Origin of the sequence: Bacillus sp. FJAT-49711 (assembly GCF_018343715.1) — a bacterium.
GTDB lineage: Bacteria > Bacillota > Bacilli > Bacillales > Bacillaceae_C > Lederbergia.
Genome location: NZ_JAGYPL010000007.1, coordinates 1,480 through 59,150, shown reverse-complemented (window position 1 = coordinate 59,150; position 57,671 = coordinate 1,480). Strand labels below are relative to the sequence as shown.

The window sequence follows — 57,671 nt, the reverse complement described above, 5'->3', positions numbered from 1 at the left end:
CGATTTTTTCAAGTTGATAAATCCAGGTCCGAAGATCCAGGAGCTGGTCTTGGACTTGCCATTGCAAATTGGATTATTGAAAAACATCATGGCAAAGTAAAAGTACAAAGCAAAGTTGCAGCGGGAACATGCTTTGAAATTGTTTTTCCAAAGAATCAAAAAAAGGAGAAAACATGATTACATTTACATCGCTCACATCGGTGGAAAAGTTTATCAAGGATTATCAGTTTAGTTTTTTATATGTATCAAGAACTAATTGTGGAGTATGTCATGCGATACTGCCCCAGGTGCAGGAGTTGCTAAAAAAGTTTCCGCTCATACAGCTAGGTCATATAAATGCAGATGAGCTCGAAGAAATAGCAGGACGTTTTTCGATTTTTACTGTACCTGCATTGCTTTTATTTGTGGATGGCAAAGAAATGATAAGAGAAGCAAGATTTGTTCACATGCAATCTTTGGAAGAAAGGATAAGCAAAATTTATTATATGGTTGTGGAATCCGATTGATATTGTTTCATAAAATCTTTCAATTTATCTATAAGAGGTTTTAGTTACATAAAAAGGATCATTAAAAGAGGAACCATTAACATGCTTGCTTTTAAACTGAGAATAAGGAACCGAATACTTTTTTGAAGGAATTTAGAAGAAAATAAAATTTCTCAGTGATGCTTTAGTTTAGCAATAGCTGAAGGAGTAGGTGTAATGCGGTTTACTTAGCAGAGCAGGGAATGGGAGTTACAGTATCGGACGCAGAAATGGGGCTTGCTAAAACAAATAAGCTCGCAGAAGAATGAAGTGTGGCTGTCTTAACTGAACTTGTAGATTTAAACCAAGCATACTGGAGTAAAGCTAGTAGGGAGAAATCGGCACAAAAACACTACATCTGTAAAGGAAGCAGTAAAGCCGAGTAAATAAAATGACCTCGTTTTGAAAATAGAATTGATCAAAACGGGGTCAATCTCTGTATAGTACTATACATTTTCTACGTGTGTGTTATCACAATCAATGGAACATCTATTTTCCAGTCTTAAACTGACAAATCAAGTGATAAAAAATCAGACAGTTGTCGTTCATGCTTGTCGAGCATAATCTGTTCTGGCTGGATGCCTTGCTCACGCAGTACTTCAATGTTCTGCACGAGGAACTCGTCGCTTCCGACAATATAGAAGAGTCCATCCTTGTCTGCAGCAAGATTTTTCACTTCTTCATAGTAGTCACTACGGTTATCGACGAACTGTGATGTGAACTTCTTGTCAGGTGCGGATTCAAAAATATTAGTAAATAAGAAGTCCTTTGATGAATCGATGTTTAAGGAATGAATTTGATTGACGTTGTCAGCACGTTCAAAATAATCAATTACAAGTGGTCTTAAAGTTGCAAGACCGACACCTGATGACAGCAGGTAAACATTTTTGTTTTCTCTTTTAAGCGGGACATTAGAATGAGTTTTAAATAATGCAACTTTATTGCCGACTTCCAGATTTCTTAAAGTCGCTTTAAACTCAGAGCATTGCTCTCTGATGCGAGTAGTGATGCCGATTGAATTTTCATGCGGTAAAGTGGAGATTGACATATGGCGGATGAGGCCGCGGTTTGGTTTTTCTCCAGCATTAAAACCTTCCAACGCGAAGTGGGTGTGAGCCCCTTCTTCCCATGTAAAGCCCTCCGGACAGTCAAGCATGTATGTTTTTACCTCAGGTGTTTCTTCAATAATCTTATTTATTTTAGTCCAGTATATTTGCATTATATATCCTCCTTACTCAATTATATTTATCGTTACTATCTAATATACACTAAGTGATAACAATTCTCAATTAAATAGATTGATTTTTTCAGAAACTTATGAACTTAGACTTTAGTACATTTTAAAACTTGTATATTTCATTATGTCTTTTTTCCTATTTATATTTGAAAACCTTTAATCGTATTCAAATAATGCTACTATATTCAATAGTACATTCTATATCGCTATTAAGGAGATACTATGAAACTAAAACATTTTTTATTATGGGCTGTTTTCGTTCTCACTCTCTCCGCATGTGGAGAAAAAGCAGATAATGATAAAGATATAGCCTCAAATGAGCCTGTTCCCTCGATTACTGAAGAGACATCTAAAGTGGAGCAGGAGCCAAAGTTTAAAGAAAAGGATACGGAGGCCGAGAATGATGCTGCATACGAAGCAATAGTGGAAGAGGTGGAAGAAATTGATCCAGCACCCCTCCCACAATCATTAGTTGAATTGGCTGATTTGCAACCTGGTTATAGTGGTCCACAACTTTTTGGAATTCATAAGGAGGACCATCCTATGCTGGATGAATTGACAGCACATCTGCCTGATATTTCGGGTGAACCTACAGAGAAACAGCTTGATCACTATTATAATGAGCTATTGGCAGTATTTCAGAATGATTTTAAAGGTCCTGAAGAGTTGCTAGCTAATATGCGCTTCCAAACAATCGGCCACCCTGATATTGAAGATCCACGGAGACAGTTTAAAGAAAATTTAAATATTCTCGTTTTGCTCGATGCTTCTGGCAGCATGAGAGCGGATCTTGGCGGAGAAACACAAATGGCATCTGCCAAAAAGGCTATCACCAATTTCGTGGAAGGTCTACCTGCCGATGCGAATGTAGGTCTTCGGATATATGGGCATGAGGGTACAGGTAGTGATGCTGATAAAGCACGATCGTGTGCTAGCAGTGAACTTATATATCCAATCGGGAAATACGACAACTCTGGCTTTCAAACTTCTTTAGAAAAAGCCCAGCCAGCGGGGTGGACGCCGATACAGTTGGCGATCAATAAAGCCCAAGAGGATTTGGCAAAATTCAAAGGAGATCAGAATACAAATATCGTTTATTTGGTCAGTGACGGGGTTTCTACCTGTGATGATGATCCCGTTGCCGCGGCTAAACAGCTTTACGAGTCTGACATTACCCCTATTGTCAATGTAATTGGATTTAATGTTGATCATGAAGGACAAAAACAATTGAAAGAAGTAGCCAAAGCAACAGAGGGTACATATGAAGACGTGCAAAATGCGGAAAGTCTGCAAAATGAATTGGATCAAATGAAGGAAATCGCAAAAAACTGGGAAGAGTGGAAAACAAAAAAGGAAACGGGCCTGAGGCTTGACAGGTTGAAAAATTCGCTAGATATTTTTGTCTATGGCTCAAAGGAGTATACAAAAAGGGTAAGAGAAGGAAGTCAAATAGGAACTGCTTTACAATATTTGTATCAGGATAAAAAGTTAATGGAATCTGAAAGCTATAATTATTTAAGAACGAAAAACTCTGAATACCATAATTGGATTGAAGATGAATATAATAAATTAAAGAAGGAATTGGAGGATCTTAATGAAAAGAAGATTGATGAAGCCTTCCAATTGCTCGAAGAAAAATATAATCAGAAATTGCCAGGAGGTTCCTAAGCATGGGAGCCTCTTTTTTAACTAATTAAAAAGTCCAAACCTTTGTTGGGTTTATACCTACCCATATATGACAAGCCCCCATTTTCTATTGGAATGGGGGCTTGTCATTTTCAATTATTCAGGAGTATTTTCAAGATATTTCTTTTCAAGAGCTTGTATGGCTTCATCAATTTTCTTGTTATTCATTTCATGTAATGTTTTTTTAAGTTTTGTATATTCGTCTTCTATCCATTTATGGTAATCTCTATTTTTTTGTCGTAAATAATCATGACTTTCGCCAGACATTAATTTCCTTGTTTGATATAAATACTGCAAAGCGAAACCAACTTGTTGACCTTCATCTAGTCGTTTCCTATATTCATCCGTGTCGTAACCGAAAATGGCCTGCCAATTTTTCAACCGATCCCATTCTAACAAAGTATTTTTATCTTTTTTCCAGTCTTCCCATTTTTCTGCGATTTCTTTCGCTTGATCCAATTCTTTCTGAAGACTCTCCGCGTTTTGTACGTCTTGATATGTCCCTTCCGTCGCCTTAGCTACTTCTTTTAATTGTTTCTGTCCTTCATTATCGATATTGAAGCCAATGACATTTACTATAGGTGTAATATCAGAATTGTAAAGGGACTTGGCTGCACCTACTGGATCATCATCACATGTAGAAATTCCATCACTTACGAGGTATACAATATTCGTATTTTTTTCCCCTTTAAATTTTGCCAAATCCTTTTGAGCTTCATTCAAAGCAAGTTGAATAGGAGTCCAGCCTGCAGGATTCGTTTTATCCAATGAAGCTTGAAATCCATTTTGATCATAAGGGGCAAGCGGATAAACTAATTCACTGCTTGAACAAGATAATTTTTTGTCGGAATCACTTCCGGTTCCTTTATGTCCGTAAATCCGTAGTCCGACATTCGCGTCCTTAGGCAGTCCCTTCATAAAGTTCGTAATAGCTGTTTTTGCAGCATCCATCTGTGTCTGCCCGCCCAGGTCTGCCCTCATACTTCCCGATGCATCGAGAAGGACAAGCACATTTAAATTCTCCTTAAATTGTTTACGCGGATCATCAATGTCTGGACTGCCGATTGACTGAAACTTCAACTTAGCAATGAGTTCTTCAGGACCGTGGAAATCTTGCTGGAAAATAGCTAATAATTGATTATAGTATGCATCTAACTGTTTCTGTGTAGGCTCACCCGAAATATTGGGCAAATCTTTTGTTAACTCATCCATCACCTTTTGTTCTTCGGGATTGAGAATGCCTACATACTCAATATGACCTGGAGGAAGTGCCGCCAACTCAGATAGGGTTTGTGGCAGGGGTTCGACTTCAATTTCTTCCTCATTTACTTCCTCTACTGAATCAGAAACCGCCTCCTCCATCCTCTCATTATCTTCCTCAATCGTTTTTTCGGTGTTTTCAATGGCAATTGGCTGCACCGGTACAGGCTTTTTCGCCTCCTTATCTTTATCACCGCAAGCGGTAAGTACAATTGAAATAACTATCCATAGAATAATGTTTCTAAATTTCATATGTAATCTATACTCCCTTTATTATTAATAAGACTTTATATACATGGGAAATATTGTATCATTTTAATGAGCGAAATGGTCGCGAATAGAGAGGAATGGTAGGAAAGTCATAGCTTCAAGCTTGCTCGCAAAGAAAGGAAATGTGAATATTAAATTAGATGCAAATGAAATATAGGTCGAAAGCAGTATGCTGGAATGAAAAAAGTAAATGTCCAACATTACAGTGTAAGCTCACAGGATTGAGTATTTCTCCATTAAAAAGCTTACTTCGTCTATTCGTTCTAGTTATTTAGTTTCATTTTGTTAGAGGTCGTGATAATCCGTCATTCCTGAATAAAAGCTGGTGTAAAGGGTAGTATACCTCTGTAAACATTAATGAGGTGATGGAATGTCTAATATGATAAAACAAGAAGAAATGGAAACATTAAGAGAGTTAATCAAAGATGTAGACACGGCCATGTTGACTACGGTGACCGAAGAAGGGCTTGTTTCTCGTCCTATGAAAACACAAGAAGTAGAGTTTGATGGTGACTTATGGTTCTTCACAAAAAAAGAGACTAATAAATATGAAGAAATTTTACATGAGCAAGATGTTAATGTGGCTTATGCAGGTAAATCCTATGTTTCCGTCCGTGGAAGAACGGAGATTGTGGAGAATTTAGATAAGAAAAAGGAATTGTGGAGCAAAGCATATGAGAAAATTATGCAAACTTCTTATGATGATCCTAACGTTGTCTTAATAAAGGTAAAAGCGGAAGCAGCTGAATATTGGGAAACAGGTAATTTTACGAAGAACATCGCCTTTCTCTATAAACGTATGACAGGGCAAAGTTCTAAGCCGACAGATATTAATGAAACGATTGAATTAAATAAATAACAGGAAAATGGGTTGTCTGATTACAGGACAATCCATTTTGCTATGTTGAGTTATGATGATCCATTTGTAGCTATATTTATCTAGGGGTTGATACTGAAAAAGCAATGATTTCAGTATTTATATATTGGACAATTAATTTTTTGTTGCTTATTTTATAAAAAATGGCTTATCAAGGTTTGATAGGCCATCTCCATACATATTGTATTATTTTGATAATGCGATTTTTATATGAGCTAAGTGATGTTCTTCGTGCCAAGCTAATTTTGCAACTTTTGTTGCAACTGTTATTTTACCGTTTATCTGGTGAGTAAAAGCTCGATCTAATTGTTCATCGGTTAAACTTTGTCCTAAAGATACAATGCGCTCATTTATCCCTTCTAACATTTTAATAGAACTTTCTACGGGAAGGTTTGTATCCGGTTGAATAGCCCACTCATCTTGATCAAAAGCTGGTGCAGTTGGATTCTCATCTGTTAAAGCCAGCTTCAAACGTTGAAACATATTCAACTGAGAATCTGCAATGTGATGAACAAGTTGACGAACTGTATAGCTGCCTTCACGATAAGTTCTGCTTAGTTCCTCATCACTCAATGAGCCGACAGTTTCTCTTAATCGAATCGTGTAAGTTTCGATTTCCTTTAGCCATTCTTGAATGTTTTCTGTTGTTGCTTTTTGAGGAACTTGTAATTTCCCTATTGGGTACCTTACATCCACTTTTTTCAATCCCCTTCCTAATGATATTGTTCTATACTATTATATATAATTAATCATATTAGTAGTTTTATGAAAAGCCTAATCACTGGAATAATCCGGGTAAGTTTTGGTGTAAAGCTATTTCTTGAAAAGGTTCATAATTAACCAATTTTTGTACATGAGGTAAGGCTCTTGATTTTCCTAAATCAAAAGGTCTTTTTTTGATACAGTTATTTAATAAACCGCACCGAAAGATTCTTTTTCTTAATATTTTCTTCCGCCCTCATTAATATTGCAATCGCATACAATATTAATGTTAATATATTTATAGACTAATATTAATGCTGCTCTCCTTCCTATGTAGAACAAGAGGGGGCACTTGAGGAGTTTCCGTTCGGATTCTATGCATAAATGGGTATTCAAATCACTTGGTTACCCAGCTTTTTAAGAAAGGAAATGTGTACCATGTCAAACAAGACATCACTCTGGACTAAAATATTTATCTTACTCATGTTTGCGAATGCTTTTTCTTTTTTTGCATTCGATATACTCTTGCCTACACTTCCACTTTTTTTATCAAACCAAAATGGGTTTAGTACCTCACAGATCGGTTTGATTATAGGCAGTTTTACGTTTTCTGCAGTTTTTATTCGTTTTTTTACAGAGACTTTTACAAATCGTTTTGGAAAAAAGAAAGTTTTAGTAGCTTCTATACTTATTTGTTTAATTTCTACCCTTGGTTATTACATAGCGAACAGTTTTTATTTTGCTCTTTCTCTTCGTATTTTTCATGGTTGTGGCTTAGGCTTGTCCATTACTATTCTTACTACATTAGCGGCAGAGATCATTCCAAATGAAAGAAGGGGAGAAGGCATAGGGATGATTGGAAATGGTACAACCATTGCATTGGCGATATCACCTTTTGTCGGTATGTGGTTAATTGAATCTTATAATCCTATCGTATTATTTATCACAGCAAGTGCTAGTATACTTTTATTTTTACTTTGTGTTAGTTTCATTTCTTTTCCGGAAAGTCAAAAAAGCGAAAATCAACAAGAAAGAACCTTATTACAGCCAATGATTGAATCATCTGTCATGATCCCTTCTTTTCTAATTCTCTTAATGGGTGCATGTATGGGGGGTGTCATGAGCTTTATGGCGCTATATGCAAAAGAATTAAACATTGAAGGTGTAGCATGGTTTTATTTTATTAATACAATAAGTGCGTTTTTAATTCGATTTGTTTCAGGAAAAACCTTTGACCGAATCGGTCCTGTTTGGGTAATCATTCCGAGCTCTATATCGATGATCATTGGATTTACCTTATTGTATCAGTCCACTACATTATATGGCTTGTTAAGCGCCGCATGTTTATACGGAATAGGGCAAGGAGCTTTATTCCCTGCATTACAAGCTTGGGTATTGAATAAAACCACACCTGATCGTTATTTAAAAGTAACATCTATGTTTTATAATTCCCTTGATATAGGAATTGGAGGAGGCTCTGCTATTCTAGGTTTAGTAGCGGCAAAATTAAGTTATAGTTTAATTTACTTAGTTTCAGCTTATATCATGTTGGCTTTCCTAATTGTTTACTCTTCTTCTTTATTCATAAACAAAAGGAAAGCAATGACAGCATCTTAATATCCTTTATTGATTTGTTTTAAACGTGAATAAAAAACGGATACAAGTAGTAAGATTTTACTCATTTGTATCCTTTCTTTAATTTCTTAAATTCGAAAGGGGAAACTATTATTCTTTCAACCAGTTTTGTGACCATTTTTCTATATCTCTCATAATGGGCTCTAGTGCCAGCCCTTTATCTGTCAAGGAATATTCGATTCTTACTGGAGTTTCTGGATATACATTCCGTTTAATAACTCCCTCGTTCTCTAAATCCTTTAATCTCTCCGACAGCACTCTACTACTTACTCCCACCAATGATTCAATAGTACAAAAACGCTGAGGACCTAATAATAACTGGTAAATGATCATTCCGGTCCACCTTTGGCTTAGGAATCCCATGGCTTTGTCAAATTTAGAACTCTCCAATGAATTCAACTCCCTTTCTCTTATCCTCTTATAACTTAATATTATTTTGTAAATTGGTTACTTGACTTCAGTTTATTATAATTATATATTAACTTACATAAAGTAACTAACTAACTAATTGATTGTCTTCCGTATGGTCATTTGTTAGTAGGAACAAAATGAAAGAAGGAGAGATAAATAAATGTTTGGAAAAAATGAAGCAGCTAAAATAATTTTACGAGTGTTTTTAGGGGCAACCTTTTTAATACATGGGTTAGCAAAGTTTCAAGACGGAATTGAAAACACTGTTGGATTTTTTGAAAGTTTAGGTCTTCCGGGCTTCACGGCCTATATGGTAGCTCTAATTGAATTAATTGGTGGTATTGCTATCGTTTTAGGAGTGGGAACAAGAATTATTTCCATTTTATTTGCTATTATTTTGGCTGTAGCCATTGTAAAAGTGAAACTTTCTGTAGGATTTCTTGGAAATGGTCAAATGGCAGGATATGAACTTGATCTAGCTTTAATGGCCATTTCAATTTATCTTGCTGCAACAAAAAATTCTTTTTTAGCTTTAGATAACATATTGTTTCGTTCTGAGAAAGCTTAAGGGGGTATAAATATGAATTATCATCGTGAGCCTGTTACATTCGTAGGTCAAGTTAACTTAAAGGTGCAAAATTTTGAACGGTCGTTAGCCTTTTATCAAGAAGTGATCGGCTTTAGGGCAATAGAACAAACTGAAAGATCTGCAAAATTAACTGCGGATGGAAAGACCGTATTATTAACAATTCAACAACCAGATAATGTTGTTCCTAAACAAGGAAGAACTACAGGGTTATATCATTTTGCCCTTCTTCTACCTAGACGCACTGATTTAGCTAAAATAGTGCAACATTTTATGGAAATTGGTTTGCGGTTTGGTTCTTCAGACCATCTTGTGAGTGAAGCCCTTTACTTATCTGATCCGGATGGAAATGGGATTGAAATTTATACGGACCGTGATCCTTCCAAGTGGGATTGGGAAAATGGCGAAGTGGAAATGACAGTTGATCTATTGAATTTTGTAGACCTGCTATCAGGAGGTAAACAGCAATCATGGAAGGGGCTGCCTGTTGCTACTGTAATGGGACATATCCATTTGCATGTATCCGAATTAAAAAAGACGGAAGAATTTTATATAAAGGGACTAGGATTTGAAGTAGTAAACCGTTATGGTACACAAGCACTTTTCATTTCGGATGGTAAATACCATCACCATATTGGCTTAAACACTTGGAATGGTGTAGGTGCACCATCACCTTCTCTTGGAAGTGTTGGTCTCGAATCCTTTACTTTAATTCTTCCAGATGAAGAAAAAAGAAATAGAATTATTACTCAGCTAAAGAGTATTGGTGCATCCGTTACTGAAGAAAATGGTTTTATCATTACGTCAGATCCTTCCGGTAATCGCATTTTCTTAGAAGCCTAACGGAATGTTTTTTAACAATGGAGGTAAATACTTCTATGCGAAAAAAAGAAGAGCAAAGAAATTCAGGAATAGAAATTGGTCTCTATACTCTAGGAGATATTGGACAAGACCCGCATAATGGCAATACTATGAGTGCTGGGCAAAGAATTAAGGAGATAGTTCAAGCAGCAGAATTAGCTGACGAGGCGGGATTTGATGTTTTTGGTGTAGGCGAACATCACCGATTAGACTATGCCACTTCCGTACCTGCTGTTGTTTTAGCTGCCATCGCCAAAGTCACAACCCGAATCAAATTGACAAGTGCGACCACCGTGTTAAGCACTGTTGATCCTGTTCGCTTGTTTGAAGAATTTGCTACATTAGATTTACTTTCAGATGGACGGGCAGAAATAATCGCAGGTCGTGGTGCGTTTGTGGAATCCTTTCCTCTTTTTGGCTATGACATAAATGACTATGATGAATTGTTCTCGGAAAATATTGATTTATTTTTAAAACTTAATGAAAACGAGAGAATTACGTGGGATGGTCATTTTCGCTCGTCATTAAAAAATGCTGAAATTGCACCTAGACCTTTACAGAATCAGATACCCATTTGGGTCGGTGTTGGAGGCACACCCCAAAGTGCAATCCGTGCTGGCAGGCTAGGCGTTGGGATGGCTTTAGCAATACTTGGCGGCGATCCGATAAGATTTAAGCCACTCGTCGATTTGTACCGCAAATCAGGAATTGATGCTGGGCATGATCCAGAAACTCTCAAGGTAGGGGTAACGGGACATGGGTATATTTCAAAGACATCTCAACAAGCAAAGGATGAATTTTATCCCTATTATTCAAATTATTGGTCATATGTAAACCATCAACGAGGAATGATCAGTAGACGAATGTCTAGAGCAGATTTTGACCAATTAACAAGTCAAGATACAGCTTTGTTTGTGGGTAGTCCACAACAGATCATCGAGAAAATACTTCGACAATACGAACTCTTTGGACATCAACGTTTTATGGCTCAAATAGATATAGGTGGTTTGCCGTTTAAGAAAGTAGCCGAAGGCATTGAATTGTTAGCTACGGAGGTAGCCCCTATTGTTCGTAAAGAAACAAGTAAGTAAAAAAATAAGTGTTGCCAGGATCTATGGGAGATTCGAAGTCTTGACCAATGATTTCAATAACTTCTATCTAAAAAAATCTGTAAAACATACTTTTTGTTCTACAGATTTTCCTCTTTATCTATTTTGTAGTTGTAAAATACAATTCCCCTAGTATTTCTTTCACTTCAAAACGATCTGATGGAAGTTCTTTTTCAATAAATGAGTTAATATCTGATTGTTCTACATCGTACATGACTTCAATTTCTTTGGAAAATAGAAGTTTTTCTTTTTCAAGCAAGTTGGAAAGGGATGGTTGTTGTTTTGGTTGTAGTTCTTCCATATTTAGAGCTCGTTTTAATCCGTCAACATAATATTCAAGTGGACGACCACCCACAATTTTTACGCCTTTATTTTCTTCATTAATCATGATAATAGTAGGAAAGCCTCTAGCACCTATGCTTCTAGCTAAACCAAAATCTTCATTTAATAATTCTTGTCCGATTGGTTGTTCAGACTCATTTACAATCGCTTGTCCATCAAGACCAAGTTTATTGACGATTTCAATCATAACCGTTTTATCTGAGATATTTTGATTAAATGCGAATAAGGCTTCCCTTGCACGGCGTAAATATTCAAATGCGATTTTTTCATTATGCTTTTTTTGAATTACTTTAAATACACGAGAGGGCGGGTAAGAGGATTGAACTGGATTATCAATCATTAAAGATCCATCAATTGGCATTCTTGAATATTCTCCAACTTCTCTCCAGTGACCAGCAACATCGGCTGGTTTATAAATACCGTTTGCAGGATCGATTGGTCCGTCATGCCATTTTTCCAGCAAACCACCCATTACCGTATGAACGGTAAAATAATCTCCATATTGCTCTACGAAACGACGAAATACAGGTTCAATTGCCCAGCAATGAGAACAAATAGGATCCGTCACATAATAAAGATTAATCGATTTTTCCGGTTGATTAAAATCAATAACCTCCATTTCCTCCTCTCCGGCTACTCCGCATACACCTGTTTCTAAATCACAAATCATATTATGATTGTTTTTCAATTCATTTTTCCTCCTCTATAGATTACTTAGCCAGGACAAGACAGCAAAATTCTTATTCCTCGCTTTGAATGTAATTGTTTGCCTACAATTGAACTTTATAACATAATGAAAATCATTAACACCAATAGTTCGCTAGGAATGTCGTTTATACAACACATTGAAAGAATTGTTTAAAAAGTAGAAGGGAGATCAAACATGACACAACAAAAAACGGATCCCCGAATTCAACGTACCCGTAAATTAATCATGGATTCTTTTATGGAGCTTTCAAGTAAAAAAGAATTTAAGGATATTACCGTTAAGGATATTACAGCTGAAGCAATGATTAATCGTGCCACGTTCTATTATCATTTTGAAGATATTTATGATTTATTGGAAAAGGTATTATCTGAAGTATTGTTAGTTAATTTGGATTGTGAGTACTACCAAAATAACGAACTTAATGAAGAAGCGCTCGTTAACATTTTCATAGCCATCACAAATTTTCAAAAGTCACTATCAAATCGCTGCCATAGAGGGTACGAAGATACCATCGCCCGTATTATTAGGGAACAGCTCGAAATCATCTTCTATAAAATGTTGTTAAAACAAAATAAAACTGAAGAGGATGAAGCACTAAAAATTACCGCTGTCATATTAAGCTGGGGAATTTACGGGGCTTCTGCAGAATGGAGAAGAAATAGTAAGAAAATACCCCCAGACGAATATATCAAATCAGCCATTCCTTATATAAAGTTTGGGACTGATTTTGGGTCTGTTGACAAACTTATACATGAATGAATGTTGCAGTACTCAGATGGACTAAAGAAATTCGATTACTGTTGGAAGGGATATTAAGAAATGAAATTATCTATTTTGGACCAAGCCCCTATTACAAGGAGAAATAATGCTGTAGATGCTATGAAAAAGGCAGAAGAATTGGCTATCTTGGGAGACGAATTAGGTTATCATCGCATGTGGATGGCAGAACATCATGGAACAAATCACTTTGCTAGCTCCGCACCGGAAGTGACAGCCGCTCACTTGGCTGCTAAAACGAGAAATATTCGAATTGGCACTGGTGGAGTAATGATGATGCATTATTCCCCATTAAAGCTTGCCGAAGTGTTTAAAACGTTAAGTGCATTTTCCCCCGGCAGGATTGATTTTGGTGTTGGCCGGGCTCCGGGTGGCGATCAGCGTTCCATTTATGCTTTATCGGAGGGACGTCAGCCACTGCTGCATAATATGTATGAGAAATTTGATACTGCATTGCAGTTAATCAATGATGAGATTCCTGAAGATGACTTATATAGTCAAACTATCGCCACCCCATCCGAAGTTGTTTTGCCGGAAGCTTGGCTGTTGGGGTCAACCGGCAATAGTGCTGTTCAAGCTGGAGTTAGGGGCGCCGGCTATTCATTTGCACAGTTTTTTAATGGAGAGCTGTCAAAGCAAATTTTAGATGCATATAAAAAGAACTTTCAACCTTCTGCTTTTATGGAGAAACCAAACATCAATGTTTCCTATATGGTGACAACAGCCGAAACAAAAGAAGAAGCGGAATTCGAAGCAAAGCCCCAAGATATTTGGCGTTTACTGTTTATGAATGGAAGGATCGAACCACTTTTGACACCTGAGGAAGCTCGTGATTATCCACTGACCGAGATGGATCGCATGACTATTAAAGAAAATCGAAAAATCCATTTAGTTGGAGATGCGAAAAGTGTAGCAACGTTGCTGCAACAAGAGCAGGAGCAACACGGGTTTGATGAAGCAATGATCGTCAGTATCCCCCATTCACAAGAAAAACGTCTAGCTGTTTATCGATTATTGGCACGGGAATTGTTATAAGTTCGAGTGATTATAGTAAGTGAATTGATTTTTAAAATCAATAAAAGAAAAGCTGATGTTGCCTCTTTTAGATTAAGCATGAATAAGATTGTTACATCAACTTCAAACCATATAAACGTTTCCAGCCCTTTCCCAAGTTTAGTTTAGCGGGAAAGGTTTTTTTAAAAAGTAGAACTGAATCGCACTTGATATGGAGGTTGAGAGTATTGACAAATATTAATAGTTATTATAAAATTACAATGAATTCGAGATAACTGAATTAAATGTATTTGGATTAATTTTTTCATTAAGGATTTGGATCAGACTTAAAATGCAGGGCTATTTTAATAAGAGACGAAACAATGTGAATAGATATATCGAATTTGAGGTATATCTATTCAAAGTAATGATAGGAGGAAACAGAATGAACCATATAAAAGGGATACACCACGTAACAGCCATTACAAGTAGCGCAGAGAAGAACTATGAATTTTTCACCTTTGTATTAGGAATGCGTCTCGTAAAGAAAACAGTTAATCAAGATGATATTCAAACGTATCATTTATTTTTTGCAGATGATAAGGGCTCTGCTGGAACAGATATGACATTTTTTGATTTCCCAGGAATTCCTAAAGGTACCCATGGAACGAATGAGATTTATAAAACATCCTTCCGTGTCCCAACAGATGCTGCATTAGATTACTGGTTAAAGCGGTTTGAAAAGTATGAAGTGAAAAATTATGGTATTGAAGAAGTGTTTGGTAAGAAGACAATTTCTTTTGTGGACTTTGATGACCAACAATATATGTTAGTATCTGATGAAAATAACAAGGGTGTTGAATCAGGTACACCTTGGCAAAATGGCCCAGTACCATTAGAATTTGCAATTACAGGATTAGGGCCTATTCATATCCGTATCGCACAATTTGACTTTTTCAAAGAAGTCTTGGAAAAAGTGATGTTAATGCGAGAAAGTGCTAAAGAAGGTTCGTTATATTTATTTGAAGTTGGTGAAGGTGGAAACGGCGCACAAGTAATTGTAGAGCATAATGTGATTTTACCAGCAGGTAGACAAGGTTTCGGTACAGTCCATCACGCAGCTTTCCGCGTGGAAGATACGAAGGTATTATATGAATGGATCGAGCGCTTAGAACAGTTTGGTTTCGGCACTTCTGGCTATGTGGATCGATTCTTCTTCGAATCATTATATGCACGTGTAGCATCTGGCATCCTCTTTGAATGGGCAACAGATGGTCCAGGCTTTATGGGGGATGAGCCTTACGAAACAGTCGGCGAAATTTTATCGTTGCCGCCATTCCTTGAAGGAAAACGGGAACAAATTGAGGCAGCAGTTAGACCAATTGACACAGTACGCAGCACACTGAAAATCGAGAAAGAGTATTTTTAAAGGAAATCAATATATAAAATTTAGAAGAGCCCTTTTCCGATTCTGTCGGGAAAGGGTATTTAAATGGGAAAAACGTAAGAACTCGTATAAAACTGGGCAGTTTTGCGAAACAATTTTGCTGTTTTTCATTTATGGTATCTGATCTTGAAAAACATAAATTTGGTAATTGATTTATTCTTATTGACGGGATAACTATGCAACACTACAATGAGTAATGTAGGGAGGCGAAGGCTTGAAAATTTGGAAGTTTAAAAAAAACGAAAGTGGATTGAATCGGTTTTTTGGACCTCTTGAGGCAAAAATTATGGATATCTTATGGAGTAATTGTGAAATGACAATTAAAGATGTTCAACAAGTGCTAGACCAGGAAAAACCGATGAATTTCAACACAGTCATGACCGTGATGAATCGATTAGTAGAAAAGGGAATTCTTCAAAAGAGGACAGAAGGAAGATCGTATTTATATCAACCCGTTCAATCAAGGGTGGAATTTTTGAATACTCAGTCCAAAGAAATGACTAACGAACTTATGGATGAGTTTGGAAATGCTGTCGTCAGTCATATGCTGGATGCCCTTGAAGAAGCTGACGATGATCTTGTCGCTAAACTTGAGCATAAAATTAAAGAGTTAAAAAAGGGTATATAACACATGTCAAAACGTCAATCATTTCTTATTCTTATCGTATCCCTTTTCATTTCAGGTACAATTTTGCTGCAGATGGGTTTATACATAATTTCAATGCTGGCAGGATGGAATGTGAAGTTTAACATTGTTGCCGTATGTCACAGTTGGTTAAAAGCATTTGGAATGTCATCTATTGAATATGTACTTGATGGACTAGTCATTTATACGTTGCTTTTTTCATTATGGAAGATTGGATCACAATTGGTCCAAACAATCAGAATGAAAAAGCGATTTCAGCAATACGAAGTGAAAAACCTTACAATCGAAATGAGCTGCGTATACGGAAGCGGAAAAGAAGAAATTTTAGTTCTTTCACATCCCACTCCAATGGCATTTACAATGGGGTTTGTAAGGCCTAAAATCATTATCACAACTGGTTTAATCAATCTATTAAATAATGATGAGTTAAAAGCAGTTATTTCTCATGAAATGTATCACAAAGAAAATCGTGATCCATTAAAAGTCTTTTTGCTTTCACTCAGCTCATCCATAATGTGGTATATTCCAATTCAGAAGTGGTTTCATCATAAATATAGGGTTATTCAGGAAATATTGGCAGATGAATTTGCGATTAAACAACAGGATACGTATGTGAATTTAGGCAATGCTCTCTTGAAAATGTTGAAAGTTGGCAGGCAAGACAAAATGCCTTTTTCATATGTATCATTCGCAGATACATCGGTAAATTATCGCATTGAATATATCCTGAATCCATTAAAGGAAGTCCAATTGCAACTCCCACTAAAAATAGCATTTATATCGTTAACAATATTTAGTCTGATCTGCGGACTCTTTATTTACGCACTTGCGTAAATTTTTTACACCATTACACTACAATATGTAGTTTTACTAAGGAGTGTTGATATGTCGAAGAAAATCTTTTGGATCGTTGGTATATTGGCTATTTGTATCATAGGGATTATTGTGTTAAAGGATGTTCAACAGAAGTCTGTCGTGATTGACTATGAAAATCAACCGTTCTTAGGTGAAGAGACAGCACCTGTTGAAATTATTGAATTTGGCGACTATAAATGTCCACACTGTAAAGATTTTAATGATAGTATTTTTCCGATTATTAATGAAGATTTAGTTGAAACAGGGAAAGCGAAGTTTTACTTTATTAACTTTGCATTTATTAGCCCTGATTCAACGACGGCTGCACAATTTGCCGAAACCGTTTATCAAGAGCTCGGCAATGAAAGATTTTGGGAGTTTCATCATTTATTATTCGCAAATCAAATGACAGAATCGGGAGAAATGAACCTTTTTTCTGATGAATTTCTGAAAGCTATTTTAGCTGAGGTTTCCAGTCCTGAAGAGGCGGAACAAGTTATGCTTGCTTACAGTGAGGGAAAAGGGGATGCAGCTTTGAAGAAGGATTTGGCTATAGCTAAGAAATTAGGTATTTCCTCAACACCATCGATCTATATTGATGGAAAACAATTTGAAGGCGGAAGCATGGATGATTTAATCGAAATGGTGGAAGAGGCGACTCCACGTGGTGAATAAGCCCCTTTTACTTGCATGGATTACATCGATTATCGCGATGGGAGGGAGCTTATTCTTTAGCGAGCAGATGGGATTTATACCTTGTACACTTTGTTGGTATCAGCGTATTTTAATGTATCCACTTGTTATTTTTCTAGGAATAGCTTTTTACCGGAATGATAATAGCATTTATAAGTATGTTCTGCCGGTGTCGGTAATTGGCATGATTGTATCTAGTTATCATTACGCATTGCAAAAAATTCCCTCGTTACATGAATTTGCTGCATGTACGAGTGGAGTCCCATGCTCAGGTCAATATATAAATTGGTTCGGCTTTGTCACAATTCCTTTCTTGGCACTTCTTGCTTTTACAATCATTACAATTATGATGCTCATGATGATGAAGCGAAAATATTAAATGAAAAAAACATTCAATATGAATAAAACATAAAAATAATCAAAGTGAATGATTCATCTAGGATTGGACTTCAAATCAAATACTAAAAAAATAAAGGCGATTATTTAAAGGAACATGATTAATGCCGGACATATTCGTCTTACCACAGTTATCAAAACACTCATTTCAAGACTCTCAAAACTTTTAGTTTGAGGGTCCTTTTAATGAGTAGTGAATTCATTTAGGAGCCTCTCTTTTGATGCATAAGGGTGCAATTATCGCAACACCTTGATTGTTTTTTAGTCAGCAGGTCTTGGGCCAGCTTTTCTTCCGGTATTTTCAACGGTCATGATCGGTCGAACGGTTATGTCTCCATTCACACGAATTTGACAAGATAAGCGTAAGCAATCTTCGAATAAATCTTCATCAACGCCTTTATTAGCAAAGGCTTTTTTTTCTTTATTCGTAACTTCCATAAAATTACCCGCTAATACTTCCACCCTACAAGTAGTACATTTCGCATTTCCACCGCAGCGATGGAGAATATTTATACCGTTATCCTCAAGAGCGAGAACTAATCTTTTTCCCATATCCACTTTAAAAGTTTTTCCACCGAATACTGATACGATAGGCATACATCTACCTCATCCAATTATTATTGTAGACAACGTTACCAAATAAATTGATAAGAGTTTTTCTTATGGTGATACATTTACCTATTTTTATACAAAAGGATTGCTGAATGTCACATATCGTCTTCACACATAATAAACACATATGTCACGGGAGGTGCGTCTTTTGAATAATTCAAATTGTGATTTTTCACCTATGAAACAGACGATAAAGGAGGAGATTGGCCAAGTAATATTGGCATTGCAGGCTAATTTGGATGTGATGGATCAGGAAGACTATTGTCTTCTTGGAAATTTTGAAAAAATAAAAGAGCATTTTATCTCTATCGATATGAAGGCTGCTAGCTTTTACTTAAATTGTTATTTGGCTCCGTTTACAGATAAATATTTAGAACTATCCATTTGTATTCAAAATATGTCACACCGGAGACATGGCGGGCTAATTGTGATTCAACGTGAAGATGTTCTTGAACCTCTCGTCAAACCGGGAATTTCAATAAAAGCAGATTTAACGCATTCATTACTAGAATCTATATTCTTTCCAGGAAATCCACTTCACGATGGTGCTGTAATGGTAAATGCTAATCAGATTGTTTCAGCAGCTAATGTTCTTCCACTTTCAGACAGATTTGTAGGTGATAAAAAACTTGGTACACGACATCGGGCTGCATTAGGTTTATCAGAACGGAGCGATGCCCTCGTACTCGTAGTTTCAGAAGAGACAGGCAGGATTTCATTCGGGTTTAATGGAGAGCTTTATCCAGTTAATAATGGGGAGTCCCACTAGTAATCATAAGAATTTTGTGAGCCATGAGGAACCGTCCTTTTTTGAGGTTTTTTACTTAAAACTTTTTCAGTTGAGTAGTAAAGTGACGTTAACTAGAGAACTTTCGACCGTATATCTTGTTAAAGGGGGGATGATGAATGGGTGATGTTTATAGTGAAGTCGTTCAATTTAGAGGAAATCATTACGATTTTGGCTATATGCAAGGTGAGGTGTTAAAGGATTCTCCTATTTTATATAATCGTCAAAAGCAATGGGCTTCAAAGAGAAAACGTCATTTTAATATAGATGAAAAAGAAGCTATTCTTTTATTCTCTAAAATAATTCCTAGTATGTTGGATGAATTGCATGGATTAGCTGATGCATTAAACTGGACAATGGAAGATGCTCTAAGAGAATTTGGTGGTTATTATGTTGAATACGAGAAAAGTGGATGCTCTATTTTAACGGGGTCTGAATTTTTAATTCGAAATTATGACAGCCACCCAGGTTACTATGAAGGAAGGTATACCATTTATCAGCCAACGGATACTGGGTATGCTGTCATCGGTCCCTCCATGCAAATAACAGGACGAACGGACGGAATGAATGAAAAAGGGCTTGCGATGGGTTATAACTTCATTAATCGTCTTAGGTCAGGAAATGGTTTTGTATGTAATATGATTGGCCGCATCATCCTAGAAACTTGTGCAAATGTTGAAGAAGCGATCTCTTTATTACAAGAAATTCCCCACAGAACCTCATTTAGTTATGTATTATTAGATCCGAGTGGTGAGACATATGTCGTAGAAGCTTCACCAAGAAAAGTAGTAGCAAGAAAATCGAATATAAGTACGAATCATTTTGAACTATTAACAGAAGAAAACCGCTATCGTATGAATGACTCTTTAAGGAGACAGAAAGAACTGAAAAAAAATCAAAGTGATGATCTAAATGTATTTGAGGCTTACCGAATATTGAACGAAGATGAAAAAGAGATATTTTCCAGCAACTACGGCGCATCGGCTGGAACAATCCACACATCTGCTTATGTGCCGAAAGATAAAAAGGCTTTGTTTGCGATTGGGGGTAATCGAATGCCGGTCATTTTTGATTTTAGTCGCTTTTTAGAAGGTGAAAATATTAATATTAAGAGGATTAAGGGTATTCTTAATTATGATACGCCATTTATCAATATGGGCATAATTTGAGACTTTTTAGTTTGTCGCTACTTGATTTTCCATCACTTGAGTGGTAAAGTGATGTTAAGGTTAGTGAAGGGAGGGAATAATTTGCGTAATAATACACTTGGATCATTAATCTGGCTGCGTTTAATGCGCTTTACAAACCAAAGTAATCAGTTGTCTAATGAATTTCTAAAGCCATTTGGTTTAACTACTGCTCAATTTGATGTACTTGTGCAAGTTATGACATATCAGCCGCTTACACAGTGCGACTTGGCTGAAAAGGTAACCGTTACGCAAGGCGGCATCTCCCGTATGCTCTCCCGACTTGAAAAAGAAGGCTATATAAATAGAAAGCAAGACTGGAAAACGAAAACAATTAGTTTAACTGAAAAAGCTGAAACTGTATTAAAAGAAGCATTGCCTGCACAACTCGCGTTTCAATCGTCACTTTTTGATGATGTTTTAACTGAAGAAGAAACGAAAACATTATATACACTTATGACAAAAGTTCATAAATATAGCCAAAAAAGAGAATTACCGTAAGAGTAATTTTTTTTACACCATCACTTGACTAGTCAATTTAAAAAGGAGGAAGCAATATGTATAAAATACCTGGTCATCATCACATTTCAATGATTACAAAGGATGCTTATACTAATAATCACTTTTATCAGAAGGTATTGGGACTACGGAGAGTGAAAAAGACAGTGAATCAAGATGATCCTTCAATGTATCACTTATTTTACGGTGATTTAACAGGCAGTGCGGGAACGGAGCTGTCATTTTTTGAAATGCCTTATGTAGGAAGGACGTATCGTGGCACAAATGCCATTACACGAATCGGCTTACTTGTCCCATCATTTGAAAGCCTCGAGTATTGGAAAAAGCGTTTTGAGTCAATGGATGTTCGGCACGGTGAAATAACAAAATATGCTGGGCGAGATGGGCTCCATTTTGAAGACTCCGAAGGACTGCGAATGGTTTTATTAAATAATAACGGTGATGATGTTCCTGAATATTGGACGTCTTGGGGAGATTCTAGCATTGATGAAAAGCATCGCATTTTAGGAATGGGAGCAGTTGAATTAACAGTCCGACGTTTGGAAAAGACAGCGAAAACATTACAAGAAGTGTTTGGCTATGTTGAAGTTAGCCGTACAGATGGCGAGGCTATTTATCAATCAGTCAAAGGACAAACATTCGGAGAAATTGTTATTAAGCAGCAAGATGGAGAGAGAGAAAAACCTGGTAAGGGAAGCATTCATCATCTGGCAATTCGTGTGAAAAATGAGGAAGAATTGCTTTATTGGGAAGCGGCAGTAAAAAAGCGAGGTTTCCACTCATCTGGAATTGTCGATCGTTTTTACTTCAAGAGCCTATATTTCCGTGAATCCAATGGCATTCTATTTGAGATTGCAACAGATGGTCCTGGATTTACTGTAGACTCGACAGTTGAGGAACTAGGTAAAACATTAGACTTACCACCGTTTTTGGAAGAACGACGGGTAGAAATTGAAGCTAAATTGGCGCCCATAGATTAAAAAGGAGTGAAGTGGCATGGAGCAATATCGTATCGATCCAAGTAAAGGCATTGAATTTGGTTTATATTCGATTGGAGATCATTTATTTAACCCACATACAGGTGACATGATAAGCGCAGAACAGCGGATTCGAGAACTAATAGAGGCGAGTAAGCTTGCGGATGAGGCTGGCATTGATGTTTTTGCAGTCGGTGAAAGTCATCAAATCCATTTTACAACTCAGGCACATACCGTCATTTTAGGGGCGATTGCGCAAGCAACGAAAAATATAAAGATTGCCAGCTCGGCGACAGTGTTAAGTGTATCTGACCCTGTTCGAGTATATGAAGATTTTGCCACAATTGATCTAATATCAAAAGGGAGAGCGGAAATTGTCGCTGGACGTGGTTCACGCGTTGGGGCATACGATTTGCTCGGGTACAATGTTCGTGATTATGAGGAATTATTTGAAGAAAAATTAGAACTGCTTCTGAAATTGAACAATGAAGAAAAAGTAACATGGGAAGGACAATTCCGAGCACCGCTTAAAAACGCTATGATCCTCCCGCAGCCTTTGAACAGTCATTTGCCAATCTGGCGCGCAGTAGGAGGACCTCCTGCCAGTGCGATTAAAGCTGGATACGCGGGAGTACCGATGATGCTGACGACACTTGGAGGTCCTGCCATTAACTTTAAAGTATCAGTGGATGCGTATCGTGAGGCGGCTGAGCGCAGCGGTTTTGATCCGAAGACTTTGCCAATCGCAACGACGAGTTTATTTTATACAGCAGAAACTTCTCAAGATGCTCTTAAAGAATACTACCCACACGCGAATTCTGGTATGTTAGCGTTGCGTGGGGGCGGCTATCCAAAACAACAATTTGCGCAAGCGACTGATCATCGAGATGCGTTAATGATTGGCAGTCCACAGCAAATCATCGAAAAGCTGATTTATCAATATGAACTGTATGGTCAACAACGCTTTATGGCGCAGATTGATTTTGGTGGAGTGCCATTTGATAAAATTACGAAAAACATTGAAATAATTGCGACCGAAATTATGCCAGCTATTAAGAAATATACAAGGAGTGAATAACATGAAAATTGTTGGAATTTCGGGTTCAAATGTTGGAAGTAAAACGAGAATAGCGATGGATTACACCCTTAATAAAGCTCGTGAAAAGTATCCAGATGCAGAGATTACCTTACTAGATTTAGCTGAATATGAAATGGTTTTTAGTGATGGACGCAACTATTGGGAGTATGATGGCGATACAAAGTATGTAACGGAGACCATTATGGGGGCAGATGCTATTATAATCGGAACTCCTGTATTTCAAGCTTCAATTGCAGCCACATTAAAAAATATTTTCGACTTATTACCAGTTAATGCTTTTCGAGATAAAGTAGTGAGTATTCTTGTGACAGCAGGAACAGCAAAACATTATTTGATGGCAGAACAACAATTAAAGCCAATACTTGCGTATATGAAGGCACATATCGTTCCTACGTATGTATTTATAGAAGAAAAGGATTTTTATCGGAATGAAATCGTGAATGATGATATTATTTTTCGAATGGAGCGTTTAGTGGAAGATACGGTGCTTCTTGTAGACGCATATCGAAAGATTCGTGAAGCAAAAGATGCAGAATATAACTTTTAAATTCTATTGTATATAAAATACGTAAAATCGAGGCTGGGACATAACTAAAACAATCAAACCTAAAGACGAACAATGATCTAACTTAGCGGAGGAAATATACGAAGACTCCTGTGGGAGGAAGGCATAGGTGAGACCCCGCCGCACGGGACGAGCGAGGAGGCTCGCCAGCCACCCACGGAAAGCGAAGTATATTTCCGGAGCGGGTATATACACTAAACAACCTATTGTTCGGATTTATCTTTGTCGGAAATAGTTATGTCCTGGTCTCTTTTAATGGTTGTAATATTGATCGCAAACTTCATTTTCACTCGTATAAAAAACCATTAGCTGCTCCGCCTGTATCGCATATTACCTCAAATACTTTACTGAGTAGACCTTAAATCATGGTTGAAATCTCTTCAAGTAAATATCCCAGGAGTATTACAAAGATTAAGAGAATCTAGTTTTTTCTATGAAACATATCCTCATCTCGATAATCCCTTTGTAAGATTAGTGCAACCCCCGCTTAAGAAAGCAAAAGCTTAGTCCTTGTCCGCGATGGGTATACATCATACAAGCTAGAGAGATAGGTGTGATACAGACATGAAAAAACAGATATTATTATTAGCAACAATTGTATGTATGATGAATAATGGTTTCGCTGCTATAGCTGCAGAGGAAAAGGGATCAACCTTGATCGTTTCATTTGATGGTATGCGCCACGACTATTTAGAAGGTTTTATGAGAAAAGGGGACATGCCGCATTTTAGTGAAGTGGCAGACAAAGGAATGAAGGCAAAAAATATACAGACTATTTTTCCTTCCTTGACTTCAGCTTCGCATGCCGCTATTGCGACAGGGGCAAGACCAAGTTCGACTGGGATGGTCAGTAATGAAATTCATAAACCAAACAAAAACATAGCAAACCGGGATAGCGCCTTTTTTTCTTCACTTGATGCTGAACCGATGTGGTCAGTAGCTCGTAAAGAAGGAAAAACAACAGCAACCATTCTTTTTCCAGGCTCAAATCCTGAGTATGGAAATAAGGCAGATTACGCAGTTTATTATGGTGATACATGGGCCGAAAGTGATTTTGTTTCCTTAGATTTTAAGAATGAAGAAAGCTCTAAAAAGACAAGTTTCCGATTAAAACTTAATGATCATGACAATCGCATCGTTTATATTATGGCGAAACGCTCAAGTAAACAAAAAAAATATGACACTTTTTATTTTTCTTTTGAAAAAAACATGAAATCTGCAGAAAAGGTTCATTTAAATGATTGGGGCTCCCTTTCCTTTGCAACAAAAAATAAGGAACTGGCGGGTTTTTCTTTTAAATTAAAGGCAAAAAAACCTGATCTTTCCGATGCTAAGTTGTATAGGACAGCCGTAACATCAGCTGTGATTGAAGGCCCTGCAGATTTTAGGAAAACGATTAATGAGAATTTTGGTTTTTTTCCTGTGCAAGATGATGATGCAGCACTTAAGAAAAAATGGATAACCCGTAAAGAATACGAAGAAATTAGTACGTACTTTGCGCAATGGACTACGGATGTCTCCTTATATATAAAAGAGCGCTACAAACCCGACCTCTTATTCTTTTATTATCCACAAGTCGACCATGAATCCCATAATTACCTGCTTATTGATCCGAGGCAGCCTGGCTTTTCAAGAGAAAAATCTAAACGATATATAGGATATATCCGTTGGGCGTATCAATTATCAGATAACATGCTCGGCAAAGTTCTATCAAAAATAAATGAAAAGGATCGTATTTTTCTAGTATCTGACCACGGAATGGAGCCAGTTTACTCGAGATTATCACCTAATGAAGTGCTGGAGAAAAAAGGCTTATTGTTTAAAGACAGCGATGGAAAAGTAGATGTGAAGAAATCAAAAGCTTTTGCGGTTGCCAGTGGTACGATTGCCCATGTATTTATCAATTTAAAAGGAAGGGAAAACGGTGGAATAGTAGATCATAAGGATTATTCGTCATACCAAGAAGAAATTGCCTCCATTTTTAAAAATGTACAGTTGGAAAAAGAAGGAGTTCCACTCAAACATTATCTATCCCAATGGTGGGGGGAGCTTGTTGGGAACAATGAAGAGATCCATAGCGTATCTGTATCGATAACGGATACAAAGCTCTTTGGTTTTACAAACCCAAAAGTTAATCCTTATGAAAAAGTCATTTTATCCAACAGTGGTCAAAAGGGACAAATTGAACATGAATATACAGGGGATGTTCTATTAGTTGCTAAAAAAGGGTACTACATGGCTCAAGATGACGGAGATGAAGTAATGGCTGCTGAAGTGCTTGGAAATCATGGAGGGAATCCATCAAGAAAAGAGTTATTTCCTGTTCTTTTGGCAGCAGGAGATGGAATACCTAAGGGAACAATCGATTCAAAGATCTCCACCTTGGACATTGCACCGACCATATATAAATTAATGAATATAAAGCAGCCTCATTTTGTTGAAGGGAAGGTCATACGTGAATTAAGAGGTGAAGAAAAATAGAAAGAAATTATCATCAATAAATAAAAGACTCTTAGTTTGAACTGAGAGTCTTTTAAAGTTTCACCAAAGCCCTTAAAATAAACCTAAATCCCCTATTCTTCTTGCCGCTTCCCGCAGCCTCTCTTCAGTCGTTAGTAAGCCAACTCGTATATATCCTTCGCCGTACTCTCCAAATCCAATCCCTGGCGCAACAGCTACATGTGCTTTTTCCAGTAATAAATTAGCGAATGCTTCAGACGTATAGCCGTCAGGAACTTTAAGCCAAGCGAAAAATGAGCCTGGAGGAGCTTGTACATTCCAGCCAATTTCGTGCAAGCTCGAAATAAGGGCATTTCGCCTCTTCTCATACGTTGCATTTAGTTCCATCGCGCATTCTTGAGAAGCTAATAACGCCTCCGTTGCGGCATCTTGTACTGCACCAAATAAACTAACATATAAATGATCTTGCAAAAGATTAATGGCTTCAATGACGGAATGATTTCCTACTGCAAATGCAACACGCCAACCAGCCATATTATACGTCTTGGACATCGTATATAGTTCAATTCCAACATCCTTTGCTCCTTTAGCTTGTAAGAAACTGACAGGCTTCTTACCATCAAAGCCAATCCCTCCGTAAGCAAAATCATGCACGACGCATATATGATGCTTGGATGCAAAGTCGACTGTCTCATTAAAAAAGTTAAGATCAGCTACAGCTCCAGTAGGATTATTCGGATAGTTAAGGATCAACATTTTTGCCTTTTCAGCAACCTCTGACGATATCTCTTTATACTGTGGCAAAAATTGATGTTCAGCTTTTAATGGCATCATTTCCATCTGTACCTGTGCGAGTGCTGCTCCGGACCAATAATCGGGATAACCCGGATCAGGTACAAGCATCGTGTCCTTAGGATTCATCAGGCATTGTGGCAATTCGACTAAACCTGCTTTTCCACCGAATAAAACGGCCACCTCTTTTTCAGGATCTAGCTCCACCCCATATTCCCGTTTATAATATTCGGCAACTGCTGCCTTTAATTCTAATTTGCCGCGAAATGGGGGGTAACGATGATTGCTAGGTTCCTCAGCAGCATTTTTTAATCGATCCACAATATGTGATGGAGTCGGAAGATCGGGATTTCCTTGCCCAAGATTAATAACATCATGGCCATTAGCTATGTATTCATTTACTTTTTGCACGAGTGAGGCAAAAAATTGCTTTGGCAGTTGTTTTAAAACGTCCGAAGTTTCAAAATTCTTCATCGTGACACCTCTATAAAAATAGTGATTTTTCCTTTTCATTTCTAGATTTATGACATATTATACTAGCTTATAAATAATAGTCATACTGAAAATAGCTATCTGCGTCCAGCTCCAGCGCCTATCGACTAGCATACTTCTTGTCCTTTTCCCTACGATAAGTCAAAGGCCGAAGAAGGAACGTCGACTAAAAGCCGCCACATCCTATGGCGACGCCGACGGACCCACATCCTGTGGGCCTGTACGTCGATAAACAGGCGCTTGCGCTTTTATACTTTAAAATGTTATAACGAAAGATAATGTTTGTAAAGCGCAGAAAAAATAAGGGGGAATCCGGATTGAAGTGGAAAATTGGTTGTATCCAAATGGATATTGCTTTTGGAGATCCGAAACAAAATTTCATTGCTGTGGAACAATGGTTTGAAAGAGCAGCGAAAGAACAATGCTCCGTCGTTGTATTACCTGAATTATGGACGACGGGATATGATTTAACACGCTTGGACGAAATTGCCCATGAAGAAGGAAAAGATGTTCTGCAATTTTTACAAAAACAAGCGAAAAAACATAAATTTCATATCGTCGGAGGATCAATTGCTAAAAAAGTAGATAGCGGCGTAAAAAATACGATGTATGTCATTGATAAGGATGGAAAGCTTGTCCATGAATATAGTAAGCTTCACTTAATCCAACTTATGGATGAGCATTTATACTTACAAGCTGGTCAGGATGAGACTACTTTCACGATTGATGGGGAAACAGCGGGTAGCTTTATTTGTTATGATATAAGATTCCCAGAATGGTTGAGGAAATCAGTCATAAACGGTGCCAAAGTATTATTTGTTGTTGCAGAATGGCCAGCTCCCCGCCTGGATCATTGGCGCATTCTTTTGCAGGCGCGAGCCATTGAAAATCAGTGCTATATCATCGCTTGCAACCGGCCTGGTTCGGATGCGAATAATGAATTTGCCGGCCATTCTATGATCATTGATCCGTGGGGAACGATTACCGCGGAAGGGTCTTCAGAGGAAGAATTATTACTCGGTGAAATAGATTTTCAAGAACTTGATGAAATCCGCAGCCGTATTCCTGTTTTTGATGACCGCAGGCCTAAATTTTATTGACAAGCTCATCACCTTCCTTCATAATAATTTCAATGAACTTAATATATTACACTTATCAAGAGTGACTGAGGGATCAGGCCCGATGATGTCCGGCAACCCCCTAATATGGGAAAGGTGCCACTTCCTGCGGAATGAAAACATTCTGGGAGATAAGTCGAAAATAAATGAACGATTATTTTTCGATGTCTCTTTCAAATGAAAGGGACATTTTCTTTTTATGAGGTGGATACGATGATCAAAATAAACAATGTAACAAAGAAATACCAAACCAAAAAAGGAGAAGTCATCGGAGTCGACAATGTTTCATTAGCCGTTAAAAAGGGTGAAATTTTTGGAATCGTCGGATATTCAGGTGCAGGGAAGAGCTCCCTTCTCCGTTGTATGAATCTTCTTGAAGAACCAACTTCAGGATCTGTCGTTATTAATGGTATTGAATTAACGAAGCTTTCCGCAAAAGAATTGCGTCAAGCGCGCCAAAAGATAGGAATGATTTTCCAACATTTTTATTTAATCAGCTCTAAAACGATTATCGGGAATATTATTTTTGCTTTAAAAGCAGCTGATTATCCAAAGGCAGAACGAGTCAAAAGGGCGGAAGAACTTCTTCAGATGGTAGGACTTGCGGATAAAAGGGATGTGTATCCAGCGCAATTAAGCGGTGGACAAAAACAGAGGGTAGGGATAGCAAGGGCTTTAGCTAATAATCCAGACGTTCTCTTATGTGACGAAGCAACCTCTGCGCTTGATCCGAGTACAACTAAATCAATATTAGCACTTTTGAAGGATATTAATGAAAAGCTAGGATTGACGATTGTTCTTATTACCCATGAAATGGAAGTTGTTAAAGAAATTTGTCATCGAATGGCTGTTATGCAAAATGGAGAAATTGTTGAGGAAGGCTCCGTTTACGATATTTTCGCATCGCCAAAAGCAGAGCTGACGAAGGAATTCATCGGTGATATTCTTCAATTGGACATACCTGAGAAATTGATCGAGGAATGTAAAGGCCCTCTTGTAAAAATTCAATTTAAAGGTTCTAAAGCAGGTGACACAGTCGTATCCGATATGCTCCAGCTTCATCGCGTGAAAGGGAATTTTCTGCACGGAAAGATTGAATATATTCAGGAAGAACCGTTAGGGATATTTATTTTAGAAATTATGGGTGAGCAATCGGAAGTGGCAAAGGCTATTAAATACTTGCAGGATAGAACGGGAAATGCAGAGGTGATGACACATGGGGCTTGATCATATAATTGAAATGCTTCCGGATTTGAATAAAGCATTTTTTGAAACATTATACATGGTTGGCATCTCGCTTTTTGTAGCTATTCTTGCTGGTCTTCCGTTAGGTGTCATTTTATTCGTGACAGACGAAGGAATGTTTTTGAAGCAAAAATACGTAAAATCAATCGTCGGCTTTATCATCAATTTAATTAGATCAATCCCATTTATTATTTTACTAGTATTACTCATTCCTTTTACGATGTTGATTGTCGGAAAAGTTATCGGGCCTACAGCTGCGTCAGTTTCATTATCAGTTGCAGCGATCCCCTTTTTTGCTAGAATTGTAGAAACTTCTTTTCGAGAAATCGATAAAGGTGTGATTGAAGCTTCTATTTCAGTAGGAGCTACTCCATGGATGATCATCAAAGATGTGCTCATCCCAGAAGCAAAGTCTAGCCTTATACAAGGAGTTACATTGACAACAATTAGTCTAGTTGCATACTCGGCAATGGCTGGAGTCGTTGGCGGCGGTGGAATCGGTGATTTGGCGATCCGTTATGGTTATTACCGCTATGATACAGTTATTATGTTTACGACCGTAATAGTGTTAATTGTTTTAGTTCAACTCATTCAATTAGTTGGAGATCGTTGGGCAAAGCATGCAGATAAAAGATAAAACTTCAGGAGGAAACAGAAATGAAAAAATGGTTTTTTCTATTAACTCTCGTTTTAGTAATGGGAGCACTTGCCGCTTGCGGTGGGAAAGATTCATCAGGTGCAGACAGTGATAAGAAGGAAATTGCTATTGGTGCAACAGCTGGTCCATTTACAGATATGGTGACAAAGGCTATCAAACCTGGTCTTGAAAAGAAAGGCTATAAAGTAAAAGTAGTAGAATTCAGTGATTATATCCAACCTAATAATGCATTAGGAACTGGAGATATTGATGCTAACGTTTTTCAAAATAAAATCTATATGGAAACTTTTGCAGAGCAAAACAAATTAAACTTAGCTGAAGTGATTACAGTGCCGACCTCTCCGATGGTTGTCTTCTCAAATAAATTTAAATCGATTGATGAAATCACAGATGGTGCTACTTACGCCTTGCCAAACGATCCTACAAATATGGGTAGAGCATTATTAATTTTGGAACAAGAAGGCTTGATTACATTGAAGGACGATGTAAGCCATTTGACCATTTCCGAAAAAGATATAAAAGATAACCTAAAAAATCTTAAGTTCCAACCATTAGAAGCAGGCCAGCTTGCACGTGCAATTGAAAGCACAGATATGTCGGCAGTACCCGGAAACTTCGTTTTTGCAGCAGGTCTTGATATGAATGAAGGTATTATGATTGAAAATATGAGAGATGCCCACCGCAACCGAGTTGTCATCGATGCAAAAAACAAAGATGCACAATTTGTAAAAGATATTAAAGAAGTCGTAGAATCAAAAGAATTTGAAGATGTGATTGACAGCGACTTCGTTGGTTTTACAAAACCGGATTGGATGGAAGATAAGTAATAATAGAGCTTAATCGAAATGACCCCTTGCCGTTTTGGCTGGGGTCATTTATTCATAGGTTTAATCTATGTAAATAATAAAGATCGCCTATTCGGCTAGCCTGCACCTACTCTTCAAAAATGAGGTTTCAATATCTCTTTTATTACATTTGCACTTTTATGAAAAAGCAGTTGCTCTTCCTCACTTAGCTCCAATTCAACAATTCCCCTTATCCCATTTCGATTCACGATTGCTGGTACTCCAATATATACATCATTTTCCTTATACTCTCCTTCTAGTAGAGAAGATACTGTAAGGATTGTATTTTCATTTCTCAATATTGCTTTTGTCAGTCTTACAAGTCCCATTGCAATTCCGTAATACGTTGCGCCTTTGCTTTTAATGATTTCATATGCGGAATCCCGTACTTGCAAGAAAATCTTATCTAAGTCTTCTTGTTTATATCGTGGACCACGCTCAATCATTTTCAGGACAGGCACACCTCCAATATCTGCAAGGCTATAAACAGGAAGTTCGCTATCTCCATGCTCACCGATGATATAAGCATGAACATTATTAGGTGCAACCTCAAAATAATCCCCTAGCATATATCTAAAGCGTGCCGTGTCTAGGATAGTCCCTGAACCTATGACTCGTTCTTTTGGAAGACCACTATAACTCCACGTGGCGTATGTTAATATATCAACCGGATTTGTAGCAACAAGAAAGATTCCGTCGAAACCGTTGTCCATTACGCTATCTACTATTGATTTGAAAATCCTTAAGTTTTTTTCTACTAATTGAAGTCGAGTTTCGCCTTGTTTTTGATTCGCTCCCGCGCAAATGACGACTAGATCGGCATTCGCACAATCTTCGTACTGTCCAAAGCGAATATGAGTTAAATCAGGAGCAAATACTTTCCCGTGATTAAGATCCATTACATCTCCAATCGCTTTTTCTGTATTGACATCGATCATGATCATTTCGTCAGCAATTCCTTGATTCATTAGGGCAAAAGCATAGCTTGATCCGACAAAGCCTGTTCCAATGATTGCTACGCAATTTCCTCTTTTCATATAATCCTGCCTCCATAAATTAGCATAGTTAAGTTCAACTTATTATAGAGTAGGCAACTCGTATATGTCTAATGAAGTAATATGAGTTTTCAGAGTGCTTAAATATCTATTTTATCCTTATTTCCACTTTCGTCGCACCTTAAATAACTCTTGGAAATACCCATAGACAGAAGTAGGTGACATGATCATTTGGTAAGCTAGGACAAAAAAGATAAACCCTATTAGATTTTTTCGGACTTTTAAGTTTAAGGGTTTAAACACGTACTTTGATTGATAGATGTATAAGATGCCATAACTAATAAGGGTGAGTGGCAGTACGAATAAAGTCATGGGACCGACAATCCAATAATGTCCAAAAAAAGCCAATACCAGCCCCGGCAACCAACAAAATGTGTAAATAACATCTAAATAAGGCATGATTAAGTTAATTCCTGTCAAATACTTTGTGTATATTTGAGGCTGCTGCCAAGGCTTTACTTGTTTTAGCCCTTCAATCATCCCTCTTGCCCATCTAGAGCGTTGGCGAATAAAGTGAATCAATGAACTAGGGACTTCCGTAAAAGCAATCGCCAGCGGTTCAAAATAAATCCTCTGCCTTTTTTCAAGCAACTTCCATGTCAACACAATGTCTTCGCCAATTGCATCTGGCCACCCATTTATTTCTCGAATACTGTTCGTTTTATAGAGGCTATAAGCGCCTTGAGCTACTAATGTTCCTTGATAGAGACCTTGTAATCGTTTAATAGAAGCAATTCCAAGAAAGTAGTCCCATTCTTGTATTTTTGTCCATATATTATCGCGGCTATTTTTGACTAAAATGGAACCTGCTACAGCGGAGACATCATTTGGGCTGCTCTTAATTCTCGCGACTAAATATCGAATGGCTGATTGGTGAAGGAGGGTATCCGCATCTAATGTGATTAAATAAGGAGTTTTCACATGCAGTAACCCTAGATTGAGGGCATGGAATTTTCCCGAATTCTTTTCATGTAAAATAACCATATTTAACTGAAAGTCTTCTTTTGCTTTCAAGGCATTATTAACTGTTTGGTCTGTCGAGCAATTGTCTATTAAGATTATTTGAATAAACCCTTGATAATCCTGTTTGCTTATATAATGCAATGTATTCTTAATTTTACTTTCCTCATTATGAGCGGCAATAAGCAAAGAAATCGCATCATGTGGATGTGCATCCTTAAAGGGAGGTTGTTTGTCCATGATAAGACTAACTACTAGAAAAGCATTCATATACCCCGGTACATACGAAATCCCTGCGATTACTAAAAGGGCAATTGGCATAGTAATTATTTTGGACAAATCGATCAGCCAAGGCTTGGCTAAATAAATAGAAATGCATAACCACAGCAACGCCACTAAATGACTTAGCCAAAATTTAGTATTTATCTTTATGTAAAATCGCTTTTTGTTGTGTGAAGGGCGAGTAGGTTGATTTTTAGGATACATGTAGGAATCTCTCCATGAGAAGATGCTTGTCTATATATCTTCCATCTTCGAATATTAGTCCAAAGTTAGGCGTAATGAATTCCATCTAAATTTTCTCCACTAGGCTGAAGTATTATCCATTTATTTTCATTGTAACGAGCTTTGAAGTTTGGATCTATCGTTACAATCGATGGATAAGACCTGAACTTCCCGCAATTCTCATGAAACTTTTACAAAAGCCAGCCGTCTTAAGTTATAATAAAAGGAAAATTGAGGAAATCTTCACTGAGAGAGGGTGTGGGGATGATAAATAGGTTAGTGCAAAAACTCCTTAAAAAAGATCGTGAGTCCGAGAGAGTCATCTTCGAAATGTTTTACCAACGGGTCTATTATACCGCGTACTACATAGTTCAAGATCGAGAGCTGGCCCAAGACATTGTACAGGAAACCTTTCTTAAGGCATTTCAAAATATGCATACAGTTAAAGATGGCGAAAAATTAGGAGCTTGGCTGGCTGCGATTGCATCCCGGACAGCCATCGATTATTTAAGAAAAATAAAAAAGTGGAACGAAGTTGTCGCAGAAGATCATGTTATTGATGAACAGCTTTCAAAGAACGATGATTTCCATTCTACTGTTGAGACGATCGTTGAAAAAAAATTCCTTAAAAATATACTTCTTCGAGAAATTGATGAACTTAAACCAGAGCACAAGCAAGTGTTGATTCTAGCATATCTCCACGATATGAAATACGATGAGATTGCAAAAGCATTAGATATTAAAGTGACGATGGTCAAAACACGTATACATCGTGCGAAGTTAAAATTAAGGGAAGCGTTGGAAACACAGCCCGATATGAGGGAGATGATGCATAATGCCAAAATATAAAGAAATCCATTTGGATGAATTGATCCGTGAAGTATTAGATGAAAAAATGAACGACTGCCCCACCCCATCTTTGACAGCGTCGGAAGCATGGAATCAAATACAAAAGCAAATGGATGGAAAAAGGGAAACAGCACACCCGCTTCGTGCTTATCGAAAGCATATGTTAATTGCCGCTTCTATGTTATTCATTCTTATTTTTGCTGCAACTCCCCAATCTAGTGGCGCTTTTAATCAATTGACAGATATCTTTCATACTGTTCAAGGTAATGTTGTATATTTATTCGGGAAATCAGACGGCAGTAGTAAGGAAGGGGAGCCGGGCGAAGGAGAAGGATTCGAAGTGATCGAAGACTCGGAAATAGTTTCTAAGCAAATGAGCTTGGAAGAAGCTAAAAATGCCGCGCACTTTCCTATTTTAACTCCTAAAAATCTCTCTAATGAATTTAAATTAGAAGAAGTGACCGTCATGGATGGCTATGAACAGAAGGTTGAAGCAATTTACTTAAACTATGTTGGCCCTGATAAAGGCTTTATTTTAACTGAAATGCCGCTTGAGCATCAATTTGGATTTGGTTCCGCGATGGATAAGGACGACGTGACGATAGAGGAGATTAACATCAAGGGACAAAAGGGAAGCTTAGTAATTTATAAAAATGGCGATGCCCAGCTTATTTGGATGACTCAAAGTCATTATTTTTCAATTGAAGGCAATTTATCGAAAGATGAAATTATCTCAATAGCAAAATCAATTTAAGAAAGGTTCCTCCGTTTTAATGGGGGAACCTCTTTATAAATCCTAGCAAAATAATAGGATAAGAAACGGTTTTATATATACCCACTATTCAAATCGAATTCTAGTCATTCCTACAACGAGAAAAACTAACGTAATGGCTAAAAGAATCCCGCTCGGTACAAGTATATCGATTACGGTTCCACCTCTAACCGATAACTCGGCAAATCCCTCTAAGCCCCAATACTGTGGAACAAACTTAGCGATTTGTTGCATAACATTTGGCATGATTTCGAGTGGCCAATAAACACCGCCAAGCATACAAGTTGAAATAATGATTAAATTCCCAAATACGGATTGCTGCTCTGACGTTTTGACAAAGCCAGCAATAAAGAGACCCAATCCAATCGTACAAAGTAATAGACTAGAGACAAGGACAATGATGCCTAATAAATTGCCCCAATTTACGTGAAATACGAACTTTGAAATAACCATTAATACGCCAAATTGAATCCATCCTATGAGGAAAAAGGCTAGTAGATATCCAATTAACAGTTCCTTTTTTGACGTAGGTGTTGACATGATTCGATACCAAACTCCCGTTTGTCGAGCCTCTAATAATACTCCCGTACTGATAAGCATCGTAATCATGACAAACATGATCGTAAATCCAGCAGAGCGAGCGGTCATATTGTTCATTGTCGTAAGTTCTTTACTTTTTGTGACCGCCACATTTTTGATTCCTGCTGAGCTTGCAAGTTGACTAGTCATTTTCTCCTGGGCGCCTTTCCAGCTATCTCCTGTTATATCTTCATAAGTGCTTGAGGCTGCAGCGATTATTCGCAGTTTAATCATGCTGTCGTTAATCACTTGTTCAATCATCTTTGCACTGTTAAATGAAGGGGAGTATACAAAAACAATGTCTGGCACCTCATCCTTTAGTACTTGTTCCTCAAAACCTTCATCAATTCGAATGTATCCCGTTAATTTCTGGCCATCGAATTTTGTCTTTGCATCGTTGGCATTCTCAATACTTATATCGATCATATTTTTACTTTTCAACTCATGGATCAATGCTTGTGATAAGGTTGATTGATCGTCATCTACCACCGCGATGCTAGGTTTTACTTCCGTGTCGCCAGAAAAAAGCGCTCCAAAAATAAAGGTGAACAATATCGGCATCCCAAACATAAGGAGGTATGATTGTCGCTTTTGAAACATTCTTTTTAACTCAAATATCATGATGGCGCTTATTCTTCTCATTTTTTCCACTCCTTATCTTGGTCTTAATTTGATCGACCCAATAAACAATGCAACGAATCCACTTAATAATAGGACCGTAATAGGTAACATAAGTGTGTTCCAATCTGTTCCATTCATAATCTTTACTAAACTATCAAGCGCCCATTTGTTTGGTGCAATATTCCCGATTAGTTGTAAACTGCTTGGGAATGCTGCAAGTGGTATCATCGAGCCGCCTAATAATGCTAATATTTGAACGCCAATACCACCGACAGTATCAGCTGTTTTTTCATCCGTAATGATTCCGGCGATGATCATGGAAAAGCCTGAAACGGAAATCGAAAATGCTAACCCTAATGTAATTACTTGTAAAATATTGCTTCCCCAGCTAACTCCAAACAAATAATGTGTGGCGAGCACGAACACGATAAATTGTAGAAAGGAAAAATAAAAGGTCCCTAAAAATTTTCCGAGTATGATAGAGGAGCGCACGATTGGACTGCTCATTAAACGGGCTAATGTTTCTGTTTTTCGTTCCTGGATAATCGACTTTGCCCCAATAGTTGTATTGAATAAAACGAACATCGCACACATCGCAGCGGCATAATATTGCATACCTGAAATGGGTTCCTTGCCATCCTTCTCTGAAGCGACAACGTTTAAATCAGAGCTTGCAATGTCAGAAAGCTCCGTTGCAAGACCTGCAATAACGTTAGTCATATCAATATTTTGATTTGATGCGGGAACAGCAGTTAATTCTTTCGATACTACCTCTGATGCAATTGATACGGATTTAACTCGATTAATAAAAGACGATGTGATTGAGTTCATAATGGTAGATTGGGTTTCTTTTTCAGGGTCGCTGAAAATCGTAACGTCCTTAATATCATCCTTTATTAAACTATCTCCCCAACTAGCCGGGAGGACGATTCCAACATCAATATGTTGCTTTTTTAAGGCTGTTTTTAAGCTAGCTTCTGTTTTATATTCTTTAAGAGTAATACTTTCCTTTAATTCCTCGCCTTGCAGCACTTTATCTACGTACTGCTCTGTTAAATCATCTGTGGAAGATACGACGATACCTACGGTCGTATCTGGGAGTGAACCACCATCTTCAAATAGTCCACCTAAAGCTGAACCAAGGATGGCTGTTAGTACGATCGGCATTAGTAACATGCTAATAAAACCTTTGCGATCTCGTAAGCGTATTTTCATATCTTTCCATGCGATTGTAAAAGCTCTCATTTAAATCCCCCTAGTCCCGTAATGAGCGCCCCGTCAATTGCAAGAAAAGGGTCTCAAGGTTAGGCTCTTTAATTTCCACTGAACCAATTTTCAATCCATTATTTACAGCTGCGGACATTATCGAACCTAAAGTCTCATACGGCTGTCCTGCAAAAACTTCGATGATATTTGATTCTTCCTTCTTCACAATGTCGCTTACGCTTTCTAGACTTTTTATCGCTTCTATTGCCTGCAAAGAATCATTTTCAACTGTTAATTGAATGAACGCCCCGCCGACTAGCCGGCTGCAAAGCTCCGATTGAGTACCGATTGCAATGACTTCCCCGTGATCGATTATCCCGACACGATTGCATAAATACTCTACTTCCTCCATGTAATGGCTCGTGTAAATGATAGTCATTCCATTTTCATTTAGCTTTTTAACGGTTTCTAAAATGTGATTCCGCGATTGAGGGTCAATTCCTACTGTTGGCTCATCCATAATCAGCAATTCGGGTTCGTGCATTAAGGCGGCGCCGATATTGATTCTCCGTTTCATTCCGCCAGAGAATGTTTCGATTCGATCTTTAGCCCGATCCTTTAAACCAACAAACTCTAATACTTCTTCCGCACGTTTTTTTGCCTGTGCTCCTTTTAATCCATACATGGCTCCCCAAAACAGTAAATTATCTCTTGCCGACATCGTTGGATAAAGGGCAATTTCCTGTGGGACAACGCCAATTTTTTTCTTAATGAGCATCGGTGACTTTTTAACGGATAGATGATCGACCACCACTTCTCCTTGATCGTACGGAATTAGTCCACATATCATCGAGATGGTGGTGGATTTTCCTGCACCATTTGGACCTAAAAGTCCAAACGATTCACCTTTTTCAATTGTAAAAGAAACATTTTTTACGACTTCTTTTTTTCCATACGTTTTCTTGAGTTCTTTAACCTCTAACATCGTTCCACATCCTTTTTATTCAATCCGAATTTCAACTACTCACAGTATAACGTGTATCCTTTCTGTTCAAATCTCTCTCCAGATAGATTTTTCCATAAAAAAATACAGCTATTTTAGCTGTATGTCATAGGACCCTATGCCAAAAGTCATCGATCAGAAGGTAGATACATGATACCGTACAGCAAAAATAGCTGCTTGAGTCCGATCTCTTAGCTCGAGCTTATTAATTAAATTGGAAACGTGATTTTTAACGGTTCCTTCCGATATGAATAGTTCATTAGCAATTTCTTTATTGTTTAGTCCGAGTCCGAGTTTACTTAATACTTCAAGTTCCCGTTCCGTTAAGTCATGTATCAATTTTGGAACGTCAGCATCATGATCCGTCGCCTGCTTCTTTCTCATTTCTTTCAAGATCTCTGCCGTTAAATCCCGAGGCAACACCATTCCTCCCGATTGAACTGTCATGATAGCCTGGACAATCGCATCAGTCGGCATATCTTTTAATAAATAGCCGCTTGCCCCTTCTTCAAGAGCTTCAAAAATCATAGAACTATCATTAAAGGTCGTGAGCATCAAAACTTTAGTGTCGGGAAGGGCAGAGGTAATCAACTTTGTGCCTTCAACTCCATTTGCAATGGGCATTCGAATATCCATCAACACGATATCAGGGCAAAGCTGATTTGCCTTTTCAAATGCTTCCTTCCCGTTCGATGCCACTCCGATTACATCTATTTCAGGCTTTAGATTAAGAATTGTTGCGAGACCATCTCTCATTAATTCCTGATCATCCACTATTAAAACCTTTATCATTATGCTCCCCCCAGCTGCCATTGAATCTCCTTCAGTGGTAAACTCATTTTTACGATAAATCCTTCTTTTGGATTACTTTCAAACACTATTAGCCCTCCATGTTCTTGGACTCTTTCCCGCATATTTTTCAATCCAAATCCTGGACTAACCTCCGTTGATCCTGTCCCATTGTCTTTAATGAACGTATCAACGGTAGAATCAGTAATCTCAATGGTGACATGACATTCAGTTGCTTCTCCATGTCGGACAGCATTTGTAATTGATTCTTGAATGATGCGAGTTAAATCTAATTGAATCGAAGGGGGTATTTGAGAAGCATCTCCTTTTATATGAAAATTAGATTTTAAACCTGTCATTTCTTGATAGTCTTCAAGAATTTTTCTTGTCGTTGCAATAAAAGATCGGTTCTCATCTTTTAAGGTGCGGACAGATAAACGCAATTCCTGCAGGGCATTTCTCGCCAATTCCTCACAAAGGAGTATTGTCTGCTTGCTCTTTTCAGGTTGAATATTTTGGAGTTCCTTCGCTACTTGCAACTGAATGAGCAATGCTGTCATTTTATGTCCAACGGTATCGTGAATCTCTCCTGAAATTCGGTTGCGCTCTTGGATTAGAGTTAACTCTTCAACTTGATTCGAATAATGATGTAATTGTTCATGAGCATCTTTCAAAGCATGATGTGTTTTTTGAAGCTCGTCATATTGTAATTCAATTTTTTCTTGCGCATGTACTAGTTTGTGGATGAGTCGGCCGACAAAAGCTTCAAAAACGATAAAAGTAAAGTTAATAATATTTTCCATTATATCAAGGCTGCCCGTCATTTGATACGAGTAGAAAATACATAAGCTCCACATGAAGAAAAAGGCAAGAGTAAATCCCAATATGATTTGTTTATTTTCAGCAATAAGAAAAAGCGTTACAGCATTAACCCCGAATAAAAGTAAATAGATTGTCGAGCCCGGGAAGAGAAAAACAAACCCTAGAATAAAAACGGAATCGAGTGTAAGAGCTAAAATGAAATACTTTTTTACTAGGGGGGTAACCAATAAAAAGTGATTGATACAAAAAACTATTACAGCTGCATAGACAAATACTGTTTGTGCCGTTGTATGGCTTTCAACGGAGAGATAGTAGATGCAGCTGAGCAAAATAAACATAATTAATCGAAGACTGCTCAAAAGGGATAATCGCAAAATGTCACCTCTATCGGTTTATAATAATTATTTATCATTATAAACCGATATGGTGAGATAGGATATACGCAAAATAAAAGAGGTTACCTTAAAGTCTTACTCTACGATTACATAAGTAGAGATGCTAACATTTTGTTCAACAACTCCCCCATGCATGACTCGGTGAATCCCCCACACTCGGTAGTATGAACCTTTCAAAACCTTTGCCTCTTTAGAAAGTGATACGATAGAGGAAGAGTAATTCGTTGCATTCCCAAGGGAAAGCACATCCACCCAATGTCCACTCGAAGAATCCCAACGCTGCAGTGTCAGATCGATCTTTATATTATCGACTGGCCGATAAGCTTTCGTATCTCCCGTTACCCGCACTTGCGTACTAGAGATCTTCTGAATATATGTATTACCACTCATAAAATATTTCGACGCTTGAATCGCATTATGATCTTTTGTACTCCCGGTTCCAACGGACATAGGGATTTCATCTGCCGAACTTTCTTCCGCTGGCATAATGAGGGTAAAGAACATGACCGCCGCCAATAAAAGTCCTAGTCGCTTTAAAGATTTCATTGTATTTTCCGCCCCTTTTTCAAAAATAGTATAAGTATTAAGTTTGTACTTTGATTTTAGAATGTTGTTTTCCAACTCCAGCCTCTAGCAAACTTCCTGTCTTACGTAAGTCAACATCGGAATCGCCTTTCATGTCCGTCGAGTCTCATTATCTGCCTTCCGCTCTAAAGTTTGTATATCGATGAGCAATGTTCTTATGCTTTTATTATTCATCAGTACATAGACGGACGTATTAATAAAATTGTTACCAAATGTTCTGAAAAGTTTTTAAGAAGTGAAAAATGGATATAGAATGCTATGAAAGATTGTGACAAGGAAGGGAAGTGCTCGTCATTATCACAAGAGAGAAATTAGAAGAGGAAACATTAGAAGTGATTGAGAAATTACAAAGTGAAAAATTTGATGAGCTAAACGAAGTGTTTCGAAAAAAGCGTCCTTATGATATGAGTGCTGTTTTCCAGAGCCTTCCTGAAAAGCATGGCATATCACTACTTCATAATTTGGATGAAACGACTATTGCGAGTATGATGCAAAAGATAAACACCATGCAAAAGCTTGAACTGCTAGGGAAAATAGGACCCGAAAAAGCGAATAAAGTGTTAGCTTTACTTGATACAAATATTCTCACTCGATTGCTTAAAAAATACCCACAAGTTCAACTGAAAAAGTTTCTTGAAGAAATGGAAGAATCGAATGCTAGTTATGTTAAAACAATGATTGATTATCCCGATGATACTGCCGGCAGTTTAATGTCAAATCGGTATATCTCTATTGAAGATAATGTAACGGTACAAGATGCAATTGATAGGATTAGATCTCTTGCCCTTTACTCGGAGGGCAATAATCATTTGTATCTTGTTGATAAAGAAGGAATATTGACTGGATCGGTTCCATATAAAGATTTACTTCTCTCAGATCCACATGAAATGTTACGGAATATTATGCTTGAGCAGGTCATCTCCGTATCTGTATCGACAAAACGAGCTGATATCGTTCGACTGCTGCAACGGTATGATTTTATAGCACTGCCTGTTGTAAGTGAAGAAGGAGTGCTCGTGGGAATTATTACATTTGACCATATGGTAGACGCACTTATTCAAGAAACGAGTGATGATTACGGGAAGTTTTCTACTGCGAGTAAGGAGATTGATTTTGAAACAAAACCATTTACTGCAGCTGTCAGGCGGCTGCCATGGTTAGTCATTCTGCTTTTTATCGGTTTAATTTCCGGTAGTATCATTTCAAAGTTTGAAGGGACGTTGGAGAAGGTAGTAGCCTTGGCTTTCTTCATGCCTCTAATAGCCGGGATGACTGGAAATACGGGAACTCAGTCGCTCGCGGTAGTAGTACGAGGCTTGGCGGAAAATGAAATTGATGCAAAGACGGTCTTTAAATTGATATTGCGGGAATTTCGTGTAAGTCTTATCATTGGCGTAACATGTGGATTTCTCATTTCGATTATTGCTTTCATTTGGCAAGGAAATATATTTTTGGGCATAGTCGTTGGCGGGTCTCTTCTACTTACCCTTATACTCGGTACGATGGCAGGGACGGTCATCCCGCTCGTTTTATATAAATGTAAATTGGACCCGGCTGTAGCGTCAGGTCCTTTAATCACAACCGTAAATGATATTTTCTCGCTTATTACGTATTTTACAATCGCTTCCTTATTATTATCAAAGCTGACATAGTGAAACAGCACGCTCTAATGAGTGTGCTGTTACTTTCTTTTTCTTATTATGACCAAGAGGATAACAAGTAAGATGCCCATGGTAAGGAAGTATAGCCAATATAAAGGTTGTGCTTCTTCTTTTATCGAATCTTCCTTAATCGGCTCTTTAGTCGATTCCAGCTTAGGGAACCCAAGCTCATCACGGATTGTAGTCATTAAAGTTTGCGACTGATCATCTTCACTTAATTCCCAAACCATCGCTCCAGCTAAGGCATTGTTCATAATAAAATGTGTTTTTTCCTTTAATGATTCGGGATCATCATACGAAATAAATTCTTTGTTTACTTCACTATAAAGGTAAGGGACCTTTGCTGTATGATTCCAATAGCGTTTAAAATTTTTCCTATTAATTAAGTGTTCTTGAAGGTAGTTGTAATCATAAGTACCCGGTTCTAGATTGCCGCCGCCATTGCCTGAGCAGGAATAATAACCTCCATTTTCCCCTTCGTTTTCGGGATTACAATTTCCCCAGGACCGACCGTAAAAAGGGAGGCCCAATACAAGCTTATGTGCAGGCACCCCATTGTCTAGATGCCCTTTGACAGCAGCCGCTACGTTATGAGGATGGACATCGTATTTTAGCGCTTTCGGGTCTTCGAAAAGGGGCGCGTTATGGCCTGTAACCTCGGACCAACTTCCATTAAAGTCATACGTCATAATATTGATATAGTCGACAATCTTGGCAATCTTGTCTAATTCAGTGTTGTCTAAATAAGAAAATCCAGCACTTGATGCGATCGTAAGTAAATATCTTTTCCCGTTTCCTTGTTCTGCTTTATTGAGCGCACTTCGGATTTCTTGCAGTAAAAGTGTGAAGTTTTCTTTATCTGAAGGATCACGATGATTATTCGGCATTCCACCACTGACAGGATACTCCCAATCAAGATCAACCCCGTCCATATCAAATTTTTGAATATACGAAACAGCTGACTCAGCAAATCGTTTTCGGGTTTCTTCCGTTCGTGCCACAAGCGACAAATTCATAGACCACGACCAGCCGCCGATGGAAATCAACGTTTTTAATTGGGGGTTAATATGTTTCAACGTTTTTAAATTTTCCAATTTAGGAATGTCCGTAGCTGGGGCACCCAAAACGACAGTTCCGTTTTGAATATCATTTCGATAATTGCCTTTGAGATCTGTGCAAGCCAGCAGCTCATTACTGCCAGCTTCCGGGTTTCCGTGTGTACCATCCCAGCATACATCAGCAAATGCATAATTGATGTGTGTGACTGATAGGGGATTGAAATTTTTAAGTGGAGTCCACCCGGCATAATATCCAATTATGACATAATTTTGTTCATTTGCTTTGATAAGAGAAGAGGGGAGAAGTGAAAAAAAGAATATTATAGTGATGAGACCAGTGTAACGAACCATGAGACCTCCTTATGAAGCAATTATATGTGCATTTAGTTTACCCCTGAGATTCAAACGCATTCAAGGGGGGAGATGCAACTAAAGAAGTCTAGTGTCTTGAATGAAGCTTATGGATGAAAGACAAATGTGACTTTTAAAAAAGATAACTCAGGACAAGAATCGTTGAAAAGGGAGGTAGCAGTCCTCAGATGACAGGACTTAGGACAAGAATCATTGAAAAGGGGGATAGTAGTCTTCAGACGGCAAAACATAGGAAAAGAATCGTAAGAAAGAAAGAAGTTGCTAGAGTCCTCAAACAGTAAAACAATGGACAGGGCTTTTAAAAAGCAAAGAAATGGCTAAGTGTGATTTCTAAAAAGAAAGTAATGATAAAGATAGCCTTAAATAAAGTTCTTTATAACAGAAAAGTAGGTCGAGTACTAATTCCATTTTCGACCTACTTTAAGTATTTAAAAATCAACTGCTATGTTGGTTAGTTTTTGCCTAGCTTCTACCAAGATGGATTCAGTTTGATTAGGATCGATATCTAATCCTTCTGCAATAACAGGTGTAAAGTTTTTCAATCCCATAAAGCCCATTATCGTTTTAAAATATCGATAAGAGTTTTCCATTTCAGCTGCAGGGCCTTCAGAATAGATACCGCCCCTAGCTTCTATGAGTAATAAAGGCTTTTCAGGGACAAGGCCGACTGGTCCATTCTCAGTATAATGGAATGTTTTCCCTGCGATGCAAATCGTATCGATGTAAGCTTTAAGCATTGGTGGATATGATAAATTCCAAAACGGTGTGGCAAAGATAAGCTTATCTGCTTCTAAAAATTGACTCGTAAGTTCATCCATCCGCAAGGCTTTAATCATTTCGGTTTCTGTTAACTCTTCATGAGCCGCAAATTTTCCCCAAGCACTGAAAACATCGACATCCAGAAAAGGAATATCCGCTTTGTATAAATCTAGCTTTTCAACCGTGTCTTCTGGATGGTGCCGTTTGTATTCCTCTATAAAATGATTCGCTAACATAGAAGATCTTGATTGTTCATCACTTTTTGGATTCACTTTTATATATAAAACATTTGCCATGCTTCATCATCCTTTCTATCTGTTTGTCAAAATGTCATAAGCCCATTTTACTTTTTCGTCCGCTGGTGTTTGTACGCCTTTAAGTTTATATTCAATTCCTAATGCATCATATTTATAAACCCCTAATTGATGGTAAGGGAGAATTTCCACTTTTTCTACATTCGATAAAGAATGAATAAATGCTCCAAGTCTTCTTAAATCCTCTTCGGAGTCCGTATAGCCTGGAACAAGAACATGACGCACCCAGACAGGCATGTTCTTTTCTTCAAGATAGTGGGCAAAGTCTAGGATGTGTTTATTTGAAACAGACGTTAAGTTTTTATGTTTGTCTTCGTCAATTTGTTTTAAATCAAGTAAGACAAGGTCGGTCACTTCCATTAATCGATCAAGAGATTTCATAAATCGCTCTTTCCGAGTAAAACACCCACCAGAACTATCAATTGCTGTATGAATCCCAAGCTTCTTGCATTCTGTAAATAACTCAATGAGGAAATCAACGTGAAGGAGCGGCTCTCCGCCACTGACCGTCACCCCACCATTCGATGCTTGTAGAAACGGTAGATAGTCTTTAATATCCTTCATCAATGAATCCACAGACACTTCCTTGCCCTCTCCGTTTCCAAATGCCCAAGTATCGGGATTATGACAATACAGACAGCGCAAAAGACACCCCTGCGTAAAAATGACATACCTCAACCCTGGACCATCCACAGTCCCGCAAGACTCAACCGAATGAATACGAGTTTGGATCTTCATAACCTTCACATCCTCCTTCTTTAGGGTGCATTGTACGAGTGCCTGGCACTCGCACAACTCTAACACAATTCTAAATTGTGCGAATTGGACTGGAATTGTTTGAGTGCCTGGCACTCAAACAATTCCGCTTGGCTTGCTACATTGTTTCGTGGAACGTACGGTTAATAACGTCGATTTGTTGTTCTCTTGTTAGTTTGATGAAGTTGACGGCGTATCCGGATACACGAATTGTAAGTTGTGGGTATTCTTCTGGATGTTCCATTGCGTCGAGTAAGGTTTCTCGGTTGAATACGTTAATATTCAAGTGATGGCCGTGTTTAATGATGTATCCATCCAGAATGGCCGCTAAGTTGGAAATTCGCGTATCTTCTTCTCTTCCGAGTGCTTTAGGTACGATGGAGAAGGTGTTTGAAATTCCGTCTAATGCATATTCATATGGCAGCTTTGCAACAGAGCTTAAAGAGGCGATTGCTCCTTTTTGATCCCGTCCGTGAAGTGGGTTGGCTCCTGGTGCAAATGGCTCGCCTTTTCGTCTTCCGTCAGGCGTATTACCTGTCTTTTTACCATAGACAACATTAGATGTAATGGTCAATACAGATAAAGTTGGTGTTGCTCCGCGATATGCTTGATGTTTTTGGAACTTATTCATAAAGGTTTTGACGAGATTGACTGCAATGTCATCGACGCGAGGATCGTTATTTCCGTATTTCGGGAAATCTCCTTCGATTTCAAAGTCGACAACAATTCCATTTTCATCACGTATCGGTTTTACTTTTGCATATTTAATGGCGCTTAAAGAATCGGCAACGACAGATAATCCAGCAATACCGCCTGCCATGGTTCGTAAGATTTCACGGTCATGAAGAGCCATTTCAATTCTTTCATAGCTATATTTATCATGCATATAATGAATGACATTCAATGTGTTCATATACAGCCCGGCAAGCCATTCCATCATATGATCAAATTTTTCCACAACGTCTTCATATTGCAAATACTCGGTAATCACAGGTGCATACGCAGGACCAATTTGAGCTTTTAAGATTTCATCTTTACCGCCATTAATCGCATATAGCAATGCTTTAGCAAGGTTTGCACGAGCTCCGAAAAACTGCATTTGTTTACCGATCGTCATCGCGGATACACAGCAGGCAATACCATAGTCATCACCATAAATGCCTCGCATGAGATCATCGTTTTCGTATTGAATAGAGCTTGTTTTAATTGACATATTTGCACAATACTTTTTAAAATTTTCCGGAAGCAGAGTAGACCATAGAACCGTTAAGTTTGGCTCTGGAGATGGTCCTAAATTATCAAGGGTGTGCAAGAATCTGAAAGAGTTTTTCGTAACGAGCGGTTTCCCGTCAAGACTGATTCCACCGATAGATTCTGTTACCCATGTAGGATCTCCACTAAACAATTCATTGTAATCTGGTGTTCTAGCAAACTTCACTAAACGTAATTTCATAACGAAATGATCGACGAGTTCCTGCGCTTCGCTTTCAGTTAAGATTCCATTTTCCAAATCTCTTTCAATATAAATATCGAGGAAAGTAGATACTCGACCTAAACTCATTGCAGCGCCGTTTTGCTCTTTAATGGCAGCTAGATAAGCAAAATATAACCATTGGAATGCTTCCTTCGCATTTGTAGCTGGTTTTGAAATATCGTAGCCATAAATTTGAGCAAGTTCTTTCAATTCGCGAAGAGCACTGATTTGTTCAGCCATTTCTTCACGGTCACGAATCACTTCTTCCGTCATCGTTCCGCTTCCGATTAAATTAACTTCCGCTTGTTTTTGCTTAATTAAGAAATCAATCCCGTATAAGGCAACTCTACGGTAATCCCCAATAATTCGGCCCCGGCCATATGCATCAGGAAGACCCGTAATGATACCCGCTTTCCTAGCTAATCTCATTTCTGATGTATAAACATCGAAAACCCCTTGGTTATGTGTTTTACGATATTTTGTAAAAATCTCTTCTACTTCATCTTCTACTTTGAAACCGTAAGATTCAGCCGCTGCCTCAGCCATACGAATACCGCCAAATGGCTGCAAAGATCTTTTAAAAGGTTTTTCTGTTTGGAATCCAACAATTTGCTCTAGTTCTTTTTCTAAATATCCAGGACCGTGGGAAGTAATGGTAGACACAACTTTCGTATCCATATCCAACACGCCGCCATTTTCACGCTCAAGCTTCGATAACTCCATCACTTGCTTCCATAAAACATTTGTAGCCTCTGTCGGTCCTTCTAAAAATTCCTCGTTACCCTCAAAAAGAGAGTAGTTATTGACGATAAAATTTCGAACATCCACTTCCTGCTGCCAGCGACCTTCCACAAATCCTTTCCAATGACTCATTTGAAGCCCTCCTTGATATTTAAAATGAAGCAATAATGTAGATTGAAGATATTGTGAAGTATTGAGCAATTAAAAATACAATTGTGAAATGGTGAGCAATATCCTCACGTTTATTATAGCACCTTTTTATTTTTAGTGGTATTGGTTTTATGGCAAATTGTTGTCTAAATTTAAAAATGTAACAAACAAAAGTGGTTTTCTCCATTTTTTTCAGCTATAGCGCCTTTCGATAACAAATATTCTGCTATCTGCTAAGAAAACCGGATTTGCCTTACAGATCCACGTGAAGAAGACAGAACTGTTGCAGCTTATACGGATGGAATGTGAAGGGGAGGCGACTGTACCTCGCTGCCCAAGCCTGCAATAGAAAGTTGCTTTCAGACTCGTTTTTCCCAGAAGCCTTCCGCTTTTCATAGCTCAATGTATTTCCTTTATCTAGCAGGCAGGCCAGCAGCTTGTACGTCGATGGGCAAGGCGCTTACACTCATCTTGGGATAAGCATAAATAATAAAGCGATCTGGAGCATTACCGACAAATTGAAATGGGTAGCATGTCGTCACAGTGAGCACCTCTTTGCCATCAGTAGGGGCAATAATGGTTAGGTCTTCAGCGTCCACAATTTTAGTATTGTCAATAATATATTCATACTCACCATAAGGCATCTTTACAATAAATAAATCGCCGATTTCAAGCTCCCCAAACTTTCGGAATACTGTATCTCTATGGCCGGATAATACAATTTGATTTTTTTGACCGGGAAAAACCGTTCCGGGATAATGGCCAACACCGCTTTTTAGCTCTTCTTCGTCAACTCCGTGTAAAATAGGAATCTCTCTATCCAATGTCGGGATTTCCAAAACTCCAATGACCTCTCCTTTTTCAGCGCTAAAATCAACATCGATTTTTTGAGCAAGTTCCGTTTTCTTTTCAATATGTCCTATTTTTGTTTGTGCTTCTTGAAGTGCCTTTTTTTGCGATATTTTCATATCAAACATTTGCCAAAGACTATATAGGACGATTAAGCCGCCTAAGATAACAAGAAGAAATGATAATTTTTTTTGCATATGCTGAATTCCTTTTTGTGAGTTTAGTTATGATCCACTTAAAATCTTTCATTATTATAAAATATAACAGCCTTTTTTAATAATGGAATAGGAGTACTTGTTTCTCCAATATTATTATTCTATACTATTTATTCGGAAAGCGGTTACACCATTTCTATTAAGATCCTAAAAATAGGGAGAAATGGCGATGCAATTAATGGCCGGAAAACTTAAAATTTTAAAGGAAAATGGAATAATGACTCTTTGTAATGAAAATGGCAATCCCATTCAATTACGAGGAATGAGTACGCACGGTTTGCAGTGGTATCCTGAAATTATAAATCATAATGCTTTTGCTGCACTTTCTAGTGATTGGGTCGAATGTAATTCGACTTGCGATGTATGTAGGTGAAAATGGGTATGAGGCCAATCCGGATGTAAAAAAAAAGTAATAGATGGTATCAGGTTGGCAAAGGCAAATGATATGTATGTGATTGTAGATTGGCATGTTCATATGCCCCGGAGATCCAAATGCCGCTATTTATAGTAATGCTATGGATTTCTTTAAAGAAATCTCTACAATGTTCCTAAATGATCCAAGTATTATTTATGAGTTGGCGAATGAGCCGAATAGCGGGGAACCCGGTGACTCCAATGATGAGGCGGGCTGGGAGAAAGTTAAATCGTATGCAGAACCGATTATTAAAATGCTCCGAGATAGAGGAAACGAAAACCTTATCATTGTAGGAAGCCCAAATTGGACATAGCGTCCTGATCTTGCAGCTGACAATCCAATTAAAGATGAAAACACAGTCTATTCCGTACATTTTTATTCAGGTTCACATTTAGCTTCTACTAATAGCCATGACAGAAATAATGTTATGAGCAATGTACGTTATGCTCTTGAGAAAGGTGTAGCTGCCTTTGCTTCGGAATGGGGAACGAGCGAAGCAAGTGGAAATAATGGCCCATATTTGGATGAGGCCGACGAATGGCTAAACTTCCTTAACGAAAATAATATAAGTTGGGTAAACTGGTCACTAACGTGATCCAATTGACCGTTGAAAATGAACATCTCAAAAGCCTTAACTATACGGGGTTAAGGCTTTTTCATTCACTTATACCTAAAATATCTTCTATCTCATTAGACAATACTTCACTTTCATGGTTATACCAAAAATATTTTTCTCCATCAAAAAAGAACGGTATCTTTTCAGCAATCGGTGCGGAAGTGTAGACAAGGATGATAAAAGAACTCATTTTAGGATCTGAATAATCAAATGCTACAGTAGAATCGGGAATCCCTGAATGGAAAATATCAATAAGGTGAGAAATATCCGTTTTTTCGGTGATGGCTTTCCTAAAAATGAATTGGTTGTAAGATACTTCATCAAAAATTTGAATCTTTGCAACATCATCATTATTAATAGAAGAAAAATTATTCCTATTGTCTTTTTTGGCATAGATTTTATACCCATTTATTGAATCCTTGTCTTTAACTGCGATTAAATTTGAATCGTCTTTTATTTCGTACAGATCAGTTCCAGCAGGGAGATAGGCAGCATCGCCATCTTTAGATGTATAATTAGGATTCTTAATATTACCATCTAATGTATGTTTTATTTCACCAATTTTTTCTCCAATTAAATCGGGATCAGAAATTTCTAATTGGCTTCCTATATATTCATTCCCATCAAACTGCAAAAAGTCAACCCAATCAATGATTACGTTAGAGTGAATTAACTGATTACATCCCGTTAAAAAAAGGATACATGCTATTATTAAGTACTTCTTCATTTATAAATCCCCCTTACACTGTATAGACGATTTAATGTTAAATAATGTTTCGATTTCCATAAATCATTTTTTCATTACAATGTGCATGACTTCTTCCCGTTCGTTGAAACTATGTGAAGGAGGATGTGAAGTAGTATGAATGTCATGACAAATTTTGCAGAAAAAAAACGTGAAAAACAATTATATAATGAGCGCAAGCTTTTACGTGATTTATCAATAGAAGATGTAAAAAAAAGTATGATCGTCCACTTTAATGCAATGCGAATTGGAATCGCTCCTTTAGATGAAGGAGTAGAAGAAGCATGTTTTGATGTTGCGATTGAAGCGTATTTAAATGGGGGTGAATTTAGCCGTTTTACGATTCATGGTGAAACGATTGATATGGCGAAAAAGAGATGTCATCAAGATATCACTCATTTTATCGATACATTATATTATTTTTTGCTTTACTGGGATTTTGGAAAAAAGATGATTAGTGATGAAGATACGTTTATAGCGTGCGAGCATTTTGTTAATTATTGGTGGGTTAATGGTTATAGAAAAGGAGAAAGGAGATACAAATTGCGCCTTCACTAGGTTTCCGTTCTAAAAAATACTCTTGTCCCATATGCTTTTACGAAGAAAGCATGAAGGGGAAGATCGAATGGGTAGAAAAGCAAAGATCATTTTATTTTTTGTAGGAGCAGCGGTACTATTTCTTCTTATTCAATATAAGTTTTTGCCTAAGGATTCTTTCGATACGTGGAATCTCCCGCTGACAGGAAAAATTATTTATTTAGATCCTGGGCATGGCGGCCCAGATGGGGGAGCAGAAGGCGGAGAAACGCAAGAAAAAGATATCGCATTAAATGTTTCCCACAAGCTCCGCGATTATTTGCAGGAGCAAGGAGCACTCGTGTTAATGACGAGGGAAACCGATACTGACCTTGCTTCCCCTGATACAAGAGGATTAAGTCGACGTAAAACAGAAGACTTGCATAAGAGACTGAAAATAATAAATGAATCAGAAGCGGACTTATTTTTAAGTATTCACTTGAACGCCATCCCTTCTCCGCGCTGGAGTGGTGCTCAAACATTTTATGCACCTCATAATTCCGATAATAAAAGGGCGGCCAAGTTTATTCAACAAGAGTTAGTGTTAAGTTTAGGCAATACAACAAGGGAAGCAAAAACGATTCAACAAATTTTTTTGTTGAAAAATGCAAAAAAACCTGGGGCATTGGTGGAGATTGGGTTTCTATCGAATCCAAATGAACGCGAATCATTAAAACAGGACGATTATCAGGAAAAAGTCGCCTTCTCTATCTATAAAGGCATCATGCGTTATTTTTCAGAGGAAAAATCACTAGAATAATTCGGGAGATTCCCGGATTTTTTTTTGAGCGGTGTCTTGCCTACGATAAGTCAACATCAATTCGCCTTGCAGGTCCAGCTTCAGGCGCCAGCCCCTCGAGGTCAAATAACCTGAGTCAATAAAAGTCAAAGAGCGACTTTTTTTGCCTCAGAACATTTGCTTGTCGTGGCTGATTGGGCGTCTTCCGCTTTTCGTGGCTCATTGTGTTTCCTTTATCTCAATAAGAGGCCTTGAAGTTTGTACGTTGATGAACAGGCGCTTCCGCTTTTATGTGAGCGTATAACATTCTTTCAAAAGGTCATTATGATATACTGAAAAAGAATGAAAACGATGATAAGGAAGGTGTGAGACCTTGATCACTGAACAGCAAGCATATGATTTGGTAAAAAAAATGGAAGATCCATTACTACATAAAACACTTGAGGAAACGAATGGTATTCTTGAAGTGAAAGCAAAAGAAGAAAAAGCACATGTTAGTGTAAAAATAGCTCTTGCAAAAACGGGGACACCTGAACAACTCCAATTGCAAATGAAAATTGTAGATACATTAAAAAAGGCGGGAGCAGCAACTGTAGGAATTCGCTTTGCCGCCCTGTCTGAAGAAGAATTGGAAAAACACCGCGCCTCTGGAGATTTGCAAAGTGATGCTGCTGGTCTACTTTCTCCGAATAGCAAAACAACGTTTATTGCGATTGCAAGTGGTAAAGGGGGAGTGGGTAAATCAACTGTTTCGGTTAATTTAGCTGTTGCCCTCGCTCGCCTTGGAAAGAAAGTCGGATTAATTGATGCGGATATATATGGATTTAGCGTTCCGGATATGATGGGAATTACGACGCGTCCAAAGGTAAAGGGAAATCAGATTATTCCGGTCGAACGCTTTGGTGTTAAAGTAATATCAATGGGATTTTTTGTTGAAGATAATTCTCCTGTCATCTGGCGTGGTCCGATGCTTGGCAAAATGCTTAATAACTTCTTTACAGAAGTCGAGTGGGGAGAGCTAGATTATTTATTGCTTGATTTACCGCCTGGAACCGGAGATGTTGCTCTTGATGTCCACACCATGCTGCCGAGCTGCAAGGAAATCATTGTAACAACCCCGCATCCAACTGCAGCCTTCGTTGCGGCAAGGGCCGGAGCAATGGCATTGCGCACGAATCATGAAATCCTTGGCGTTATCGAAAATATGTCTTATTTCGAAAGTAAATTAACTGGAGAAAAAGAATTTGTTTTCGGTCAAGGCGGCGGGGATAAGCTGGCAGACGAATTAAGAACGGAACTTTTAGGGAAGCTTCCTTTACAGCAGCCGGACTGGAATGAAGAAGATTTCGCTCCTTCTATATATGATGCAAATCATAGAATTGGCCGTATTTACGGTGAAGTTGCGGAAAAGATGGTACAAATATTAGGATGACAAAAAGGAGCATTTTACCCTCAATAACAGGGTAAATGCTCCTTTTTCAAAATTGAAATGATTGGTTTTATTATTGCCCGGCGCCTCCCTCTCCTCCTTGACCATCACCTTCATCTTCTTTCTTATCTGACTTGCTGCCTTTTCCAGCTTCTTCCGCTGCTTTTAATAGTAAATCTTGAATTTTTGCTTTATAAAGTGGACTTTCAATTGTTTCCGTTACTACCTCTCGCATTTGTTCGCGGAACTCTTTGCTTTTTAAGGCCTTAGAGAAATCCTTTTGCATTTCTGGATTTTGAAAAATATCCATTAATAATCCTTGATAGTCTGGATCTTTCATTAAACCCTTCAGTAAGGCTTCGTGTTCCTTTTTCATACTTTTCGCTATAGAGGCTGCAAATTTAGGATCTTCGAATGCTTTTCTCCAAAAATCCTCACCCTTTTCAGAAGTGAGTGTTTTTTCAATCGTATCTGTAACAACCGCTTGGTCCATAATCAATTGTTGTTTCATTTCCTCGTCTTTCATCATATCTTGAAGTGCCTTCTTGCCTTCATCCGATTTTAAAATATCAACAATCATTTTTTTCGTTTGATCATAATCTGATTTTGCATTTCCTGGTTCATTGCCACTACAGGAAGTGAGAGTTAACAAAGCAATTAACAGGAGCAAATAAACAGTTTTTCGCATGAAAGAAGCTCCTTTCTAAGACAATATCCCTTACATTTAATATGAGATTTTGTGAAGAATTTATGCACAATCTAGACAATCATGGCTTTTTTATATGAAGATTGATAAAATCGGTTTGTTAAGTAAAGGCTATTTCCTTAAAATTTGTTGTTTTTGTAAAAGCCCAAGAGCCGGCTTTTACACCTAACGAGGAAGTTTAGCGGTTCTTATTAAGCTAGAAGCTCTTTTTCCATTTAATCATTTTTTCCAAGGTTAAAAATCTATATCTCATTATTTAGATTTACATCAAAGACAACAATGTTTGGGAAAAGAGCCTAAGTATATAGATGGGGGAATTTAGGAAGTGACTATTAGGAACTTGATTAAGTTTTTATTTAACTCACTCATATTGGGTGGATTGATAACAGGTATATTAGGATTTATTATACGTTGGAGTGAATTCCAACCTTATTTTACAGAAATGAAAGTTGGGGCTATTCTATCTACATTTATTTGGCTTGTTGGGGTGGGGTTCATTTTTGCCGTCGTTAGCCAAGTTGGTTTTTTTGCTTATCTATTTATTCACCAGTTTGGACTAGGCCTATTTAAGTCTATATGGAATGCTGTTCAGCTTGTTTTAGTGATTTTTGTCTTATTTGATCTCATTTATTTCCGCTTCCAAGCTTTTGCGGGCGAAGATGAAAGTCTTCTTCCATACATTGGCCTAGCTGTATTTATTTTGATGGCAGCATTGGTTGTCGCTTTTTTCAAAGCAAAAATGACAAATCGAAATATTTTTGTTTCTGCGTTATTTTTCATGGTTGTCGTCACTATTTTAGAATGGCTTCCAGTATTGCGTCCGAATGATGAAAGTTGGATATACTTAATGATTTTCCCACTAATTGCATGCAACGCCTATCAAATTTTAATGTTGCCTAAATATAATCGTTTATCAGCAGAAGAAAGAGCAAAAAGAAAATCGAATATACAAAATAAAAAAGCGATCCGGCAGTGATCGCTTTTTTATTTTATGGTACTAATGTCGTTTTTACCTTCCCATTAGCTATAAGGATTGATAGAGTTACGAGTTGGTCTTTTTCCTTAATGATGGAAATGACAGCGGGAAGCGCCTCTGCTGTTTGTGTTGCAGAATCCGAAGCATGCATTAAAATAATATCTCCCTTTTGCACCTTTTGGACGTTTTTCACAATTTTAGTGACTCCTGGGTTTTTCCAGTCTTGTGAATTAAGACTCCAGTGAACAACTGTTAATCCTAGTTGATTTGCAATTTTAAGTGTCCGTTTATCGAAATGTCCAGTTGGAGAGCGGAGAAGAGCTACATCCTTTATGTCCAGTTTTTTTAGAACATCTAAAGATCGTAATATATCCTGCCTTACTTTCTCGTCTTCCAACTCCGTATAATCTTCGTATGCATACCCGAGACTACCTATTTCGAACCCCATTTCCTTAATTCTTTTCACAGTATCTGGATGTCTTTCCGCCCAGGCGCCAGAAAGAAAAAATGTAGCAGACCGTACATCACTTTTTTTCAAAACATCAAGGATTGGTTCGGCTTGAACATCCCCCCACCCGATGTTAAACGTCAAGCTTATCCCTTTTTCTCCTTTATAAATAGCTTTCGGGTCATCCTTTGTACCAAATACCGGGGTATGAAGGGTAGCTTGAGAGAAAAAAAATAAGGCTGTAAAAAAAGAGATTAATACAACGAATAACCCTTGCTTTACCTTACGGCCATTTAAGGTAATAAAAAAATTCATGCCAATCCTCCTCATCTGCCTGTCCATAATAGTCTATGTACAATAAGGCTATTGATATGAATGTAAAAGATGATTAATCTGTTTTGGAGCCTCATAATTTCAAAGAGAAATGGAAATACATAACTATACAATAGAAAACATTGGGGTGTATATATGCTTGGCATACTTTTAAGCGATCAAGATAAAGAAGAGATCATTTACTTATTAAAAAGAGAAATGGATGAAATTTTATTTGATTTAAAGGATACAAGAATTGAATCAATTGTTAAACAGTCTATGCAAGCCCGCTATAAAACATTATTCTCTTTATTTAAACGAGTAGCGTCACAGCATGAGTGTATGAGGTATATTTTACCCTCTTCAAATAAATGGAGTGGAACAGAAAATAAATAATAAAAAGTCATTGACATGCAGAATGAACCTTGTTATAGTAATAAACGTTGCTGAAAAAAAGAGTTGAATGACTAAATAATAAAAATAAAAAAACTCTTGACGAGCATTTGTAAATTTTATATAATAACAAAGTCGCTTAAAAAAGCAACGTGTTTGATCTTTGAAAACTGAACGAAACATAACGTCAAAATTTTTTTGCAAGACCAGCTAATGAGCTTACAAACTTTAATGAGAGTTTGATCCTGGCTCAGGACGAACGCTGGCGGCGTGCCTAATACATGCAAGTCGAGCGGATCTTTAGGAGCTTGCTCCTAAAGATTAGCGGCGGACGGGTGAGTAACACGTGGGCAACCTGCCTGTAAGACTGGGATAACTTCGGGAAACCGGAGCTAATACCGGATAACTTCTTTCCCTGCATGGGGAAAGGTTGAAAGACGGTTATGCTGTCACTT

General features: G+C 37.8%; 59 protein-coding genes, 1 rRNA gene, 1 pseudogene and 1 riboswitch (2 of these 62 only partly in view). Of the genes and pseudogenes, 38 read left to right on the top strand and 23 right to left on the bottom strand.

Going from position 1 to position 57,671, the window contains the following annotated elements; all coding sequences use genetic code 11:
• Both KHA96_RS21995 and KHA96_RS21990 read left to right on the top strand, forming a co-directional pair.
• On the top strand, positions 1–177 hold the 3' end of the coding sequence (locus KHA96_RS21995; RefSeq protein ID WP_213131491.1) for a sensor histidine kinase. It extends 1,080 nt beyond the left edge of the window; only the last 177 of its 1,257 coding nucleotides appear in the window; the start codon falls outside the window, past its left edge; its stop codon occupies positions 175–177.
• Complete coding sequence (locus tag KHA96_RS21990) at positions 174–506, top strand: thioredoxin family protein (RefSeq protein WP_213131490.1); 333 nt, start codon at positions 174–176, stop codon at positions 504–506. Before KHA96_RS21995 ends, KHA96_RS21990 begins: the two co-directional genes overlap by 4 nt.
• A 520-nt stretch (positions 507–1,026) precedes the next feature.
• Here the strand turns inward: KHA96_RS21990 and KHA96_RS21985 are convergent.
• Complete coding sequence (locus tag KHA96_RS21985; RefSeq protein ID WP_213131489.1) at positions 1,027–1,743, bottom strand: dihydropteridine reductase; 717 nt, start codon at positions 1,741–1,743, stop codon at positions 1,027–1,029.
• A gap of 240 nt (positions 1,744–1,983) precedes the next feature.
• On the opposite strand from KHA96_RS21985, the gene KHA96_RS21980 reads away from it, so the two are divergent.
• A complete protein-coding gene (locus KHA96_RS21980) occupies positions 1,984–3,429 on the top strand; it encodes a vWA domain-containing protein (RefSeq protein WP_213131488.1) in 1,446 nt (481 codons plus the stop codon).
• Between the two features lie 114 nt (positions 3,430–3,543).
• On the opposite strand, the gene KHA96_RS21975 is transcribed toward KHA96_RS21980, so the two are convergent.
• Positions 3,544–4,959, bottom strand: coding sequence for a vWA domain-containing protein (locus KHA96_RS21975; RefSeq protein ID WP_213131487.1), 1,416 nt, complete (start codon positions 4,957–4,959; stop codon positions 3,544–3,546).
• 388 nt (positions 4,960–5,347) lie between these two features.
• Here KHA96_RS21975 and KHA96_RS21970 point away from each other — a divergent pair, with 388 nt between their 5' ends.
• The gene (locus KHA96_RS21970) at positions 5,348–5,836 is read left to right on the top strand and encodes a pyridoxamine 5'-phosphate oxidase family protein (RefSeq protein ID WP_213131486.1); all 489 of its coding nucleotides are present in this window, start codon (positions 5,348–5,350) and stop codon (positions 5,834–5,836) included.
• Between the two features lie 204 nt (positions 5,837–6,040).
• Here KHA96_RS21970 and KHA96_RS21965 read toward each other — a convergent pair whose 3' ends face one another.
• On the bottom strand, positions 6,041–6,550 hold the full coding sequence (locus tag KHA96_RS21965; RefSeq protein ID WP_213131485.1) for a YfiT family bacillithiol transferase: 510 nt from the start codon (positions 6,548–6,550) through the stop codon (positions 6,041–6,043).
• A gap of 444 nt (positions 6,551–6,994) precedes the next feature.
• On the opposite strand from KHA96_RS21965, the gene KHA96_RS21960 reads away from it, so the two are divergent.
• Complete coding sequence (locus KHA96_RS21960; protein ID WP_213131484.1) at positions 6,995–8,173, top strand: MFS transporter; 1,179 nt, start codon at positions 6,995–6,997, stop codon at positions 8,171–8,173.
• 108 nt (positions 8,174–8,281) lie between these two features.
• On the opposite strand, the gene KHA96_RS21955 is transcribed toward KHA96_RS21960, so the two are convergent.
• Entirely contained in the window at positions 8,282–8,554 is a 273-nt protein-coding gene (locus KHA96_RS21955; protein ID WP_213131578.1) for a winged helix-turn-helix transcriptional regulator, read from the bottom strand.
• Between the two features lie 208 nt (positions 8,555–8,762).
• Between KHA96_RS21955 and KHA96_RS21950 the strand changes: the two genes are divergently transcribed.
• Genes KHA96_RS21950 through KHA96_RS21940 form a run of 3 tightly spaced genes read left to right on the top strand, consistent with a single transcriptional unit; the run spans position 8,763 to position 11,140 of the window.
• The gene (locus KHA96_RS21950) at positions 8,763–9,170 is read left to right on the top strand and encodes a DoxX family protein (RefSeq protein ID WP_213131483.1); all 408 of its coding nucleotides are present in this window, start codon (positions 8,763–8,765) and stop codon (positions 9,168–9,170) included.
• Between the two features lie 12 nt (positions 9,171–9,182).
• Positions 9,183–10,031 carry a VOC family protein gene (locus KHA96_RS21945; RefSeq protein ID WP_213131482.1) on the top strand — a complete coding sequence of 283 codons (849 nt, stop codon included), beginning with the start codon at positions 9,183–9,185 and terminating at the stop codon, positions 10,029–10,031.
• Between the two features lie 35 nt (positions 10,032–10,066).
• Positions 10,067–11,140: an LLM class flavin-dependent oxidoreductase gene (locus KHA96_RS21940; RefSeq protein ID WP_213131481.1), complete on the top strand. Its 1,074-nt coding sequence runs from the start codon at positions 10,067–10,069 to the stop codon at positions 11,138–11,140.
• A 118-nt stretch (positions 11,141–11,258) separates the two neighbouring features.
• On the opposite strand, the gene KHA96_RS21935 is transcribed toward KHA96_RS21940, so the two are convergent.
• Positions 11,259–12,170: a DsbA family protein gene (locus KHA96_RS21935; protein WP_213131577.1), complete on the bottom strand. Its 912-nt coding sequence runs from the start codon at positions 12,168–12,170 to the stop codon at positions 11,259–11,261.
• A gap of 213 nt (positions 12,171–12,383) precedes the next feature.
• Between KHA96_RS21935 and KHA96_RS21930 the strand changes: the two genes are divergently transcribed.
• From KHA96_RS21930 to KHA96_RS21900, 7 genes are all read left to right on the top strand, one after another.
• A complete protein-coding gene (locus KHA96_RS21930; protein WP_213131480.1) occupies positions 12,384–12,968 on the top strand; it encodes a TetR/AcrR family transcriptional regulator in 585 nt (194 codons plus the stop codon).
• A gap of 60 nt (positions 12,969–13,028) precedes the next feature.
• Positions 13,029–14,021 (top strand): LLM class flavin-dependent oxidoreductase, encoded by a 993-nt coding sequence (locus KHA96_RS21925; RefSeq protein ID WP_213131479.1) that lies wholly within the window; start codon positions 13,029–13,031, stop codon positions 14,019–14,021.
• A gap of 403 nt (positions 14,022–14,424) precedes the next feature.
• Complete coding sequence (locus tag KHA96_RS21920; protein WP_213131478.1) at positions 14,425–15,408, top strand: ring-cleaving dioxygenase; 984 nt, start codon at positions 14,425–14,427, stop codon at positions 15,406–15,408.
• Positions 15,409–15,640: 232 nt separating this feature from the next.
• The gene (locus KHA96_RS21915) at positions 15,641–16,054 is read left to right on the top strand and encodes a BlaI/MecI/CopY family transcriptional regulator (RefSeq protein WP_213131477.1); all 414 of its coding nucleotides are present in this window, start codon (positions 15,641–15,643) and stop codon (positions 16,052–16,054) included.
• 3 nt (positions 16,055–16,057) lie between these two features.
• Positions 16,058–16,906 carry a M56 family metallopeptidase gene (locus KHA96_RS21910; protein ID WP_213131476.1) on the top strand — a complete coding sequence of 283 codons (849 nt, stop codon included), beginning with the start codon at positions 16,058–16,060 and terminating at the stop codon, positions 16,904–16,906.
• Positions 16,907–16,957: 51 nt separating this feature from the next.
• Positions 16,958–17,602, top strand: coding sequence for a DsbA family protein (locus tag KHA96_RS21905; protein ID WP_213131475.1), 645 nt, complete (start codon positions 16,958–16,960; stop codon positions 17,600–17,602).
• A complete protein-coding gene (locus KHA96_RS21900; RefSeq protein ID WP_213131576.1) occupies positions 17,595–17,999 on the top strand; it encodes a disulfide oxidoreductase in 405 nt (134 codons plus the stop codon). Before KHA96_RS21905 ends, KHA96_RS21900 begins: the two co-directional genes overlap by 8 nt.
• A 278-nt stretch (positions 18,000–18,277) precedes the next feature.
• On the opposite strand, the gene KHA96_RS21895 is transcribed toward KHA96_RS21900, so the two are convergent.
• Positions 18,278–18,613 carry a 2Fe-2S iron-sulfur cluster-binding protein gene (locus tag KHA96_RS21895; RefSeq protein WP_213131474.1) on the bottom strand — a complete coding sequence of 112 codons (336 nt, stop codon included), beginning with the start codon at positions 18,611–18,613 and terminating at the stop codon, positions 18,278–18,280.
• A gap of 163 nt (positions 18,614–18,776) precedes the next feature.
• On the opposite strand from KHA96_RS21895, the gene cdaS reads away from it, so the two are divergent.
• The 7 genes from cdaS (at position 18,777) to KHA96_RS21860 (ending at position 26,243) form a co-directional block, all read left to right on the top strand.
• A complete protein-coding gene (gene cdaS / locus KHA96_RS21890) occupies positions 18,777–19,397 on the top strand; it encodes a sporulation-specific diadenylate cyclase CdaS (RefSeq protein WP_213131473.1) in 621 nt (206 codons plus the stop codon).
• A 137-nt stretch (positions 19,398–19,534) separates the two neighbouring features.
• A complete protein-coding gene (locus KHA96_RS21885) occupies positions 19,535–20,584 on the top strand; it encodes a C45 family autoproteolytic acyltransferase/hydrolase (protein ID WP_213131472.1) in 1,050 nt (349 codons plus the stop codon).
• Positions 20,585–20,665: 81 nt separating this feature from the next.
• A complete protein-coding gene (locus KHA96_RS21880) occupies positions 20,666–21,103 on the top strand; it encodes a MarR family winged helix-turn-helix transcriptional regulator (RefSeq protein ID WP_213131471.1) in 438 nt (145 codons plus the stop codon).
• A gap of 56 nt (positions 21,104–21,159) precedes the next feature.
• Positions 21,160–22,101, top strand: a complete 942-nt coding sequence (locus KHA96_RS21875; protein WP_213131470.1) for a ring-cleaving dioxygenase — start codon at positions 21,160–21,162, stop codon at positions 22,099–22,101.
• Between the two features lie 16 nt (positions 22,102–22,117).
• The gene (locus KHA96_RS21870) at positions 22,118–23,176 is read left to right on the top strand and encodes an LLM class flavin-dependent oxidoreductase (RefSeq protein WP_213131469.1); all 1,059 of its coding nucleotides are present in this window, start codon (positions 22,118–22,120) and stop codon (positions 23,174–23,176) included.
• Position 23,177: 1 nt separating this feature from the next.
• Positions 23,178–23,744, top strand: coding sequence for an NADPH-dependent FMN reductase (locus KHA96_RS21865; RefSeq protein ID WP_213131468.1), 567 nt, complete (start codon positions 23,178–23,180; stop codon positions 23,742–23,744).
• 582 nt (positions 23,745–24,326) lie between these two features.
• A complete protein-coding gene (locus KHA96_RS21860) occupies positions 24,327–26,243 on the top strand; it encodes an alkaline phosphatase family protein (RefSeq protein ID WP_213131467.1) in 1,917 nt (638 codons plus the stop codon).
• A gap of 72 nt (positions 26,244–26,315) precedes the next feature.
• Here KHA96_RS21860 and KHA96_RS21855 read toward each other — a convergent pair whose 3' ends face one another.
• The gene (locus KHA96_RS21855) at positions 26,316–27,488 is read right to left on the bottom strand and encodes a pyridoxal phosphate-dependent aminotransferase (RefSeq protein WP_213131466.1); all 1,173 of its coding nucleotides are present in this window, start codon (positions 27,486–27,488) and stop codon (positions 26,316–26,318) included.
• A gap of 335 nt (positions 27,489–27,823) precedes the next feature.
• Here KHA96_RS21855 and KHA96_RS21850 point away from each other — a divergent pair, with 335 nt between their 5' ends.
• From KHA96_RS21850 to KHA96_RS21835, 4 genes are all read left to right on the top strand, one after another.
• Positions 27,824–28,606, top strand: coding sequence for a carbon-nitrogen family hydrolase (locus tag KHA96_RS21850; RefSeq protein ID WP_213131465.1), 783 nt, complete (start codon positions 27,824–27,826; stop codon positions 28,604–28,606).
• A 49-nt stretch (positions 28,607–28,655) separates the two neighbouring features.
• A riboswitch (SAM riboswitch) is annotated at positions 28,656–28,762 on the top strand.
• 75 nt (positions 28,763–28,837) lie between these two features.
• Entirely contained in the window at positions 28,838–29,851 is a 1,014-nt protein-coding gene (locus tag KHA96_RS21845) for a methionine ABC transporter ATP-binding protein (RefSeq protein WP_213131464.1), read from the top strand.
• Positions 29,841–30,506, top strand: coding sequence for a methionine ABC transporter permease (locus KHA96_RS21840; protein ID WP_213131463.1), 666 nt, complete (start codon positions 29,841–29,843; stop codon positions 30,504–30,506). Before KHA96_RS21845 ends, KHA96_RS21840 begins: the two co-directional genes overlap by 11 nt.
• Positions 30,507–30,526: 20 nt before the next feature.
• Positions 30,527–31,354: a MetQ/NlpA family ABC transporter substrate-binding protein gene (locus tag KHA96_RS21835; RefSeq protein WP_213131462.1), complete on the top strand. Its 828-nt coding sequence runs from the start codon at positions 30,527–30,529 to the stop codon at positions 31,352–31,354.
• Positions 31,355–31,467: 113 nt separating this feature from the next.
• Here KHA96_RS21835 and KHA96_RS21830 read toward each other — a convergent pair whose 3' ends face one another.
• Positions 31,468–32,409, bottom strand: a complete 942-nt coding sequence (locus KHA96_RS21830) for an L-lactate dehydrogenase (protein ID WP_213131461.1) — start codon at positions 32,407–32,409, stop codon at positions 31,468–31,470.
• 117 nt (positions 32,410–32,526) lie between these two features.
• A complete protein-coding gene (locus KHA96_RS21825; protein WP_213131460.1) occupies positions 32,527–33,873 on the bottom strand; it encodes a glycosyltransferase family 2 protein in 1,347 nt (448 codons plus the stop codon).
• Between the two features lie 282 nt (positions 33,874–34,155).
• On the opposite strand from KHA96_RS21825, the gene KHA96_RS21820 reads away from it, so the two are divergent.
• Both KHA96_RS21820 and KHA96_RS21815 read left to right on the top strand, forming a co-directional pair.
• Positions 34,156–34,740 carry an RNA polymerase sigma factor gene (locus KHA96_RS21820; RefSeq protein WP_213131459.1) on the top strand — a complete coding sequence of 195 codons (585 nt, stop codon included), beginning with the start codon at positions 34,156–34,158 and terminating at the stop codon, positions 34,738–34,740.
• The gene (locus tag KHA96_RS21815; RefSeq protein WP_213131458.1) at positions 34,727–35,494 is read left to right on the top strand and encodes a DUF4367 domain-containing protein; all 768 of its coding nucleotides are present in this window, start codon (positions 34,727–34,729) and stop codon (positions 35,492–35,494) included. Before KHA96_RS21820 ends, KHA96_RS21815 begins: the two co-directional genes overlap by 14 nt.
• An 84-nt stretch (positions 35,495–35,578) precedes the next feature.
• Here KHA96_RS21815 and KHA96_RS21810 read toward each other — a convergent pair whose 3' ends face one another.
• From KHA96_RS21810 to KHA96_RS21785, 6 genes are all read right to left on the bottom strand, one after another.
• Positions 35,579–36,733 (bottom strand): ABC transporter permease, encoded by a 1,155-nt coding sequence (locus tag KHA96_RS21810; protein ID WP_213131457.1) that lies wholly within the window; start codon positions 36,731–36,733, stop codon positions 35,579–35,581.
• A 12-nt stretch (positions 36,734–36,745) separates the two neighbouring features.
• A complete protein-coding gene (locus KHA96_RS21805) occupies positions 36,746–37,957 on the bottom strand; it encodes an ABC transporter permease (RefSeq protein ID WP_213131456.1) in 1,212 nt (403 codons plus the stop codon).
• A 10-nt stretch (positions 37,958–37,967) separates the two neighbouring features.
• On the bottom strand, positions 37,968–38,903 hold the full coding sequence (locus KHA96_RS21800; RefSeq protein ID WP_213131455.1) for an ABC transporter ATP-binding protein: 936 nt from the start codon (positions 38,901–38,903) through the stop codon (positions 37,968–37,970).
• A gap of 153 nt (positions 38,904–39,056) precedes the next feature.
• Positions 39,057–39,713, bottom strand: a complete 657-nt coding sequence (locus KHA96_RS21795) for a response regulator (RefSeq protein WP_213131454.1) — start codon at positions 39,711–39,713, stop codon at positions 39,057–39,059.
• Entirely contained in the window at positions 39,713–40,891 is a 1,179-nt protein-coding gene (locus KHA96_RS21790; RefSeq protein ID WP_213131453.1) for a sensor histidine kinase, read from the bottom strand. The genes KHA96_RS21795 and KHA96_RS21790 overlap by 1 nt, the downstream gene beginning before the upstream one ends.
• Before the next feature lie 111 nt (positions 40,892–41,002).
• Complete coding sequence (locus KHA96_RS21785; protein ID WP_213131452.1) at positions 41,003–41,473, bottom strand: DUF6147 family protein; 471 nt, start codon at positions 41,471–41,473, stop codon at positions 41,003–41,005.
• A 323-nt stretch (positions 41,474–41,796) separates the two neighbouring features.
• On the opposite strand from KHA96_RS21785, the gene mgtE reads away from it, so the two are divergent.
• Positions 41,797–43,164, top strand: a complete 1,368-nt coding sequence (gene mgtE, locus KHA96_RS21780; RefSeq protein ID WP_349305827.1) for a magnesium transporter — start codon at positions 41,797–41,799, stop codon at positions 43,162–43,164.
• 29 nt (positions 43,165–43,193) lie between these two features.
• Here the strand turns inward: mgtE and KHA96_RS21775 are convergent, their stop codons facing one another.
• From KHA96_RS21775 to KHA96_RS21755, 5 genes are all read right to left on the bottom strand, one after another.
• Entirely contained in the window at positions 43,194–44,582 is a 1,389-nt protein-coding gene (locus KHA96_RS21775) for a glycoside hydrolase family 18 protein (protein WP_213131451.1), read from the bottom strand.
• 449 nt (positions 44,583–45,031) lie between these two features.
• Positions 45,032–45,658 (bottom strand): FMN-dependent NADH-azoreductase, encoded by a 627-nt coding sequence (locus KHA96_RS21770; protein ID WP_213131450.1) that lies wholly within the window; start codon positions 45,656–45,658, stop codon positions 45,032–45,034.
• Between the two features lie 15 nt (positions 45,659–45,673).
• Positions 45,674–46,414: a pyruvate formate-lyase-activating protein gene (gene pflA / locus KHA96_RS21765; RefSeq protein ID WP_213131449.1), complete on the bottom strand. Its 741-nt coding sequence runs from the start codon at positions 46,412–46,414 to the stop codon at positions 45,674–45,676.
• Positions 46,415–46,550: 136 nt separating this feature from the next.
• Complete coding sequence (pflB, locus tag KHA96_RS21760; protein WP_213131448.1) at positions 46,551–48,779, bottom strand: formate C-acetyltransferase; 2,229 nt, start codon at positions 48,777–48,779, stop codon at positions 46,551–46,553.
• A gap of 431 nt (positions 48,780–49,210) precedes the next feature.
• Positions 49,211–49,843, bottom strand: coding sequence for a class D sortase (locus tag KHA96_RS21755; protein ID WP_213131447.1), 633 nt, complete (start codon positions 49,841–49,843; stop codon positions 49,211–49,213).
• A 187-nt stretch (positions 49,844–50,030) separates the two neighbouring features.
• On the opposite strand from KHA96_RS21755, the gene KHA96_RS23205 reads away from it, so the two are divergent.
• From KHA96_RS23205 to KHA96_RS23200, 3 genes and pseudogenes are all read left to right on the top strand, one after another.
• Entirely contained in the window at positions 50,031–50,234 is a 204-nt protein-coding gene (locus KHA96_RS23205; RefSeq protein WP_249315870.1) for a glycoside hydrolase family 5 protein, read from the top strand.
• Between the two features lie 54 nt (positions 50,235–50,288).
• Positions 50,289–50,369, top strand: a complete 81-nt coding sequence (locus KHA96_RS23435) for a hypothetical protein (RefSeq protein WP_349305829.1) — start codon at positions 50,289–50,291, stop codon at positions 50,367–50,369.
• Between the two features lie 7 nt (positions 50,370–50,376).
• Positions 50,377–50,871: pseudogene (locus tag KHA96_RS23200) on the top strand (glycoside hydrolase family 5 protein).
• A 61-nt stretch (positions 50,872–50,932) separates the two neighbouring features.
• Here the strand turns inward: KHA96_RS23200 and KHA96_RS21745 are convergent.
• Entirely contained in the window at positions 50,933–51,619 is a 687-nt protein-coding gene (locus KHA96_RS21745; RefSeq protein ID WP_213131446.1) for a hypothetical protein, read from the bottom strand.
• Positions 51,620–51,754: 135 nt separating this feature from the next.
• On the opposite strand from KHA96_RS21745, the gene KHA96_RS21740 reads away from it, so the two are divergent.
• The 3 genes from KHA96_RS21740 (at position 51,755) to KHA96_RS21730 (ending at position 54,384) form a co-directional block, all read left to right on the top strand.
• The gene (locus KHA96_RS21740; RefSeq protein WP_213131445.1) at positions 51,755–52,195 is read left to right on the top strand and encodes a DUF2521 family protein; all 441 of its coding nucleotides are present in this window, start codon (positions 51,755–51,757) and stop codon (positions 52,193–52,195) included.
• A 67-nt stretch (positions 52,196–52,262) separates the two neighbouring features.
• Entirely contained in the window at positions 52,263–52,973 is a 711-nt protein-coding gene (gene cwlD / locus KHA96_RS21735) for an N-acetylmuramoyl-L-alanine amidase CwlD (RefSeq protein WP_213131444.1), read from the top strand.
• A 352-nt stretch (positions 52,974–53,325) separates the two neighbouring features.
• Entirely contained in the window at positions 53,326–54,384 is a 1,059-nt protein-coding gene (locus KHA96_RS21730; RefSeq protein WP_283248490.1) for a P-loop NTPase, read from the top strand.
• A 70-nt stretch (positions 54,385–54,454) separates the two neighbouring features.
• On the opposite strand, the gene gerD is transcribed toward KHA96_RS21730, so the two are convergent.
• Positions 54,455–55,069, bottom strand: a complete 615-nt coding sequence (gene gerD / locus KHA96_RS21725) for a spore germination lipoprotein GerD (protein ID WP_213131443.1) — start codon at positions 55,067–55,069, stop codon at positions 54,455–54,457.
• Between the two features lie 343 nt (positions 55,070–55,412).
• Between gerD and KHA96_RS21720 the strand changes: the two genes are divergently transcribed.
• Positions 55,413–56,063, top strand: a complete 651-nt coding sequence (locus KHA96_RS21720; RefSeq protein WP_213131442.1) for a KinB-signaling pathway activation protein — start codon at positions 55,413–55,415, stop codon at positions 56,061–56,063.
• Between the two features lie 13 nt (positions 56,064–56,076).
• Here the strand turns inward: KHA96_RS21720 and KHA96_RS21715 are convergent, their stop codons facing one another.
• The gene (locus KHA96_RS21715; RefSeq protein ID WP_213131441.1) at positions 56,077–56,826 is read right to left on the bottom strand and encodes a polysaccharide deacetylase family protein; all 750 of its coding nucleotides are present in this window, start codon (positions 56,824–56,826) and stop codon (positions 56,077–56,079) included.
• Positions 56,827–56,979: 153 nt separating this feature from the next.
• Here KHA96_RS21715 and KHA96_RS21710 point away from each other — a divergent pair, with 153 nt between their 5' ends.
• Together KHA96_RS21710 and KHA96_RS21705 are read left to right on the top strand one after the other, a co-directional pair.
• The gene (locus KHA96_RS21710; protein ID WP_213131440.1) at positions 56,980–57,219 is read left to right on the top strand and encodes a hypothetical protein; all 240 of its coding nucleotides are present in this window, start codon (positions 56,980–56,982) and stop codon (positions 57,217–57,219) included.
• Between the two features lie 224 nt (positions 57,220–57,443).
• Positions 57,444–57,671 (top strand): 16S ribosomal RNA (locus tag KHA96_RS21705); it runs 1,468 nt beyond the window's last position.

Bases quoted from the DNA above. Each gene is read 5' to 3' on its own strand.
- KHA96_RS21990 (WP_213131490.1), top strand. From the start codon at position 174: ATGATTACATTTACATCGCTCACATCGGTGGAAAAGTTTATCAAGGAT.
- KHA96_RS21985 (WP_213131489.1), bottom strand. From the start codon at position 1,743: ATGCAAATATACTGGACTAAAATAAATAAGATTATTGAAGAAACACCT.
- KHA96_RS21980 (WP_213131488.1), top strand. From the start codon at position 1,984: ATGAAACTAAAACATTTTTTATTATGGGCTGTTTTCGTTCTCACTCTC.
- KHA96_RS21975 (WP_213131487.1), bottom strand. From the start codon at position 4,959: ATGAAATTTAGAAACATTATTCTATGGATAGTTATTTCAATTGTACTT.
- KHA96_RS21970 (WP_213131486.1), top strand. From the start codon at position 5,348: ATGTCTAATATGATAAAACAAGAAGAAATGGAAACATTAAGAGAGTTA.
- KHA96_RS21960 (WP_213131484.1), top strand. From the start codon at position 6,995: ATGTCAAACAAGACATCACTCTGGACTAAAATATTTATCTTACTCATG.
- KHA96_RS21955 (WP_213131578.1), bottom strand. From the start codon at position 8,554: ATGGGATTCCTAAGCCAAAGGTGGACCGGAATGATCATTTACCAGTTA.
- KHA96_RS21950 (WP_213131483.1), top strand. From the start codon at position 8,763: ATGTTTGGAAAAAATGAAGCAGCTAAAATAATTTTACGAGTGTTTTTA.
- KHA96_RS21945 (WP_213131482.1), top strand. From the start codon at position 9,183: ATGAATTATCATCGTGAGCCTGTTACATTCGTAGGTCAAGTTAACTTA.
- KHA96_RS21940 (WP_213131481.1), top strand. From the start codon at position 10,067: ATGCGAAAAAAAGAAGAGCAAAGAAATTCAGGAATAGAAATTGGTCTC.
- KHA96_RS21935 (WP_213131577.1), bottom strand. From the start codon at position 12,170: ATGATTTGTGATTTAGAAACAGGTGTATGCGGAGTAGCCGGAGAGGAG.
- KHA96_RS21930 (WP_213131480.1), top strand. From the start codon at position 12,384: ATGACACAACAAAAAACGGATCCCCGAATTCAACGTACCCGTAAATTA.
- KHA96_RS21925 (WP_213131479.1), top strand. From the start codon at position 13,029: ATGAAATTATCTATTTTGGACCAAGCCCCTATTACAAGGAGAAATAAT.
- KHA96_RS21920 (WP_213131478.1), top strand. From the start codon at position 14,425: ATGAACCATATAAAAGGGATACACCACGTAACAGCCATTACAAGTAGC.
- KHA96_RS21910 (WP_213131476.1), top strand. From the start codon at position 16,058: ATGTCAAAACGTCAATCATTTCTTATTCTTATCGTATCCCTTTTCATT.
- KHA96_RS21905 (WP_213131475.1), top strand. From the start codon at position 16,958: ATGTCGAAGAAAATCTTTTGGATCGTTGGTATATTGGCTATTTGTATC.
- KHA96_RS21895 (WP_213131474.1), bottom strand. From the start codon at position 18,613: ATGCCTATCGTATCAGTATTCGGTGGAAAAACTTTTAAAGTGGATATG.
- KHA96_RS21885 (WP_213131472.1), top strand. From the start codon at position 19,535: ATGGGTGATGTTTATAGTGAAGTCGTTCAATTTAGAGGAAATCATTAC.
- KHA96_RS21875 (WP_213131470.1), top strand. From the start codon at position 21,160: ATGTATAAAATACCTGGTCATCATCACATTTCAATGATTACAAAGGAT.
- KHA96_RS21870 (WP_213131469.1), top strand. From the start codon at position 22,118: ATGGAGCAATATCGTATCGATCCAAGTAAAGGCATTGAATTTGGTTTA.
- KHA96_RS21865 (WP_213131468.1), top strand. From the start codon at position 23,178: ATGAAAATTGTTGGAATTTCGGGTTCAAATGTTGGAAGTAAAACGAGA.
- KHA96_RS21860 (WP_213131467.1), top strand. From the start codon at position 24,327: ATGAAAAAACAGATATTATTATTAGCAACAATTGTATGTATGATGAAT.
- KHA96_RS21855 (WP_213131466.1), bottom strand. From the start codon at position 27,488: ATGAAGAATTTTGAAACTTCGGACGTTTTAAAACAACTGCCAAAGCAA.
- KHA96_RS21845 (WP_213131464.1), top strand. From the start codon at position 28,838: ATGATCAAAATAAACAATGTAACAAAGAAATACCAAACCAAAAAAGGA.
- KHA96_RS21840 (WP_213131463.1), top strand. From the start codon at position 29,841: ATGGGGCTTGATCATATAATTGAAATGCTTCCGGATTTGAATAAAGCA.
- KHA96_RS21835 (WP_213131462.1), top strand. From the start codon at position 30,527: ATGAAAAAATGGTTTTTTCTATTAACTCTCGTTTTAGTAATGGGAGCA.
- KHA96_RS21830 (WP_213131461.1), bottom strand. From the start codon at position 32,409: ATGAAAAGAGGAAATTGCGTAGCAATCATTGGAACAGGCTTTGTCGGA.
- KHA96_RS21825 (WP_213131460.1), bottom strand. From the start codon at position 33,873: ATGTATCCTAAAAATCAACCTACTCGCCCTTCACACAACAAAAAGCGA.
- KHA96_RS21820 (WP_213131459.1), top strand. From the start codon at position 34,156: ATGATAAATAGGTTAGTGCAAAAACTCCTTAAAAAAGATCGTGAGTCC.
- KHA96_RS21815 (WP_213131458.1), top strand. From the start codon at position 34,727: ATGCCAAAATATAAAGAAATCCATTTGGATGAATTGATCCGTGAAGTA.
- KHA96_RS21810 (WP_213131457.1), bottom strand. From the start codon at position 36,733: ATGAGAAGAATAAGCGCCATCATGATATTTGAGTTAAAAAGAATGTTT.
- KHA96_RS21805 (WP_213131456.1), bottom strand. From the start codon at position 37,957: ATGAGAGCTTTTACAATCGCATGGAAAGATATGAAAATACGCTTACGA.
- KHA96_RS21800 (WP_213131455.1), bottom strand. From the start codon at position 38,903: ATGTTAGAGGTTAAAGAACTCAAGAAAACGTATGGAAAAAAAGAAGTC.
- KHA96_RS21795 (WP_213131454.1), bottom strand. From the start codon at position 39,713: ATGATAAAGGTTTTAATAGTGGATGATCAGGAATTAATGAGAGATGGT.
- KHA96_RS21785 (WP_213131452.1), bottom strand. From the start codon at position 41,473: ATGAAATCTTTAAAGCGACTAGGACTTTTATTGGCGGCGGTCATGTTC.
- KHA96_RS21775 (WP_213131451.1), bottom strand. From the start codon at position 44,582: ATGGTTCGTTACACTGGTCTCATCACTATAATATTCTTTTTTTCACTT.
- KHA96_RS21770 (WP_213131450.1), bottom strand. From the start codon at position 45,658: ATGGCAAATGTTTTATATATAAAAGTGAATCCAAAAAGTGATGAACAA.
- pflA (WP_213131449.1), bottom strand. From the start codon at position 46,414: ATGAAGATCCAAACTCGTATTCATTCGGTTGAGTCTTGCGGGACTGTG.
- pflB (WP_213131448.1), bottom strand. From the start codon at position 48,779: ATGAGTCATTGGAAAGGATTTGTGGAAGGTCGCTGGCAGCAGGAAGTG.
- KHA96_RS21755 (WP_213131447.1), bottom strand. From the start codon at position 49,843: ATGCAAAAAAAATTATCATTTCTTCTTGTTATCTTAGGCGGCTTAATC.
- KHA96_RS23205 (WP_249315870.1), top strand. From the start codon at position 50,031: ATGCAATTAATGGCCGGAAAACTTAAAATTTTAAAGGAAAATGGAATA.
- KHA96_RS21745 (WP_213131446.1), bottom strand. From the start codon at position 51,619: ATGAAGAAGTACTTAATAATAGCATGTATCCTTTTTTTAACGGGATGT.
- KHA96_RS21740 (WP_213131445.1), top strand. From the start codon at position 51,755: ATGAATGTCATGACAAATTTTGCAGAAAAAAAACGTGAAAAACAATTA.
- cwlD (WP_213131444.1), top strand. From the start codon at position 52,263: ATGGGTAGAAAAGCAAAGATCATTTTATTTTTTGTAGGAGCAGCGGTA.
- gerD (WP_213131443.1), bottom strand. From the start codon at position 55,069: ATGCGAAAAACTGTTTATTTGCTCCTGTTAATTGCTTTGTTAACTCTC.
- KHA96_RS21715 (WP_213131441.1), bottom strand. From the start codon at position 56,826: ATGAATTTTTTTATTACCTTAAATGGCCGTAAGGTAAAGCAAGGGTTA.
- KHA96_RS21710 (WP_213131440.1), top strand. From the start codon at position 56,980: ATGCTTGGCATACTTTTAAGCGATCAAGATAAAGAAGAGATCATTTAC.